General features: G+C 43.2%; 54 protein-coding genes and 4 tRNA genes (2 of these 58 cut by a window edge). 35 read left to right on the top strand and 23 right to left on the bottom strand.

The window, feature by feature from the left end; all coding sequences use genetic code 11:
- From ftsI to BFG52_RS14540, 5 genes are all read left to right on the top strand, one after another.
- Positions 1 to 1,486, top strand: partial view of a penicillin-binding protein PBP3 gene (gene ftsI, locus BFG52_RS14560; RefSeq protein WP_067557819.1) — the 3' portion only. 344 nt of this gene lie to the left of the window's left edge; only the last 1,486 of its 1,830 coding nucleotides appear in the window; its start codon lies beyond the left edge, outside the window; its stop codon occupies positions 1,484 to 1,486.
- Between the two features lie 7 nt (positions 1,487 to 1,493).
- Positions 1,494 to 3,002, top strand: a complete 1,509-nt coding sequence (locus BFG52_RS14555; protein ID WP_067557816.1) for a UDP-N-acetylmuramoyl-L-alanyl-D-glutamate--2,6-diaminopimelate ligase — start codon at positions 1,494 to 1,496, stop codon at positions 3,000 to 3,002.
- Positions 3,003 to 3,010: 8 nt separating this feature from the next.
- A complete protein-coding gene (locus BFG52_RS14550; RefSeq protein WP_067557813.1) occupies positions 3,011 to 4,405 on the top strand; it encodes a UDP-N-acetylmuramoyl-tripeptide--D-alanyl-D-alanine ligase in 1,395 nt (464 codons plus the stop codon).
- On the top strand, positions 4,405 to 5,523 hold the full coding sequence (gene mraY / locus BFG52_RS14545) for a phospho-N-acetylmuramoyl-pentapeptide-transferase (RefSeq protein WP_067557810.1): 1,119 nt from the start codon (positions 4,405 to 4,407) through the stop codon (positions 5,521 to 5,523). Before BFG52_RS14550 ends, mraY begins: the two co-directional genes overlap by 1 nt.
- An 88-nt stretch (positions 5,524 to 5,611) precedes the next feature.
- Positions 5,612 to 6,430, top strand: coding sequence for a putative RNA methyltransferase (locus tag BFG52_RS14540; protein WP_067557807.1), 819 nt, complete (start codon positions 5,612 to 5,614; stop codon positions 6,428 to 6,430).
- A 147-nt stretch (positions 6,431 to 6,577) separates the two neighbouring features.
- Here BFG52_RS14540 and ponA read toward each other — a convergent pair whose 3' ends face one another.
- Positions 6,578 to 9,115, bottom strand: a complete 2,538-nt coding sequence (ponA, locus tag BFG52_RS14535) for a penicillin-binding protein PBP1a (RefSeq protein ID WP_067557804.1) — start codon at positions 9,113 to 9,115, stop codon at positions 6,578 to 6,580.
- Between the two features lie 158 nt (positions 9,116 to 9,273).
- Here ponA and BFG52_RS14530 point away from each other — a divergent pair, with 158 nt between their 5' ends.
- From BFG52_RS14530 to BFG52_RS14495, 8 genes are all read left to right on the top strand, one after another.
- On the top strand, positions 9,274 to 10,335 hold the full coding sequence (locus tag BFG52_RS14530) for a pilus assembly protein PilM (RefSeq protein ID WP_067557801.1): 1,062 nt from the start codon (positions 9,274 to 9,276) through the stop codon (positions 10,333 to 10,335).
- Positions 10,332 to 10,943: a PilN domain-containing protein gene (locus tag BFG52_RS14525; RefSeq protein WP_067557798.1), complete on the top strand. Its 612-nt coding sequence runs from the start codon at positions 10,332 to 10,334 to the stop codon at positions 10,941 to 10,943. The genes BFG52_RS14530 and BFG52_RS14525 overlap by 4 nt, the downstream gene beginning before the upstream one ends.
- Complete coding sequence (locus BFG52_RS14520; protein ID WP_067557795.1) at positions 10,943 to 11,674, top strand: type IV pilus inner membrane component PilO; 732 nt, start codon at positions 10,943 to 10,945, stop codon at positions 11,672 to 11,674. The genes BFG52_RS14525 and BFG52_RS14520 overlap by 1 nt, the downstream gene beginning before the upstream one ends.
- Positions 11,671 to 12,324 carry a pilus assembly protein PilP gene (locus tag BFG52_RS14515; protein WP_067557793.1) on the top strand — a complete coding sequence of 218 codons (654 nt, stop codon included), beginning with the start codon at positions 11,671 to 11,673 and terminating at the stop codon, positions 12,322 to 12,324. Before BFG52_RS14520 ends, BFG52_RS14515 begins: the two co-directional genes overlap by 4 nt.
- A gap of 471 nt (positions 12,325 to 12,795) precedes the next feature.
- Positions 12,796 to 14,739, top strand: a complete 1,944-nt coding sequence (locus BFG52_RS14510) for a type IV pilus secretin PilQ (protein ID WP_067557790.1) — start codon at positions 12,796 to 12,798, stop codon at positions 14,737 to 14,739.
- Positions 14,740 to 14,775: 36 nt separating this feature from the next.
- Positions 14,776 to 15,330 carry a shikimate kinase AroK gene (gene aroK, locus BFG52_RS14505; RefSeq protein WP_067557787.1) on the top strand — a complete coding sequence of 185 codons (555 nt, stop codon included), beginning with the start codon at positions 14,776 to 14,778 and terminating at the stop codon, positions 15,328 to 15,330.
- 30 nt (positions 15,331 to 15,360) lie between these two features.
- On the top strand, positions 15,361 to 16,455 hold the full coding sequence (gene aroB, locus BFG52_RS14500) for a 3-dehydroquinate synthase (RefSeq protein ID WP_067557784.1): 1,095 nt from the start codon (positions 15,361 to 15,363) through the stop codon (positions 16,453 to 16,455).
- A gap of 120 nt (positions 16,456 to 16,575) precedes the next feature.
- Positions 16,576 to 17,400: a hypothetical protein gene (locus tag BFG52_RS14495; RefSeq protein WP_067557782.1), complete on the top strand. Its 825-nt coding sequence runs from the start codon at positions 16,576 to 16,578 to the stop codon at positions 17,398 to 17,400.
- A gap of 158 nt (positions 17,401 to 17,558) precedes the next feature.
- Here BFG52_RS14495 and BFG52_RS14490 read toward each other — a convergent pair whose 3' ends face one another.
- The 3 genes from BFG52_RS14490 to rnr form a co-directional block, all read right to left on the bottom strand.
- Positions 17,559 to 17,912 carry a hypothetical protein gene (locus BFG52_RS14490; RefSeq protein ID WP_067557779.1) on the bottom strand — a complete coding sequence of 118 codons (354 nt, stop codon included), beginning with the start codon at positions 17,910 to 17,912 and terminating at the stop codon, positions 17,559 to 17,561.
- 189 nt (positions 17,913 to 18,101) lie between these two features.
- Positions 18,102 to 18,995 (bottom strand): VanW family protein, encoded by an 894-nt coding sequence (locus tag BFG52_RS14485; protein WP_067557776.1) that lies wholly within the window; start codon positions 18,993 to 18,995, stop codon positions 18,102 to 18,104.
- Between the two features lie 146 nt (positions 18,996 to 19,141).
- The gene (gene rnr, locus BFG52_RS14480; RefSeq protein ID WP_067557773.1) at positions 19,142 to 21,634 is read right to left on the bottom strand and encodes a ribonuclease R; all 2,493 of its coding nucleotides are present in this window, start codon (positions 21,632 to 21,634) and stop codon (positions 19,142 to 19,144) included.
- Between the two features lie 276 nt (positions 21,635 to 21,910).
- Between rnr and BFG52_RS14475 the strand changes: the two genes are divergently transcribed.
- From BFG52_RS14475 to BFG52_RS14445, 7 genes are all read left to right on the top strand, one after another.
- Positions 21,911 to 22,000, top strand: a tRNA-Ser gene (locus BFG52_RS14475).
- A 13-nt stretch (positions 22,001 to 22,013) separates the two neighbouring features.
- Positions 22,014 to 22,090 (top strand) — tRNA-Arg (locus BFG52_RS14470).
- Between the two features lie 57 nt (positions 22,091 to 22,147).
- Positions 22,148 to 22,224 (top strand) — tRNA-Arg (locus BFG52_RS14465).
- A gap of 316 nt (positions 22,225 to 22,540) precedes the next feature.
- Positions 22,541 to 22,617: transfer RNA gene (locus tag BFG52_RS14460), tRNA-Arg, on the top strand.
- A gap of 184 nt (positions 22,618 to 22,801) precedes the next feature.
- Complete coding sequence (locus BFG52_RS14455; RefSeq protein ID WP_067559609.1) at positions 22,802 to 23,305, top strand: YcxB family protein; 504 nt, start codon at positions 22,802 to 22,804, stop codon at positions 23,303 to 23,305.
- 161 nt (positions 23,306 to 23,466) lie between these two features.
- On the top strand, positions 23,467 to 24,105 hold the full coding sequence (locus tag BFG52_RS14450) for a fumarylacetoacetate hydrolase family protein (protein ID WP_067557771.1): 639 nt from the start codon (positions 23,467 to 23,469) through the stop codon (positions 24,103 to 24,105).
- A gap of 255 nt (positions 24,106 to 24,360) precedes the next feature.
- Positions 24,361 to 24,807, top strand: a complete 447-nt coding sequence (locus BFG52_RS14445; RefSeq protein WP_067557768.1) for an SRPBCC domain-containing protein — start codon at positions 24,361 to 24,363, stop codon at positions 24,805 to 24,807.
- Between the two features lie 127 nt (positions 24,808 to 24,934).
- On the opposite strand, the gene BFG52_RS14440 is transcribed toward BFG52_RS14445, so the two are convergent.
- The 4 genes from BFG52_RS14440 to BFG52_RS14425 all read right to left on the bottom strand — a co-directional run bounded on the left by BFG52_RS14440 (position 24,935) and on the right by BFG52_RS14425 (position 28,813).
- On the bottom strand, positions 24,935 to 26,650 hold the full coding sequence (locus tag BFG52_RS14440; RefSeq protein ID WP_067557765.1) for a cation:proton antiporter: 1,716 nt from the start codon (positions 26,648 to 26,650) through the stop codon (positions 24,935 to 24,937).
- A gap of 146 nt (positions 26,651 to 26,796) precedes the next feature.
- Positions 26,797 to 26,952 carry a 50S ribosomal protein L33 gene (rpmG, locus tag BFG52_RS14435; protein WP_001205031.1) on the bottom strand — a complete coding sequence of 52 codons (156 nt, stop codon included), beginning with the start codon at positions 26,950 to 26,952 and terminating at the stop codon, positions 26,797 to 26,799.
- Positions 26,953 to 26,964: 12 nt separating this feature from the next.
- On the bottom strand, positions 26,965 to 27,201 hold the full coding sequence (gene rpmB / locus BFG52_RS14430; RefSeq protein ID WP_000048256.1) for a 50S ribosomal protein L28: 237 nt from the start codon (positions 27,199 to 27,201) through the stop codon (positions 26,965 to 26,967).
- Between the two features lie 163 nt (positions 27,202 to 27,364).
- Positions 27,365 to 28,813 (bottom strand): coniferyl aldehyde dehydrogenase, encoded by a 1,449-nt coding sequence (locus BFG52_RS14425; RefSeq protein ID WP_067557762.1) that lies wholly within the window; start codon positions 28,811 to 28,813, stop codon positions 27,365 to 27,367.
- Between the two features lie 109 nt (positions 28,814 to 28,922).
- Between BFG52_RS14425 and BFG52_RS14420 the strand changes: the two genes are divergently transcribed.
- From BFG52_RS14420 to BFG52_RS14400, 5 genes are all read left to right on the top strand, one after another.
- The gene (locus BFG52_RS14420; RefSeq protein WP_067557759.1) at positions 28,923 to 29,606 is read left to right on the top strand and encodes a TetR/AcrR family transcriptional regulator; all 684 of its coding nucleotides are present in this window, start codon (positions 28,923 to 28,925) and stop codon (positions 29,604 to 29,606) included.
- Between the two features lie 112 nt (positions 29,607 to 29,718).
- The gene (gene purU / locus BFG52_RS14415; protein WP_067557756.1) at positions 29,719 to 30,585 is read left to right on the top strand and encodes a formyltetrahydrofolate deformylase; all 867 of its coding nucleotides are present in this window, start codon (positions 29,719 to 29,721) and stop codon (positions 30,583 to 30,585) included.
- Between the two features lie 199 nt (positions 30,586 to 30,784).
- Positions 30,785 to 31,528 (top strand): energy transducer TonB, encoded by a 744-nt coding sequence (locus BFG52_RS14410; protein WP_067557754.1) that lies wholly within the window; start codon positions 30,785 to 30,787, stop codon positions 31,526 to 31,528.
- A gap of 34 nt (positions 31,529 to 31,562) precedes the next feature.
- Positions 31,563 to 32,186, top strand: a complete 624-nt coding sequence (locus BFG52_RS14405) for a MotA/TolQ/ExbB proton channel family protein (RefSeq protein ID WP_067557751.1) — start codon at positions 31,563 to 31,565, stop codon at positions 32,184 to 32,186.
- Positions 32,186 to 32,590: an ExbD/TolR family protein gene (locus BFG52_RS14400; RefSeq protein WP_067557749.1), complete on the top strand. Its 405-nt coding sequence runs from the start codon at positions 32,186 to 32,188 to the stop codon at positions 32,588 to 32,590. The genes BFG52_RS14405 and BFG52_RS14400 overlap by 1 nt, the downstream gene beginning before the upstream one ends.
- Before the next feature lie 150 nt (positions 32,591 to 32,740).
- On the opposite strand, the gene msrA is transcribed toward BFG52_RS14400, so the two are convergent.
- The 9 genes from msrA to lgt all read right to left on the bottom strand — a co-directional run bounded on the left by msrA (position 32,741) and on the right by lgt (position 40,825).
- Complete coding sequence (gene msrA / locus BFG52_RS14395) at positions 32,741 to 33,271, bottom strand: peptide-methionine (S)-S-oxide reductase MsrA (protein ID WP_067557746.1); 531 nt, start codon at positions 33,269 to 33,271, stop codon at positions 32,741 to 32,743.
- A gap of 173 nt (positions 33,272 to 33,444) precedes the next feature.
- Positions 33,445 to 33,891, bottom strand: a complete 447-nt coding sequence (locus BFG52_RS14390; RefSeq protein ID WP_067557743.1) for an META domain-containing protein — start codon at positions 33,889 to 33,891, stop codon at positions 33,445 to 33,447.
- A gap of 125 nt (positions 33,892 to 34,016) precedes the next feature.
- Positions 34,017 to 35,078 (bottom strand): Lnb N-terminal periplasmic domain-containing protein, encoded by a 1,062-nt coding sequence (locus BFG52_RS14385; RefSeq protein WP_067557740.1) that lies wholly within the window; start codon positions 35,076 to 35,078, stop codon positions 34,017 to 34,019.
- Between the two features lie 292 nt (positions 35,079 to 35,370).
- Positions 35,371 to 35,889 carry a dihydrofolate reductase gene (locus BFG52_RS14380; RefSeq protein ID WP_067557738.1) on the bottom strand — a complete coding sequence of 173 codons (519 nt, stop codon included), beginning with the start codon at positions 35,887 to 35,889 and terminating at the stop codon, positions 35,371 to 35,373.
- On the bottom strand, positions 35,886 to 36,728 hold the full coding sequence (gene thyA, locus BFG52_RS14375; RefSeq protein WP_067557735.1) for a thymidylate synthase: 843 nt from the start codon (positions 36,726 to 36,728) through the stop codon (positions 35,886 to 35,888). The genes BFG52_RS14380 and thyA overlap by 4 nt, the downstream gene beginning before the upstream one ends.
- A 231-nt stretch (positions 36,729 to 36,959) precedes the next feature.
- The gene (ddlA, locus tag BFG52_RS14370; protein WP_067557732.1) at positions 36,960 to 38,018 is read right to left on the bottom strand and encodes a D-alanine--D-alanine ligase; all 1,059 of its coding nucleotides are present in this window, start codon (positions 38,016 to 38,018) and stop codon (positions 36,960 to 36,962) included.
- Between the two features lie 327 nt (positions 38,019 to 38,345).
- Positions 38,346 to 39,332 (bottom strand): alpha/beta hydrolase, encoded by a 987-nt coding sequence (locus BFG52_RS14365; RefSeq protein ID WP_157758121.1) that lies wholly within the window; start codon positions 39,330 to 39,332, stop codon positions 38,346 to 38,348.
- A gap of 132 nt (positions 39,333 to 39,464) precedes the next feature.
- A complete protein-coding gene (locus BFG52_RS14360; protein WP_067557729.1) occupies positions 39,465 to 39,833 on the bottom strand; it encodes a hypothetical protein in 369 nt (122 codons plus the stop codon).
- Between the two features lie 170 nt (positions 39,834 to 40,003).
- A complete protein-coding gene (gene lgt / locus BFG52_RS14355; protein ID WP_067557726.1) occupies positions 40,004 to 40,825 on the bottom strand; it encodes a prolipoprotein diacylglyceryl transferase in 822 nt (273 codons plus the stop codon).
- A gap of 94 nt (positions 40,826 to 40,919) precedes the next feature.
- On the opposite strand from lgt, the gene BFG52_RS14350 reads away from it, so the two are divergent.
- Complete coding sequence (locus BFG52_RS14350) at positions 40,920 to 41,837, top strand: NRDE family protein (protein ID WP_067557722.1); 918 nt, start codon at positions 40,920 to 40,922, stop codon at positions 41,835 to 41,837.
- A 43-nt stretch (positions 41,838 to 41,880) separates the two neighbouring features.
- Positions 41,881 to 42,786: an AEC family transporter gene (locus BFG52_RS14345; RefSeq protein WP_067557720.1), complete on the top strand. Its 906-nt coding sequence runs from the start codon at positions 41,881 to 41,883 to the stop codon at positions 42,784 to 42,786.
- Positions 42,787 to 42,894: 108 nt separating this feature from the next.
- Here BFG52_RS14345 and rdgB read toward each other — a convergent pair whose 3' ends face one another.
- The 5 genes from rdgB to leuA all read right to left on the bottom strand — a co-directional run bounded on the left by rdgB (position 42,895) and on the right by leuA (position 47,741).
- Complete coding sequence (rdgB, locus tag BFG52_RS14340; RefSeq protein WP_067557716.1) at positions 42,895 to 43,521, bottom strand: RdgB/HAM1 family non-canonical purine NTP pyrophosphatase; 627 nt, start codon at positions 43,519 to 43,521, stop codon at positions 42,895 to 42,897.
- A gap of 96 nt (positions 43,522 to 43,617) precedes the next feature.
- On the bottom strand, positions 43,618 to 44,208 hold the full coding sequence (locus BFG52_RS14335; protein ID WP_067557713.1) for a tetratricopeptide repeat protein: 591 nt from the start codon (positions 44,206 to 44,208) through the stop codon (positions 43,618 to 43,620).
- Positions 44,205 to 44,798, bottom strand: a complete 594-nt coding sequence (gene metW, locus BFG52_RS14330) for a methionine biosynthesis protein MetW (RefSeq protein ID WP_067557709.1) — start codon at positions 44,796 to 44,798, stop codon at positions 44,205 to 44,207. Before metW ends, BFG52_RS14335 begins: the two co-directional genes overlap by 4 nt.
- Positions 44,799 to 45,956 carry a homoserine O-succinyltransferase MetX gene (gene metX, locus BFG52_RS14325; RefSeq protein ID WP_067557706.1) on the bottom strand — a complete coding sequence of 386 codons (1,158 nt, stop codon included), beginning with the start codon at positions 45,954 to 45,956 and terminating at the stop codon, positions 44,799 to 44,801. It abuts the gene before it with no gap.
- 87 nt (positions 45,957 to 46,043) lie between these two features.
- A complete protein-coding gene (gene leuA / locus BFG52_RS14320) occupies positions 46,044 to 47,741 on the bottom strand; it encodes a 2-isopropylmalate synthase (protein WP_067557703.1) in 1,698 nt (565 codons plus the stop codon).
- A 660-nt stretch (positions 47,742 to 48,401) separates the two neighbouring features.
- Between leuA and tig the strand changes: the two genes are divergently transcribed.
- The 7 genes from tig (at position 48,402) to BFG52_RS14285 (ending at position 55,649) form a co-directional block, all read left to right on the top strand.
- A complete protein-coding gene (gene tig / locus BFG52_RS14315; protein ID WP_067557700.1) occupies positions 48,402 to 49,736 on the top strand; it encodes a trigger factor in 1,335 nt (444 codons plus the stop codon).
- Positions 49,737 to 49,925: 189 nt separating this feature from the next.
- A complete protein-coding gene (clpP, locus tag BFG52_RS14310; RefSeq protein WP_067557697.1) occupies positions 49,926 to 50,534 on the top strand; it encodes an ATP-dependent Clp endopeptidase proteolytic subunit ClpP in 609 nt (202 codons plus the stop codon).
- 36 nt (positions 50,535 to 50,570) lie between these two features.
- Complete coding sequence (clpX, locus tag BFG52_RS14305; RefSeq protein WP_067557694.1) at positions 50,571 to 51,884, top strand: ATP-dependent Clp protease ATP-binding subunit ClpX; 1,314 nt, start codon at positions 50,571 to 50,573, stop codon at positions 51,882 to 51,884.
- Positions 51,885 to 52,186: 302 nt separating this feature from the next.
- Entirely contained in the window at positions 52,187 to 54,175 is a 1,989-nt protein-coding gene (locus BFG52_RS14300; RefSeq protein ID WP_067557691.1) for an ATP-dependent helicase, read from the top strand.
- Between the two features lie 107 nt (positions 54,176 to 54,282).
- Positions 54,283 to 54,525, top strand: a complete 243-nt coding sequence (locus BFG52_RS14295; protein WP_067557688.1) for an RNA recognition motif domain-containing protein — start codon at positions 54,283 to 54,285, stop codon at positions 54,523 to 54,525.
- 220 nt (positions 54,526 to 54,745) lie between these two features.
- Positions 54,746 to 55,249, top strand: coding sequence for a DUF6586 family protein (locus BFG52_RS14290; RefSeq protein WP_067557686.1), 504 nt, complete (start codon positions 54,746 to 54,748; stop codon positions 55,247 to 55,249).
- Between the two features lie 121 nt (positions 55,250 to 55,370).
- Positions 55,371 to 55,649: a hypothetical protein gene (locus tag BFG52_RS14285; protein ID WP_067557683.1), complete on the top strand. Its 279-nt coding sequence runs from the start codon at positions 55,371 to 55,373 to the stop codon at positions 55,647 to 55,649.
- Positions 55,650 to 55,765: 116 nt separating this feature from the next.
- On the opposite strand, the gene BFG52_RS14280 is transcribed toward BFG52_RS14285, so the two are convergent.
- Complete coding sequence (locus BFG52_RS14280; RefSeq protein WP_067557679.1) at positions 55,766 to 57,010, bottom strand: YihY family inner membrane protein; 1,245 nt, start codon at positions 57,008 to 57,010, stop codon at positions 55,766 to 55,768.
- 109 nt (positions 57,011 to 57,119) lie between these two features.
- Between BFG52_RS14280 and wrbA the strand changes: the two genes are divergently transcribed.
- Positions 57,120 to 57,671, top strand: partial view of an NAD(P)H:quinone oxidoreductase gene (wrbA, locus tag BFG52_RS14275; RefSeq protein WP_067557675.1) — the 5' portion only. 39 nt of this gene lie beyond the right edge of the window; only the first 552 of its 591 coding nucleotides appear in the window; its start codon is at positions 57,120 to 57,122; its stop codon lies beyond the right edge, outside the window.

Genomic DNA, 57,671 nt, shown 5'->3' with positions numbered 1-57,671 from the left:
CGCAGAGCTGAAAAAACAGCCCAATAGCCGCAAATTAAAACGTCAATTACCGACCAAAAACTTGAGCCTAGACGAACTTGCCGATGCTGTGGGTATTGACGGTGGCGATCTGAAGAAAAAAGTTAATGCCAATCCTAAATCACGTTATCTGGTCTTGAAAAAAGAAGTCCCACCCGCACAGGCTGAGCTGATCATACAGCGTAATTTTGCTGGGGTATATGCTGAAAAAAGCTACAAGCGTTATTATCCGCAACCGCAGCCCAATGCACAGATTATCGGGTTAACCAATAGCGAAGGCGTTGGGATTGAAGGTCTGGAAATGAAGCTCAATCAGCGTTTGGCTGGTGCAGACGGTGAGCAGCGTATTGTCCGTGATAAGCATGGTAATCGGGTCAAAGAACCTGAAGTCATGAAAGAGGTGAAAGCGGGTGAAGATATTACCCTCAGTATAGACTCACGTTTGCAATATATTATGTACCGTGAGCTTACTGCGGTAGGGGTTGCCAATAATGCCCGTTCAGCCTCTGCCATTGCGGTCGATGTCAAAACTGGCGAAATCTTGGCATTGAGTAGTTGGCCATCGTACAACCCCAATGACAAAGACGGCTTACACAACAAAGATGCCATGCGTAACCGTGGTGCGATTGATATGTTTGAGCCAGGCTCAACCATGAAACCCTTTACGGTTGCAGCCGCATTGGAAAGTGGGAAATACACGCCCAATACTGTGATTAATGTCAGCCCGGGCAGTATGCGCATTGGCAATCACACTATTCGTGATACTCATAACTATAATTCACTGACAGTGAGTGGTGTCATTATTAAGTCGTCTAACGTCGGGTCAGCCAAGATTGCGTTATCGATGCCCTATTCGACTCTGCCAACTTTCTTTAAACGGATTGGCTTTGGTCAGCGCTCCGCTGTGAAATTCCCCGGTGAAAGTGCCGGCTTGATTTTACCGCCTAGCAAATGGAATGTTTCGGAAGTGGGTACCATGGCCTATGGTTATGGCTTAAATGCCACCATGCTACAACTGGCACAAGGCTACGCCATGCTGGCCAATCATGGCGTTCAGCATCCATTAAGCCTGTATAAACTCACCGAAAAACCCAAAGGTACCCAAGTGCTCGATGCTAAAATTGCCGATCAAGTTTTGGCAATGTTAGAGCAAGTGACGTTACCGGGTGGGACAGCGAAACGTGCGGTGATTCCGGGTTATCGTGTTGGCGGTAAAACCGGTACAGCACATAAGCTCAATGCCGATCGTCGTGGTTATTCGAAAAGTGAATACCGTGCATTATTTGCTGGTGTTGCACCAATTAGTGATCCGCGTCTGGCCATTATTGTAGTGGTTGAAAATCCGCGTGGACAATACTATGGAGGGCTTGTTGCCGCTCCGGTCTTTGCCCGCATCATGCAAGAATCTTTGCGTTTGCTCAATGTTCCACTGGATAAACCATTGGACACGACAACGATTGCCAAATGAGTTTGATATGTGTATTAGTTTTCAAGACATCCATCCAGTCAACGATCCTTTAGACTGGATGACAGAAGCTTTTCAAGGTTTTAGCTTAGATAGTCGACAGGTTAAAGCCGGGCAGATTTTTATTGCACGGAATAGCTATCATCTGAGTGCTGCCGAACAGGTTGAAAAAATTCAACAATATGCAGCGGATGCTTTGGCGCAAGGTGCATTGGGCGTGATTAGTCAAATCGATGCAGGGCTTGAACAAGCTTGGGTTTGCCCAGATGTCAATGCCCAGATTGGTCTGTGGCAACAAGCGTATTTGACAGGATCTACAGGTTTAGCGCCGTTACCGGTACTGGCGGTAACAGGAACCAATGGTAAGACCACAATTGTTCGTTTGATCGCAGAATTCATCAGCCTTAAGGCGCAACGCTGTGCGGTCTTTGGGACAACCGGCAATGGGATTTTGCCAAGTTTAGAAGCTTCGAGCCATACCACTTTAGATCCAGTACAGCTGCAAAACCTTATGTTTAAGTTTGCACAACAAGGCGCACAGTATGCAGCCTTAGAAGCCAGTTCACATGGTTTGCAACAAGGTCGTCTCAATGGTTGTGATATTAAAATTGCGGCTTATAGCAATTTAAGCCGTGATCATTTGGACTATCATGGCAGCTTAGATGCTTATGCCGATGCCAAAGCAAAACTTTTTCAGTTTAGTCGTTTAGAGGTTGCGGTGATTAACCGCGATGATCCTTATGCCGCGGTGATGTTACAGGCGGCCAGTAATAATCCAGCCCACCCCAAAGTATTGACGTACTCGACACGCCAAGGCGCAGACTATCAAGTCTTTGCCATTCAATATGCTATCGATGGTGTACATTTCCATTTAAAAACCAAGCAAGCCGAATATGCTGTGCATAGCCCATTATTGGGTCATTTTAATATCGAAAATTTGCTTGCCAGTTTAATCGTGGTGGAGCAGCTCGGTTTTGATTTGGCCGAGTTAATTGATTTAGTGCCTCAGTTACAAGGTGCTCCGGGACGTATGCAAGTGCTGCGTGATGGTGAGAGACTCTTTGTGGTCGACTATGCCCACACGCCCGATGCCCTAACACAAGTTTTGGCAACCCTAAAACGTCATGTCAAACACCGCTTATGGGCAGTCTTTGGTTGTGGCGGTGATCGCGATCGTGGTAAACGCCCTTTAATGACACAAGCTGCCTTGGCCTTGGCCGATCAAGTGCTGTTGACCTCAGATAATCCGCGTAGTGAAGATCCTGCGCAGATATTTGCCGATATGAAACACGGGCTGGATCTAGAAATCCAGCATATACAACAAATACCTGACCGCCGTGAGGCAATCAGCTACGTATTAAACCATGCTGAAGCGGGTGATATTGTGGTGATTGCTGGGAAAGGTCATGAAAATTATCAAGAAGTAAATGGCGTGCGGCACTGGTTTGATGATGTTGTTGAAGTGCGTGCTGCAATTCAAGCGCAACATAGTCATCCAACTGCTTATCCTGCCAACTAGGAATCATTATGCATACCTCAACCACCAGTACCCGTGCCCTAGAACCGTGGACTGCGCAACAATTACAACAGGCTACGCAAGGGTATTGGTATCAAGATCGCCAACCGACACAAGCGATTAAACGTATTGTCACAGATTCACGTCATGCTGAAGCTGGAGATGCTTTTTTGGCCTTACAGGGTGAACGCTTCGATGCACATCACTTTGTGCCACATGTTGCGCAAGCTGGCTGTGATATTGCCATTGTGAGTCAAGCACTCCCTGTAGATATTTGTCAGTTAGTGGTTGAAGACACCCGCTTGGCATTGGCGCAGTTAGGCGCTTTTCGCCGTGCGCAATATCCAGATTTAAAAGTGATGGCGTTAACGGGCAGTAGTGGTAAAACCACGGTTAAAGAAATGCTCAACAGTATTTTATCGCCTGTGGCGGCAACCTTGGTCACCCGTGGCAACCTCAATAATGACTTGGGTGTACCCATGATGTTATTAGAATTAGGTCCAGAACATCGCTATGCGGTATTTGAATTGGGTGCCAATCATCAAGGTGAAATTGACTATACCGCAGCATTGGTGGCACCACAGGTGGCAGGTATTCTCAATATCGGCACTGCCCATTTGGGCGAGTTTGGTGGGCGTGATGGTATTTGCCGTGCAAAATCTGAGATTTATTCACATATTGCTGCGGCAGGTGTGGCGGTTATTCCTGCTGAAGATGACTATCATGAGCAGATTCAACAGGCTGCGCAAGGGCATCAAGTCTTGGCTTTTGGGCAGCAAGGTGATGTTTATGCAAGTGATATCGAGCTAGCAGCACAAAGCACCCGTTTTGTCTTGCATAGCCCAGCAGGCGAAGCTCAGATTAACTTGCCTTTTGCTGGCTTGCATAATGTCCACAATGCTGAAGCGGCGGCTGCCTTTGCGCTGGCCATGGGGATCGCACTAGAGCATATCGTTGCCGGTTTAGCCACAGCGGCATCCGTGCAAGGGCGCTTAAATTTTATTCAAAAAAACAATCTATTGTGGATTGATGATACGTATAATGCCAATCCCAATTCCATGCGTGCTGCCGCAGCTGTGTTACAACAACAAGCGGGTTTAAAAGTGATGGTCATGGGGGATATTGGTGAGTTGGGAGCAGAAGCATGGCAACAACACCATGATTTAGGGCATGCTTTATTGCACTACCAACTCGATCATATTGTTGCGGTTGGACAATTTGCCCATGCTGTTGCCGCAGGGGCAGCAAGCGATACCGTAACGGCTTATGACACACAAGCTGAGGCTTTCACTGCGTTGCAGCGTTTAATAGAAACCCATCAACCACAGTCGATGAGTTTACTCTTTAAAGGTTCGCGTTCTAGCCATATGGAAACCCTAATGACTGAATTGATGGAGAAAAATTAATGCTGTTATGGTTATTTGAACACCTGGCGGGCTATAACAGCTCGTTCCAAGTGGTCCGTTATTTAACACTCAGAGCCTTATTGAGTGTATTAACCGCACTGATTTTTGGTCTGGTCCTCGGTCCGGTCATGATCCGTAAATTACATGCGCTCAAATACGGGCAAGCGGTAAGTTCCTATGCACCAGAAAACCATGCCAAAAAAATGGGTACCCCGACCATGGGTGGGGTCTTGGTGTTGTTGTCTATAGGTGTGAGTACCTTGCTCTGGGCAGACCTGAGTAACCCTTATGTCTGGATTGTACTGGCGGTGATGGTGATTTTCGGTGCCGTGGGGTGGGCGGATGACTGGATTAAAGTACGTTATAAAGACAATGCCGGTTTGCCTGCGCGTAAGAAGTTCTTTTGGACTTCTGTAGGTTCTCTTGGTGCCGGGATCGCGTTATATGTGATTGCCACCCAACAAGCCAATCCGGTCCACACCGCAAATATGCTGGACTTGCTGATTCCGTTCTTTAAAAACTTAAGCATTCCTTTATCGGCTGTACCTTTGGGCATCGCTTTTATTGCCTTTACTTATTTGGTGATTAATGGTGCTTCCAATGCGGTGAACTTGACCGATGGTTTAGATGGTTTAGCAATTATGCCTGTGGTGCTGGTGGCCGCTGGTTTAGGGGTATTTGCTTATTTAGCCGGTGATGTGCGTTTTGCAGATTATCTGCATATTCCTTATGTAAAATACTCATCCGAATTGGTGGTGATCTGTGCGGCCATGGTCGGTGCTGGTCTGGCCTTTTTATGGTATAACGCACACCCTGCACAAGTCTTCATGGGTGATGTCGGAGCTTTGGCACTGGGGGCAATGCTGGGTACGATTGCCGTGATGGTCCGTCAGGAAATTGTATTTGCGATCATGGGTGGTGTTTTTGTGGTTGAAGCCATTTCGGTATTCTTACAAATCGGTTCATTGCGTATGCGCAATAAACGGGTATTCTTGATGGCACCGTTGCATCACCATTATGAGAAAAAAGGCTGGCGTGAAACCCAAGTGGTGATTCGTTTCTGGATTATCACCATTATTTTGGTGGTATTAGGTTTGATGACCTTAAAATTACGTTAAGCAATTCAATCATATATTTCCCAGTCTCTGACAGGGAAATGCTTGAAAAGTCGGCAAGCGCCGACTTTTTTGTTGGGAGTTTTTAGACATGAGCATATTGAGTTGCCCAGTATGTAAAGCGACCTTGCAACAACAAGGTCAAAGCTGGCGTTGTAGCCAAAACCATAGCTATGATGTTGCCAAACAAGGCTATATCAACTTACATGTGGTACAGCATAAACATAGTAAACAACCTGGGGATACCAGTGAGGCAGTACAAGCACGTCGGGCATTTTTGGCAACCGGGTGTTATCAACCCTTGCAACAGGCTGTACTCGCGGCAATACAAGATTTGCAGACTGAGGGCAATGGTGTAACGCGTATCTTAGATATTGGCTGTGGCGAGGGGTACTATACCGCAGCGATGCGTGATGTAGTTCAACACTGTATCGGTGTTGATATTGCCAAACGTGCAGTACAGGTTGCCGCCAAAACACGTCAGGATGTGACTTGGGTGGTGGGCACAGGCGCAACACTACCGGTATTAGATCATAGCTTAGATCTATGTAGCAGTTTATTTAGCCCGATCCCAGTAGATGAAATCGTTCGTGTGCTCAAACCCAAGGGCTATTTGTTGGTGGTTCGTCCAGCTGCAGAACATTTATATGCCATGCGTGAGGCGCTATTTGAGATGGTGAATTTGCATGAGCCTGACAAGATCATCGCGCCATTAGCTGCAGATTTTGCATTGTGTCAACAACGTGAAATTCGTGCCGACTTGCTGTTAAATCAACAGCAACTCAAAGATCTGATTGCCATGACCCCTTATGCTTATAAAGCCAAAGCAGAGCGCCGCGCAGCACTGGAAAGCATGTCGAGCTTTGCCCTAACTGCATGTTTTCAAATTTACATATTGCAAAAATTGTAAGCAGTTAGCCGCGCATAAAAAAACCGATCTTCGTATCGGTTTTTTTATGCGCGGGTTTATTACTTGGCTTTGGTCTTCGACTTTGCCCAGCAAGGATTTAAGTGCCAAGTCAGTGCATTACTGCACATCTAAAACCGGTGTAGCAGGTTAATCAATCATCTGAATAAGACTCTCGAGATTATCCTTAGGGGCTTCACGTTTTGCTGCTTTGGGCTTAGCCACCGGTTCAGTATTGCTACTCGTTGGGCTAATCCCTTGTTTTTCACCCGGTAAATCATCAAAGTCATGAGATGGATTACGCTCTACCACCTTCGGTGCTGGACGATAAATCGGTCGAGGCAATGGCGGTGAGGTGCGATATTCCTCTTTAATGATCTCTGTTTGTGGCTGACTGCGTTCATCACGAGATAAAGGCGCTTGTGCTTCTTTGTCGTACTCCACCCAAGCAGATGGCGTGCCTTTTAAGGCCTTGCCCATATAGTCACTCCAGATAGGCAGTGCAGCAATGCCGCCGTATTCACGACGACCTAAAGTGGTTGGACGGTCAAAGCCCACCCACGTAATAGTAACTAGACGGCCGTTGAAGCCTGCGAACCAAGCATCTTTGGCATCGTTGGTGGTTCCGGTTTTTCCGCCAATATCATCGCGCCCTGTACGCAGTGCAGCACGTCCCGTACCATGTACAATCACGTCTTGTAGAATATTTGCCATGTCATATGCAGAACTTGATTTGATAATGCGCTGCGCTTGACGGTATTGGCTTTGTTCTTCTTTGCTCAGTGCTTGAGCTTTGACGGTATTGGTCGCTTTTACATCGGCAATGATTTCATCATCAGGGGTTTCTGCTGCTTGTTGTGCCGTATTTTTGTTTTTGTTAATACACGGAATACAAGCATATTCAGGATTAGCTTCGTAAATGACTTTGCCATAGGCATCTTCGATACGACTAATAAAATAAGGCTGCACGCGATAACCGCCATTGGCAAAGGTGGCATAGCCTGTTGCCATCTGAATAGGCAGAACTTGTGGTGTCCCTAAGGCGATGGTGTAGTTGCGTGGAATTTGATTGTCTTGTAGGCCAAAGTCCATAAACAACTGTCTGGCACGCTCTAGTCCGACACTTTGTAATAAGCGTACTGAGACGGTATTACGTGACAAATACAGGGCGCGACGCAGTGGAATCATCCCCAGATAACGACCATCGGCATTACGAGGTGACCAACGACCAATCGTGATTGGGTTATCTTCAACCATGGTAAAAGGGGTCATGCCACGTTCGAGCGCCAAAGCATAGACAAAGGGTTTAATGGTAGAACCGGGTTGCCGCCAGCCTTGGATGGCACGGTTAAAGGTGGATTGATAAAAGTTATATCCACCGACAATGGCAATAATTGCGCCGTCATTGGGGTCTATTGAGATCAGCTGTCCTTGTACATTGGGAACCTGAGTTAAGTTCCATACGGTTTTTTCAGCATTGGGGCGCAATCGGACAATATCATGTAATTTTACAATTTGTGCCGCATTACTCGGTGCGCCACCGACACTATTGGCATTGATATAACGCCGTGCCCACGACATACCCGACCAAGGGACGCTCACGGTTTTACCATCTTGCATTTTGGCTTCAAAGCTATTCTGATTGACTTTGATCACTTCGGCAGGGTAGGTATTGGCATAGGCAATAAAGTCAGAAAGCGGTTTGCCATTGGCCTCTGCACCACGCCAGCCATGACGACGGTCATATGCTTCTAGCCCACTTTGTACTGCTTCTTCGGCATATTGCTGACGCTTGCTGTCGATGGTGGTATAGACTTTATAACCTGAATCGATGGCTTGCTCACCAAACTTATCGACCAATTCAGCACGAACCATTTCCCCAACATAGGGGTATTTATTGGCAATACCGCGATCAGGCATATCGAGATTAATCGGCTCACTGACTGCGGTTTTATATTCGTTTTCAGTAATACGCCCCAGCTGTAACATACGTCCTAAAATCCAATTACGGCGTTCTAATGCTCGGTCAGGGTTGACCACTGGATTGTATTTGGATGGTGCTTTGGGCAGTCCGGCAATCATTGCCATTTGGGCAATACTGAGTTCATCGAGATTTTTGTTGTAGTAAATTTTTGCTGCTGCTGCAATACCATAGGCATTTTTTCCTAAGAAAATTTTATTGACATAAAGGGTCAAAATATCTTCTTTAGAAAGCTTTTGCTCGATACGTCGCGCCAAGAATACTTCTGTAAGTTTGCGTTTGAGCGTGCGTTCAGGCGATAAATAGTAGTTTTTGGCAACCTGCATGGTGATGGTTGAACCACCAGTTTGATTTGAGCCCATAATGGTTTCACTGAGGGCTCGTCCCAAACTCTTAAAACTAATACCGCTATGTTCAAAGAAAGAAGAGTCTTCTGCGGCTAAGAACGCATAGGTAAAGTGCGTTGGAATTTGTGCATAGGTCACAGGGACAGAAAGTTTGCCACCATATTCTGCGATGAGTTCTTGGTCTGCGCTATACACTTGTAATGGTTTGAGTAGTGGCGCTTTTTTTAATGAGCTCATTTCAGGTAAAGACGGGGCGATATAAAGATACATCCCATAAAAGCCCATAGGTACAGCGGTGAGCAGTATCACAAGCAGTAAAAATATTGGATGAATAGAACCCGAACGAGATAGCTTTTTCATAACAAGTAAGTTTTAATATGAGCGCTTAGCCATTAAATTGACGTCAGTATAACTTTTCGTTTAAAGGATTGTTAGATGCGTTAGAGTATCTGCAGAAAAAAATAAACCAAGCGTATAATATCAGCTATTGTTATTTATAAGAAAAATGGATTATCACTGTGTTCAAAGTTTTTCAAAAACAGCGTCACCATCTGATCGGTGTCGATATTAGTTCGACTTCTGTGAAAGTCCTAGAGCTTTCTATAAAAAATGGTCGCTACTGGGTAGAAAGCTATGGTTTAAGCCCTTTGAAAAATTGCCATGATGCCGACAAAAATAGTGATGATCCCGATGTGATCGCCAATGCCTTGGTCGATGCAATTCATATTGCCAATCCCTACGCACATCAGGCGGCTATTGCGATTCCGAGTCGGATGGCAATCGAAAAAATCATTGAAATGGATGCCGAACTCGATGATGACAGCCGTGAAATGCAAATTCGTCTCCAAGCAGATCAACACATTCCTTTTCCATTAGAAGAAGTGAGTTTAGATTTTGAAGTACTAGGACCCAGTTCACATGCTGCCGATCAAGTGAACGTGCTTCTTGTTGCGGCACGGACTGAACATATTCAAACACGTGTTAAAGCCTTGGAATTGGCTGGATTAAGCGTTACTATCGCTGACGTAGAGCGTTATGCGATTGAGCGTGCGTCAGAAGTCTTCTCCGATTTATTACCCATCGGGACACGGCTGGTGGCAATTCTAGATATTGGACATACCCTGACCACTTTGTCGGTCTTGGAACAGCGCAAAATTATTTATACGCGAGAACATGTTTTTGGTGGGCAACAGCTCACACAACAGATTCAGGACTATTATGGATTGTCCTTTGAAGAAGCAGGACGTGCTAAAAAGACTAAACTTTTACCTGATGATTATGAAACACAAGTGCTCACACCTTTTTTAGAAAATGTGGTGCAACACGTCATCAAGTCCTTACAGTTTTTTTATTCGAGTACGGCGTATCATGCACTGGATCATGTTTTGTTGGCGGGTGGCAATGCCAATATTGACGGGCTGGCTGCACGCTTACAGCGTAAAATAGGCTGTCCAGTCTCTATTGCCAATCCATTTCTACATATGGGGCTTTCGCCACAAATTGATCAAAAGAAACTTAAAAATGATGCGCCATCTTTATTAACTGCATGTGGTTTGGCATTGAGGAGCTTCGATCCATGACACGTATTAATTTACTGCCTTGGCGGCAACAACAACGCGAATTTAAACGCCAGCAGTTTATGATGATGTGCATTTGTATGGTCATGCTGGCATTACTGCTGTTGATCTTGTCTTGGTTTTATGTGGTGCATCAGTTGAATGACCAACAACAAGCCAATCAATTAATTAAAAATAGCAATCAAAATATTCAGGTACAATTAAAAGGCTCTTCACAACAACAACAGCAGCATCAACAGCTTTTACAGCAAATCGCAGTATTACAAAATATAGAGGCGCAGCGTCCATTGACTGCAAGAATTTTACAAGAGATTGCTACACTTACCCCAGCCAATTTATATCTGATTAAACTGAATCGCCAAGGGCAAAAAATGACGCTACAAGGCCGCGCAGAAAATCCAGATGCGGTGACACAATTGCTCAATGCCTTGGCGGCAAGTCAATGGTTTCAAGCTGGGGTCATGCACAGCTATCAAAGCCCTGCGACGGAGCAGACCCAGCGCGCCAGTGCGGCACATCCAACAGCGGACTATGGCGATTTTGTGGTAGATGTTGCATTGAGTGAGCTGGCTTATGCTTTGCGTCCCGCTACGGCTGGCAAGGAGCAATAATGAAATTGCCACAGATTGAGAGATGGCGCCGTCTGAAACAAGCCAGTTGGCAGACGTTTATTGCCCAGTTCCAAAATTTGCAGCTCAACCAATTTGCCACCTGGCCCTTGACCGTTAAGCTATGTAGTTGGTTATTGATTTTTCTATTGGTCTTTGCGATTGGTTTTGTGCTAGCGATTCAACCGCAACACAGGGCTTTACAGCAGGCTCGACTCGAAGAACGGCAGTTATTGCAGCAGTTTTCAGAACAGTATCTCCAGCTGCAACAATTACAACAATCACGGCAGGGCGATCAAGCATTACAAAAGAAAATTCAACAGCTGAGTGCGGCATCGTTGTCGGCTAGCCAAATGCCAGCTTTAATCAGCCGCTTACAGCAAGCAGCGAAGCACTCCAAGGTGGTCTTGCAAGACATACAGATTGAAGCAGAGCAGGTACAGCCCTATTTTATAGAACAACCGATTTCATTGACGGTTGTGGGTGATTATCATGCACTGGCGCTGTTTTCTACACAGCTTGCTGCCTTGGATGATTTAATGGTGATACAGGATTTTGTTATGCAAAATGACATCGTGCAGAGTCAACATCCACGGATTAACACCCAGTTTAAACTATTGAGTTATCGTTATATCGATGCCGAGCAGCCAACAAAAACTGTGGCAGAACAGGCATTGTCGGCACATTCCGATGGGGCTGTACATCGTCAACAGACTACGGAGCATTTGCAATGAAAGCTTGGTCTGACATCGCCTTAAAAACACTTTTGGGCTTGAGTGTATTGGGATTGGTGGCTTGTGAATCACGGGTTGATGTGGTCAATCAAAAAATGACCGAGATTCAAGCCAGAGATCAAAAAGCAATTCAAGACACAGTAAATTTACACAAAGCACCACAATTTCGTTATACCGCACCGCCACGAGATCCGTTTATCCCATCGACTTGGCGGACCAGCACGACATCGAGCGATACTCAGCAAAATCGTGCATTAACACACTCTTTACAGGATATCGAGCTGCAACACTTACATATGAAAGGTGTAATCGCAAAATCAGGCCAGCGCATGGCCTTATTACAAAGTCCAGATGGTGAACTCGATTTGGTGGGTTTAGGTAGTCTAGTGGGACCCAATCAGGGTCGAGTGCGTCATATCGATGAAGACAAAGTTGAAATTGTTGAGATGAGCAAAAATAGTCCAATAATTCAATATATTCATCGCCAGCCCAACTCTGTTTTATCCGTAGAGTCGCAGACCAAGCCGAGCATCAAGCCACCGCAACAAGGCACAGAACAGGCTGCACCCAACGCTTCACAGCCCAGTGAAATCTCAAAAAGTGTTATGCCTTTACAGCCCGCAATGCCAGAGCGCCTTGAGGAGCAGTGAACAGACCCGCGCAAGTTAAACACGGTTGTACCCCATAGAAGAATTTAGCCCAGCCTAGAGCATTGCTTCATCAGGTAAATTCTTATCAAGAAACTCTCATCAAGAAACTTCCCATCAAGTAAATTCTTATCAAACAGGTTCTTATCAAGCAGGTTCTGCCCCCAAGAACATGTGTTGATCATTTGATTGCCCTAGTTGTTAGGCATTGGTCTGATATTTTGTGGATGATCTAAAAACCATCGCAATAGGCTGCGAAATCTCAAACAATAGTAGGTCAAACAAGCGAAAGGCTGAAGAAGAGTTGAGGCTGTAGCGTTGATCAGATACAGCTGGAAAATAGCAAATAGCAAATAGCAAATAGCAAATAGCAAATAGCAAATAGCGAATAAAGAATAAAGAATAGAAATAGGGCGAAATCCGCTCAAAAAATTAAAGAATAAAGTCAAAATAATAAGCTGGAGGCAAAAAATCATGCGGATTTATCGATATAGACACTATAGACGCTATAGACACGGTATTGGGCGCTTTCGAGCAGATGGTGTTTATGTGGTTGCAATCTATTTATGTGCGATGAGCTTGCTACATGCCGCAGATACCCGTCCCAGCAAAGCGCTGGCTGTAACAGACCCTGTTGCTGTAGACAATCAAGTTCAACAATCCAATGCCAGCATCGCCACAGCTATCCCCTTATTAGCACCCAAGACCTTAGAACTTAACGATTTACAGATCTATCGTAGTCAGGCTGGGAAAAGCCGGTTGCAATTTGCTTTGCCTCAGCCTGATCTTAAGATCGATGTGCGTCAGCAGCATAGGCAGCTGATACTACAAGTGCTCAATGCGCAATGGTCTGCTGCTCTGGTCAAAAAGTATCAAACGCCATCGCTTCAGCATGACTTTCAGGCATTACGCATTTATAACCATGCTGGCAATGCCGTATTGGTCATACAGACTGCGCGACCTGTGGCGTATCAAGTGGCACGGGAACAAGATGTTTTTATTTTACATGTAGAGCATGGTCATGCGCTTAAAACCGCTCAGCACATAGCCTCTAAAAAACCACAGCAACAAAATATCTCTTTAGATTTTCAAGATATAGAGTTGCGTCGGGTGTTGCAGTTGCTGGCACAGTTTAGTGCAGTCAATATGGTGCTGTCGGACAGTGTACAGGGGCGTATTAGCCTAAATTTGAAAGAGGTAGCTTGGGAGCATGCATTAGAAACGATTTTAAAAACTAAAAATTTAGCCAAAAGACAGATCGGTCAAACTTTATGGATTGCTCCGACCACAGAGTTGATTCAAGCCGAGGAGAATGAGGCCAAGGCGATCCAGCAAAATACTCAACTAGATGTATTACAGACGCGTTATCGCCAGTTGAACTATGCCAAAGCCAGTGATATCGAAAAGTTAATTCGTCAACAAGCAAGCAGAACTACAGAGCGCAATCGTCAGCAGGGCGTGGCTACAGAGGATCAGCGTAGTCATGCTCAGCAACAGAATCGCTTTGCAACAGGACTGAATTTAATGAGTGAGCGCGGTTCTTTGTCGGTAGACCAACGCACCAATACCTTAATTATTCATGACAGTGCCTATCATGTGCAGAAAATTTTACAACTGGTGGATTTATTAGATGTGCCGATTCGGCAAGTCATGGTTGAGGCTAGAATCGTCCGTGCCAATACAGATTTTAGTCAGGAGATGGGGGTGAAGTGGGGAATTTTAGCGACTGGGAATGACCTGATTGTCGCCGGAAGTGAGGCGGCATTACAAAATTTAACCCGAGAGAAGAGCGGTGAAAATACACAACAGTCCAATCATTTAAATGTCGATTTAGGTGTAACCGCAGCAGGTCGCAGTCAGATTGCATTTGGCTTAATCAATTTATCAGATTTTTTGCTGGATTTAGAGCTGTCAGCTTTGCAGGCAGATGGTCATGGTGAAGTTATTTCAACCCCCAAAGTCATGACCGCAGATAAACAAAAAGCCAAAGTGGCTTCAGGTCAGCAAGTGCCGTATCAAACACAACAACAATACAATAACACCAGTCAGCATAGCACCAGCTACAAAGATGCTTTACTCAGCTTAGATGTAACACCAAGTATTACGCCGGATGGCAAAGTACAAATGCAATTGCACATTACCAGTGACTCTCCTGCAGGACTGGCACCGAATGGTGAAATCATCTTAAATAAAAATGAAATTGATACCAATGTCTTGGTTCGAAGTGGCGAAACCGTCGTACTGGGTGGCATCTTTGAACAAGAACGTTTAAACCGTAAAACCAAGGTGCCCATCCTGGGTGATTTGCCAGCCTTGGGGCGTTTATTCCGAAAAGATGAAAGCGCAGACAAGAAAAGTGAGTTGTTGATTTTTGTCACACCAAGAATTGTTAATGACAGCTCATTGATAAATCATTAATATGTTTCTAATGAAAGCAATAGTATAGGTGACTCCTTGCCAAGCAAAGAGTTTGATCGCTTACCCAATATCTATCTGGTTGGCCCAATGGGGGCCGGAAAAACCACAGTGGGGCGGCATTTAGCCGATTTCCTTGGACGTGAGTTCGTGGATAGTGATCATGAAATAGAACGAAAAACCGGTGCCAATATTCCTTGGATTTTTGAAAAAGAAGGTGAACAAGGATTTCGAGCCCGTGAGTCCACAGTCATTGATCAGCTGACCCAACAACAGCATTTGGTGTTGGCAACGGGTGGTGGCGCAGTGACCCAAGAGGTCAATCGTGGTTATTTAAAACAACGTGGTATCGTGATTTATCTGTATACGCCTGTTGAGATTCAGCTACAGCGAACCTATCGTGATAAAAACAGACCATTATTACAAGTTGAAAATCCTGAAAAAAAATTGCAGGATTTGCTTGAGGTGAGAGATCCACTGTATCGCGAGGTAGCACATCATATTATTGAGACCAATCAGGGTGCTGCCCGCGATTTGGCTTATCATATTTTGCAGCTGATTATTGCAAAAGAAATTCAAGCTTTAAAAAATTAGCGTTAACACTGAGGATGTTCATTAAATATCATGCAGACTTTACACGTAGAACTTGGCGATCGTCGTTATCCTATTTTTATTGGGAGTGATTTAGATACCAGTCATTTGTTGGCGCCCTATCTTAAAGGCAAGCAAGTGATGGTTGTGACCAACAATACCGTGCAACCACTGTATTTACAGCACTATCTCGATGCCTTGGCAGCCAATGATAAAATAGTCGCCAGTTGTGTATTGCCCGATGGTGAGCGTTATAAAGATATTGAACATCTCAATCTCATCTTTGATGCGCTATTAGAAGCTGGCTTTAACCGTGATTGTACCGTCTTGGCTTTAGGCGGCGGTGTGATTGGCGATATGGCGGGTTTTGCTTCGGCATGTTTCCAGCGTGGTGTGTACTTTGTACAAGTGCCGACCACATTATTGTCTCAGGTTGACTCAAGTGTGGGTGGCAAAACTGGCATTAACCATCCCTTGGGCAAAAATATGATTGGTGCCTTTCAGCAACCGCAGGTGGTACTCGCCGATATGTCACATTTGGCGAGCTTGCCACCACGTGAGCTCTCCGCTGGTTTGGCTGAAGTGATCAAATATGCATTGCTGGGCGATCTAGATTTCTTATGTTGGCTTGAACAGCATATGGAACAGTTGGTGGCGGGTGATCGGCAATTATTGGCTGAGGCGGTTTATCGTTCTTGTGCACACAAAGCGCGTATTGTTGCCAGTGATGAGAAGGAACAAGGTGAACGTGCTTTGCTGAATCTCGGTCATACTTTTGGTCATGCGATTGAATCTTATTTGGGCTATGGGGTCTGGCTCCATGGAGAAGCCATTGCCACGGGTATGGTGATGGCTGCAGATTTATCGCAACGGCTGGGCTGGATTAGCTCGGCAGATGTAGAACGTTGTAAAAACATTTTATTACGTGCACAGCTTCCGGTTGCTTGTCCAAAGATTCCATTAGAGAAATTTTTAGCCTATATGTCACATGACAAAAAAGTTCTGAATGGGCAGCTACGCTTGGTTTTATTGCAGCAATTGGGGCAAGCCGTCATTACGAAAGATTTTGATGTAGAGGCGATGCAACAAGCGATTCTCGCCCATCAGGATGCAACGCTAACTGTTTAAGCATCAGGCTTTGCTGGGTGAGCAATGAAAACTCAACAAAGCCACGTTATAATAGCGCGGCAAGATCGTGACAGCATAATGACACGGTCTTGCTTTTGATCTATCAATAGGTGAGTTTTCATGACTGCAAGCACAAGCCGTTGGCAACAGATTCAACAGTATATATGGCTGATCATAGGCTTATTGTGTTTGCTGGCCGCACTGATTTTTTGGGCAATCACAGATAAAAAAGAACTGGTCTATGTTGAGAATCCCGTCGAAGAGCAACAAGTCACTATTCAGCCTGAAAAAGTCGCAGCAACAGTCAATTTAGGCAGTTTAACCACAGCAGTCCGTCCCTTAGAAACCACCACACGTATTGTGGCAACAGGAACACATGGACCAGAATTTCGTGGGACTAAATTCTTTCAAGACCATGCCAACCGCTGGACCATTGTTATTTTTCAAGCTAGTAAAGAAGAAGTCATTCAAAACTTTTTACGTCAGCAACCGTCGCGTAAAGACTTTATTTATTTTCGTTTAAATGCCAAGAATCAACCCGACCGCTATGTATTGGCATATGGGGTATACAAAAGCAGTGCAGAGGCACAGCAACAACGTTTGAAAATGAATTTGCCCGCCTCAGTACAGCCTTATAGTAAAGCCTTGGCAGATTACAAAGATTTGATCAATGACTTAGGTAGTGAAGAGCTGCAAAGTACACAACAATTGCGTGCTGTTCAGCTAAAACCAACAGCTTTACCGGTCATTGATGAGTCTGTTTTGGCGGCATTAAAACCAGTGACCAAAGCAGTAGAAAACAGTTTAACCACCACAACCATTACCCGTCGGGATGCCGAGGGCAATGTAGTTGATGTACAAAAGTCGCAAAATAGCGCCCCTAAAGCTGTTGAACGGAGTAGAGAGGCGTCTACACCTGAAACAAGTCGAGCCAATACACCTTAGTGCTTTATGGGCGATGCGCTATCAATCAAGTATTCTAAGGATCTGAGCTTGATTCTGAAGCATATTTAGTTCAGGTTGATGGGGATGGTCTTTCCTATGGATGATTTACGCTCAATGGGATGATTTACGCTCAATGGAAAGTAGCCTAGCACAGTCGCTTATAACACGATGACACCAGGTATTTGAATATTCTCAAGATGCTCTGGGTGATAGCGGATTGGTACAGATTGCCCTAAGTTAAAATCTACCAGTTGTTGTTTGCGGAGCAAAACTTTGAGTTGGACTTGCTGTATGTGGTCATCACAATCTTTGAATCTTAAAGTGATGAGATACATTGGACGATGTTGTATTTTTAGCAGCATGTCTTGTCGCGCAATGATCTCTGCCGTAGTACTGCGCCCATTTCTGTGATTTTTGATGCGATAAACCATATCACGCAGAAAGAAACGCCACCAAAAATAAGCACATAGTGCGAGGATAAGCACAGCGTATAGGACTTTTAGCAGATTCATCGTGCAGCGTTATACAGTGACTTGGGTTGATGGTTCGGCATTGCTCGTATCTTGTTGTGCATTTTGTTGGGGCATTGCACCAAATTTAATTTGGGCTTGGGAAAAATAAGAGCACGCTGCAATAGATAAACTGTGCCTGAGCAAGAGTATTTCATATTGGGTTCAGCTTTGACAAGATTAATCCAGAGTTTAAGGGCTGTTGCTCGGCTTGCCTAGATTCCGATTGTGATAATCTGCCTGTGTTGCATAATAAGCATCCACATGTGCTGGAACATAAAGCACTTTGGCAAAGTTCTTGGTCATGCATTCAGTCGCGATGATTTCACCACTTTTATACTTTTCTTTTTGGTGACGCCAGATTTCATTACTTCGATAATACTCATCTGCAATTTGAATAAATTGATGATTTTTCTCAAAGACTTTATAAACATAGCCTAAGTCTGTTGTACAGCGTAATTCACCTTCTAAACATTTTTCACTAAACCATAGCCGAATTTGGAAATCGTGATCGGTTGGATTATAAAACTGGTAGTCAATATAGTTGTAAAAAATCGCAGCGCCACTACCAAAGGGTAAAACACGCCCTTGGTCTGGAAAGGGATCGAAGGAATGCTGTGCACGTTGTATAACCTGTAAAGGACTATGCAAAACCAGCCAATGAATCAGATTGGCAATTTGACAAATACCACCGCCTATACCGCCGCGTGCTTGCCCAAAACTCAGTTCCATACCTTCCACATAGCCTTGTGCTGTGGTCGGGCGTCCGACCAGCTGGCAAAAAGAAAAAACCTGTTGCGGGTGGATAATGATGTTATTTATTTTAGCGCTGGCTAATTTTAAATTAATGATTTTGTTGTATTGCCATTGCAGATCACTGTCTCCGAGCTTACGCACAAGAACAGATTGATGTTTCTTAATACGATAGGGTAATTTTTCAGCGTGTAATTGCTGTGCATAATCACGCCCATCATGTCGCCATTGCCAGCAACGATGAAGTTGCCGGCCACGTGTGATGAGCCAGTACAGCAAGGGATGATATTGGCTGAGGGGTTTTGCAAATAAACGTCGTGTTTTAAAGGACATATCTTATTATTTGTGGCTATGAATCTTTCAGTAGAAGTATGCTATATGCCGTAGTTGGATGATTGCAAGTAGCAGCAACCTGTATTGCTGCTACTTGCGCTTAAACTCTTAAACAAAGAAACTAAATTTTCAAGCAAAACGCCGTGTTATTCGGTACGTGCTTTTGCATTAGCCTTTTTCTTTTTTAGCTTATTTTTTTTCTTGGCTTTGTCTTCGGTCTTAACCCGTGCTTTTTTTACCGGTTTCTTGGTATAAGAGCTGGTTTTAGCCTTTGCTTTAGTCTTTTTCTTGTCCTTGGCTGGGGTGTTGTTGTCACTTTGCTCAGCATGAGATGGTGTTGTCATAAAGACTTGTTCAGCGACAGGCGGAGTAATCGGCTTGCTATTGCTGCGCGGACTATTTTTTCTGTTGCTGTTGCTGTTGCTGTTGCTGTTGCTGTTGCTATTGCTGCGAGGTGCGCGTTGGCGAATGATACGACCAGCATGACTGATTTGCTGTAGTAGCTCGAAATCAATCTTGCGTTCTTCTAAGCTCACCATTGCGACCTTGATTTTGACTTCATCACCCAGACCAAAGCATTGACCATGATTTTGCCCAATCAAGCTTTGACTGCGCTGTTCATATAAGAAGAAGTCATCGCCTAAGTTACTGACATGGATCATGCCATCAACATAGAGATCTTTCAGCGTCACAAATAGACCAAACTCAGTGACGGCACTAATCACGCCGTTGAATTCTTCCCCTAAATGTTGATGCATATAGTGACATTTTAGCCAGCTGGTCACCGAGCGCGAGGCTTCATCGGCACGGCGTTCTGTGGCTGAGTAATGTTCGCCTGCATCTTCCAAGGCGGCACCAGACAGTGGGTACGGTTTTTGCGCGAGTTGTGCTTTGATTGCACGATGCAAAAGTAGATCGGGATAACGACGGATTGGCGAGGTAAAATGCGTATAGGCATCGTAAGCCAGCCCAAAATGCCCTTCATTTGCAGCACCATAATATGCTTGCATCATAGAGCGTAACAATACCGCATGAATACTCGGTGCATCAATTCGATCTTTGGTTGCTTCAATAACCGCTTGATAATCGGCTTGTGTCGGTTGTTCTGGAAAGGGCAATCCAAGCAGTTTGACAAAATCACGTACTTTTTGAATACGGGCAAACTCTGGCGGTTGATGAACACGGTATAGCATGGGGACATCATGCTTTATGGCATATTCTGCTGCCGCAACGTTGGCCAATAACATGCACTCTTCGATGAGTTTATGCGCATCATTCCGGGTGCGTGGCAAGATTTGCGAAATACCCCCAAGCTCATCGAAGGTCATATAGGTTTCGACGGTTTCAAACTCCATCGCATGACGTTGTTCACGTAAACCTTTGAGCACATGATAGAGTTGGAATAAGGTATTGAGTGATTTGCGCACATCGGTTTGTGCTGGCACAGCTTGGCTATCACCTGCAAAATAGTCGGCAACTTGTGTGTAAGTGAGGCGTGCTTTGGAATGCATCACTGCAGGGTAGAAGCGATAGGCTGTAACCCGTCCCGCCCGAGAAAGGTTGAGATCACAGACCATACATAGTCGGTCTACATTGGGGTTGAGTGAACACAAACCATTGGACAATGCTTCAGGCAACATCGGTAAGACAAAGTGTGGGAAGTAGACCGAAGTCCCACGCTCTTGGGCTTCATCATCCAGTGCTTTGCCTAGGCGAACATAGTGGCTGACATCGGCAATGGCAACTACAACCCGATACCCTCCGCCCGGACGTTTCTCAGCATAGACGGCATCGTCAAAATCGCGAGCATCTTCACCATCGATGGTTACCAGTGCCAGATCACGTAAATCTTCTCGTCCTGCGCGATCACGTGCATTGGGTTCTTTAAAACTTGCCGCTTCATTTAAAACGGCTTCGGGAAACTCAAAAGGTAGCCCATATTCTAAAATGGTTTGCGGGATAATAATTTCCGTATCGGCTTTATCTGCCATCGACTGCACGATATGCCCTGTGGCAAATTCATCGCGTGTTGGATAGTCATCAATAGCAATACGTAAGTGATCACCAACCTTGGCTTGTGCATGCTCAATCAAGGCTTTTTCTAAGGTAATGGGTTGATGTGCATTGGGTGCAGCAGCTTGTAGATGATATTCACCTTCAAAAACTTCAAGTTTGCCAATAAGTTGTTTGACGCGGCGTTCAGTCACTTCAACAATATATCCCCATGCTTTGCCTTTACGGTCTATCGAGGTTTGTTGAACTTTTACACGATCACCTTGAAAGACTAAGCGTAGTTCACGTTCAGCCAATAAAAGTTCTGGCTGACCAGGGATTTGAGCACTCCCAAAGCCTTTATGGTTGATATAAATTGTAGCGTCATAAATCGGTTGCTCAGCCATAAGCTGAAAATGTATACCCTCTTTCATCAGTTGGCCATCACGCAACATGGCACTCAAGCGATGACTCAGCGCTTCAATACTTCTTTGGTCTTCTAATTGAAAGATATCAACAAGATCGGCATGAGATAAGGCTTTTTGATTATTTTTAATGGTCTCTAAAATAAGGGTGCGACTTGGAATTGGATTGTCATAGCGTGCTGCTTCTGCTTTCGCTTCAGGATCTTTCCAGTTTTTCATCATGTCTAAAAACTATTTCTATAAGTTGCCACTAGCATAAGTCATGCGGCGCGATACTGCACGTAAATGATTGCATGAATCTGTCTAAATTTCGCAAGTAATCTCGCACTTCAGATACATTCGACTGATTTGGTTGTTTTTTTGCATAAAAAATACGCAAAAAAAGCACAATAGATCAGAAATCGCTTAAAAAATATTAAATTGAATCAAAAAGCATGATTTTTTTGAGTCCATGGCTTGCAGTGTTGGACTTAACTTTGTATTATGGCGGCTCGTTACGGTGAGATGGGTGAGTGGCTGAAACCACGTCCCTGCTAAGGACGCATACGGGTAACTGTATCGAGGGTTCGAATCCCTCTCTCACCGCCACTTCTTTTATGATGCGCTCATAGCTCAGCTGGATAGAGCACTTGGCTACGAACTAAGGGGTCGGGAGTTCGAATCTCTCTGAGCGCACCAATCTAAAGAACTGTGAACATAACGCATGCCATTAGGTAACTTAGGCAACAAAGTAACGCGCTCATAGCTCAGCTGGATAGAGCACTTGGCTACGAACTAAGGGGTCGGGAGTTCGAATCTCTCTGAGCGCACCAACTTTGAAAATTAACCGCATTGATTGCGGTTTTTTTGTGCCTGAAAAAAACCTGAAAAAAGTAGATGGCTTGGACATCGGCATAGATTGCTTGACTCTATTTATGGACTTTATCTAAATCTAAATTTATTCACTTTATCTAAATTGATGTATGTGATCTCATCGCATACATCAGGTTGTGTAGTGTAGGAGGATTTTGTTGTTTAATTATCCATTCTCAATAGATTTGCTTAAAACACCAGCATTCAATCGGTTTTCTTGCAAAAAAAACGTTACAACGCTGCGAAAGTACGTATAATGCGCTGCATCAAGTTTACGCGCTCATAGCTCAGCTGGATAGAGCACTTGGCTACGAACTAAGGGGTCGGGAGTTCGAATCTCTCTGAGCGCACCAACTTGAAGAATGAACCGCATCACAATGCGGTTTTTTTGTGTCTAAATTTCAGCTTTTGCGATTGACTACCAGAGATGGAAATAGAAATGGAACTCGAGATGGAAATAGTCACTCTGGGTTGAGGGCAAAAGTGCTAAAGTCGTGTAAGATAATCTACAGTTAAATTTCATTGCTGTAGATGGTTATGACCGACAAGAAAGCCGCATTATCATTACGTTATTATTTAAATTTAGAAGAGTCGCAGGATGGTTTTGCCTTGGCGACTTTTGGTAAAAAGCAGTTGACGCGTTTTATTACCCCCGCAATTAGTATCGGTATTATTATTTGGGGGATTTCCCTCGGTATAGAAGGTGTTGGGCGCTATTATGTTGCCTTGGGGGCATTCTTTTTATTATTACAACTGTTAATGCGCTATTGGTTATTGCCCATGTTATTTAAGCGGCAGTTTGTAAAATATCAGTTTGGCAAAAGCGAACAAGGCATCGATTTATATCAGCACCATGCTGAGCTCTATAATAGTGGTCGTGCCAAAAAAGTCGTGCATTATCATGAGGTCAAAAAGTTCGCTGAAGGTAAACTGACCTATATGCTGGAGCTGAATAATCGCACGGTTGTCGTGGTACCGAAACGTGCTTTTGCATCCTCTGAACAGCAGGATTTATTTAAGCATCGCTTTGCCACTGTTTAGCTATCAAATTTAGCTATTCAATAAATTTAGCCATTAAATAACAGTCTAGCGAAACAGTCTCGTTGTACAAATCTAATAGTACAAATCTAATAGTACAAATCTAGCAGTACAAATCGAGTTATAGCAAACAGTATAGTCATGCAGATCAGGGAGAAATAACAATGACGAGTCCATCGAAAATTATTTGTGTTGGTCGAAACTATGCGGATCACGCCAAAGAGCTGGGAAATGCGATTCCAGATCAAGCGGTGCTGTTTATGAAGCCACCCAGCAGTGTGATTGACTTACAGCGCGGGATTCAATGGAATCCTGTCTGGGGAGACTGTCATTATGAATGTGAATTGTGTTTGCGTATAGACCGCCCCTTGTCGCAAGTTATTGATCCAGAGCAAGCATTGGCGGCAATTGGTGCGGTAACTTTAGGTTTAGATTTAACTTTACGTGATGTGCAAGATCAACTGAAAGCCAAGGGGCAGCCATGGGAGCGCGCCAAAGCCTTTGATGGGTCGTGTGTGCTGGCAGATTGGATTGCTGCGGATGAGATTGTTGACTGGTCAAATGTTGAATATGATTTTGCTGTGAATGGTGTGCGCCGTCAGCATGGTTTAACTGCTGATATGATTTTTGATATTGCAACTTTATTGGTTGAAATTAACCAAGTTTTTTCCTTAGAAGTAGGTGATGTCATCATGACAGGCACACCTGCTGGCGTGGGAGCACTGCAACGTGGTGATCAGCTACAGATGCGCTTAAAGGCTAAATCTCAGGATTTTGTATGGAATACTTTTGTGCTGGCATAGTGGGTTTATGAAGCCTATCTATTCTATAAGCTATTTAAATTGCTCATCGCTTTGCTGGGCAATTTTTTTATGAGCTATGGGTTGTTTTATGTGTTGACTTAAAAATATTTAATATCCTTATACGAGTTGATTACTAAATCTTAATAAAAAGAATATGAATATCCTACTTAATCACTTGGATAAAATTCTTAGTATATTGTTGTAATTTTCATTTAAAAATATTCGCCTAAAATTAACAAAAAGGTTTTCATTACAATGCTTCATCAACTAAATACCGAGATCGCTATTAATGCTCCAGTGCAATGTGTTTGGCAACTTTTAATGGATTTTCAAAATTATAATCAGTGGAATCCCTTTATTCGTCAGATTGAAGGTGATCCTTGGGTGAATGGTAATTTACGCGTTACCATACAGCATACTGTACATCGTCAAACCTCATTTAAAGCAAAAGTATTATCCTGTCGAGAAAATCAAGAATTGTCGTGGCAGGGTAAATTTTTATTTCGTGGTTTATTTGATGGTTTGCATCAATTTAAACTGGAAGCGATCGCAGATAATGCCACTATATTTAAGCAGAGTGAGCAATTCTCGGGTTTATTGGTAAAATATTTTATAGAAGAGTTGGAAGGCATTACTGAGCAAAATTTTGCCCGTATGAATTTGGCTTTAAAAGATAAGGCAGAGGCAATTGCGGCACGTTAAGCCAGATAAGAGCTGTTTTAGTAAAAATACGATCTGTTGCATGGCGCAGCAGATCGTATTTTTGTTTTAAAGCCTAGCGATGGTACTGTTGGGGGGGTGTTGTGCGGCATTGCCGATGGTGGCGCGGCTAATGAGGGTGTTGATGATGAGCTAGCTCAATTTGATTGAGAATATAATCGCTCATATTATGCGCCATTTCTTCTTTGGCATAATACACTTTACCAACATCATCCTGACGAATCAGCTCGGCTTCTTGTTTGCTTTCTGCACAGACCAAAACCTCGATTTTAGGATTGAGTAATTTGGCGGTATCGACAATTTTATGAATATCAATCAAGTCCATTGGCGATAAAATCAATAAACGGGCATGTTGGATATGTGCTTGTATCAAAACACTGGGTTCGGTCGCGCTGCCTGAAACTGCAGGAATATCTTGGGCACGTAAATTTTCTACGATTTCTCGATTTTCCTCCGCAATCACCACCTTAATGCCTTGTGCCATGAGACTGCGTGTGAGGCGACTGCCGACTTCACCATGCCCGACAATCACCACTTGATCACGTAAGTAGTCTTGATCGACTTCATCGGGGAGCATGGCAAGCGGGTCATTGCTACGTTCTAATAGTCGTGCCAAGTGTGAACGTTCACGAATCCATTTTTGTACAGGCTCAACAGCAGAAAATAAGAAGGAGTTAAGTGAGATAGAAAACAGTGCACCCGCTAAAATCAGATTTTGTGCTTCTAAGTCGAGTAAACCTAATGAGAGTCCGAGGGTTGCCAAAATAAAAGAGAATTCACCAATTTGGGCAAGACTGGCGCCAACGGTTAAGGCAGTGTTGATCGGATAGCGGAAAAATAGCACCAAGGCCATGGCAGCAATGGTTTTACCCACCATAATGATGGCAATCACGGCTAAAATGTGTAGCGGTTGTTCCACGATAATCCGCGGATCAAATAGCATGCCGACAGATACAAAAAATAGGATTGAGAAAATTTCTCTGAGCGGCAGGGTTTCCGCTTCTGCGCGATGGCTGAAATCGGATTCTTTGACCACCATACCAGCAAAGAATGCGCCCAGTGCCATAGAGACACCGAAGATGGCATAAGAGCCGTAGGCAATAGACACTGCTGCCGCAACAACCGTTAGGGTAAAGAGTTCACGTGAGCCTAGTCGTGCCACAAACTGCATAATCATGGGGACGAGGCGTTTGCCAATAATGAGCATAAAGGCAATGAAACCACCGACTTTAATCAGTGTCAGACCGAGTGTGAGCCAAACATTTTGTGAGGCATCGTGCCCTTCGGGAGCATGCCCTCCCAGTAGCATGGCTACAGCAGGTAGCAGCACCAAGACTAAAACCATGACCAGATCTTCGACCAAGAGCCAGCCTACTGCAATTTTGCCGTTAATCGAGTCGAGTAAGCCGCGATCGCCCAAGGCTTTGAGTAAGACCACCGTACTGGCACAGGATAAACTGAGCCCAAAGACCAGTGCAGCGCCGACAGACCAGCCCCAATATAGGGCAACGAGCATACCTAAAATAGTTGCAACGGTAATTTGTAAGATTGCACCAGGTAGTGCGATGCGCCTAACTTCAAATAGATCTTTGAGTGAAAAGTGCATTCCGACCCCAAACATCAGGAACATCACGCCCAGTTCAGCCAATTGATTGGCCAGTGTGAGGTCTGCGACTACACCAGGGGTGTTGGGGCTAATCAGTATGCCGGCGATGAGATAGCCGATCAGGGGAGGGAGACGTAGGCGAGCAGCAATATAGCCGAAAACAAGCGCGAGGCCGAAACCAACCGCAAGTAAGATAATTAGATTTACATCATGTGGCACTCAATTCTCCTTGGTGATTGAGGCATTCATCGCACGGATATGCACAAATAGTGCCAATAGGAATGGCTAAATTTTAGCAAGTTCTCTAAATAATTGGCAAAAAAAAACGACTTTTGGAGAAGTCGTTTTTTTTTAAAGCGCTAAAATTATTTGATTTTAGCTTCTTTGAAAATAACGTGTTGGCGGATTTTTGGATCAAATTTTTTGATTTCCATTTTTTCCGGCATAGTGCGTTTGTTCTTGGTAGTAGTGTAAAAATAACCTGTACCAGCAGAAGAAACTAGACGAATCTTATCACGCATTGTACTGACTCCTTAGATCTTTTGACCTTGAGCGCGAAGGTCAGCAACAACCTTTTCAATGCCCAATTTGTCGATAATACGCATACCTTTAGTGGTTAGACGAAGACGTACAAAACGTTTTTCGCTTTCTAACCAGAAACGGTGGTGGTGCAGGTTCGGCTCGAACCGGCGCTTAGTTTTGTTGTTGGCGTGTGAGACGTTGTTACCAACGACTGGACGCTTGCCGGTAACTTGGCAAACCTTAGACATGGTGTAACTCCATTGATTTAGCCAACAGCAAACCTGTTTGGCCAGTCAAAAATAAACGATGATTTCATTTTAGGGGCGTTTTATACCAAAAATACGCTTAAAAGACAAGCGGAATCGGTGAAAAAAGACATGAAACCGTGTAATAGCTCATGCCTTGATCAAGTTAACGCATAAAGGTTTTTTCTAAAAATTTATACAGCGACTCATGATAAGGCGGGAAGATAAACTTTAGAAAGAACACTTTGGGAATAGACATCATCGAACGCGCGTGAGAGAAGCTAAAGAAACCTTCTGGACCGTGATATTTACCCATACCTGACGCACCGACTCCTCCAAAGGGGAGATCATCTTGTGCAGCATGAGTCAAAACGGCATTGAGACCAAAGTGGCCTGAGTGGGTATGCTGTGCGACGTAGTCAGCACGCGTTTGATCAAAGTCGAAATAGTATAACGCAAGTGGTCGCGGTCTTTGATTAATAAACTCGATAACTTCATCAATTTGATCATATTCTAAGATGGGAAGAACTGGTGCAAAAATTTCTTCCTGCATGATTTGCATATCGGCGGTGACATGCAACAGTAATGTTGGCGCGATCTTGCGATGTGCAGCTAAGTCTTCATGTTCGGGGTTAATCTCTATAACCTTGGCGCCTTTTGCTAGAGCATCTTCTAAATAGCCTTGGATTCTCTGATACTGTTTGTTATTGATAATGGCGGTATAGTCTGGATTGTTGGCGAGGTTCGGGTACATTTGTTCAACCATCTCTTGGTAGGCAGAGACAAAATCGTTCACACGACCACGCGGTAAAAATAAATAATCTGGTGCAACACAGGTTTGCCCAGCATTCCATAATTTTCCAAAAGCCAGCCGTTCAGCCACATCCGATAAATCTGTTGAGCTATGTACAATAGCAGGGGACTTACCGCCCAGCTCTAACAGTACAGGGACTAAGTTTTGTGCTGCCGCAGCCATAACGGTTTTACCCACAGTGGTTGAGCCCGTAAAAATAATTTTATCAAATGCTAAATGGCTAAAAGCATCAGAAATCGGCCCTCCATCTGTGACCACAGCAACCAACTCTTCAGGAAAAGCTTCTGCTAATATTTTTGCTAAGAGATGACCAAAGTGTGTCGATGCACTGGAAATTTTGATCATGGCATGATTGCCTGCTGCCAAGGCGCAAATGAGTGGTCCAATCGATAAAAACAGCGGATAGTTCCATGGCGCAATAATACCAATAACCCCCAGCGGTTGATACCGTACCCAAGCCTTGGCGGGTTGATGGATCAGTCCGACGTGACGTTTGGAGGGTTTCATCCATTGACTTAAATGTTTGCTATAGTACTTAATATGCTCTAAGCATGAGAGTAGTTCACCAATTTTGGTTTCAGCAATTGAACGATTGCCGTAGTCGTGATGAATCGCTTTGGCAATATCATCCTGATACTGTACCAGCACCTGTTTTAGTTGTGCTAAACGTTCTAGTCGAACTTTGGCACTGGCGCACGGTTGACGCTGATAGGCCTCTTTTTGTAATTGGAGTAAGTGCTGTAACCGCTGCACTTCGGGAGGAGTTGCGGGGATAGGATTATTATTTGAATGTGTATTCATGATCAGCCCGATAGGGTTAAAGTTAATAATTTATTTTTTAGAGTAAATACTCTAAATAGTCAAGTCACTTCGTGTGATATGTGTGGCAACGGTTTGAAATGGTAGGACGATGGCAGGTACAAAAGTTGTAAAAACCAGAGATCGAATTTTATTGGTCAGTTTAAAACTGTTCAATGAGCGTGGTGAGCGTGCAGTAACCACCAATCATATCGCTGCAGAGTTGGGGATTAGCCCGGGTAATCTTTACTATCACTTTCGGAATAAACAAGAAATTATTCAAGAACTGATGCAGCAGTACCAAAAAGAAACCTTGGCAATGTTGGCATTGCCAGATGATCGTCCTGTCAACGCCAATGATAAAATTCGCTACTTTCAAGTGCTGAGTGGGCAATTGTGGCAGTATCGTTTTTTACATCGAGATGTTTATCATCTTATTGAAAATAATGATAATTTTAGAAAGATATATCCGCGCTTTGCTGGGCAGGTGATGCAACAAGGGCAAAAAATTTATCATGCTTTTGTTGATGCTGGTCTGATGTATATGACCGCGTCAGAGATTGAAGCTTTGATTATCAATATTTGGATTGTACTGACCAATTGGACTAACTTTTTATATATGTCAGGCCATCTGAGTGATTCGAACCATTTAGATGAAAAGTGGGTTTGGCAGGCTTTAAGACAAATGGTGTTTTTGGAAGGTCCGTATTTACGTGGAGAAAGTCGTGCCACCTATGAGCGCTTATTGGAAAGCTTTGGTCATTCTGAATTATTTGCTAGCTTATCGGCACGTTAACTGACTTTTTAATCACAAAAGCAGCAAACATTGCTGCAATGATTCTCAAGCTTAGAAAAACCCTATAGAATACTCTGCTGTTTTTTAACCAATATAGTGATTACAAATTACCATGAATATGACGACTGCCAACACAGCACGTCTCTTGATTACCTGCGAAGATAAACCTGGGATCGTGCAAGCTGTATCGAGCTTTTTGTATCATCAAGGAGCCAATATTACTGCTCTTGATCAATATGCAACAGAAGCTCAAGGCGGGCGCTATTTTATGCGTGTCGAATTTGAGCTAGAGCATTTGCAAAGCCGGAAAGAAAGTTTATTACAAACTTTTGCCGCGAATGTTGCGGAACGTTATGCAATGCAGTGGCGTTTGACTTTGGTGAGCGACATCAAAAAAGTCGGTATTTTGGTTTCTAAAGTCGATCATGCTTTGCTTGAGTTATTATGGCGCCATGCGCGTGGTGGGCTACCATGTGAAATCACAAAAGTCATTTCTAATCATGAAGATTTACGCGAGTCTGTAGAAAATTTTGGTATTCCTTTTGAGGTTGTGCCTGTCAATAAAGACAATAAAGCAGAAGCCTATGCCAAAATTGATGAGTTGATGCAAGGCAATGATCTATTGGTTCTGGCGCGTTATATGCAAATTTTGACAGAAGATTTTGTCAGTAAATGGCCCATGCAAGTGATCAATATTCATCATTCTTTCTTGCCAGCATTTGTTGGGGCAAATCCTTATAAACAAGCCTATGAAAAAGGGGTGAAACTGATTGGTGCTACAGCGCACTACGTCACCACCGAGCTTGATCAAGGTCCGATTATTGAACAAGATGTTGAACGAGTCAGTCACGACTTTACCGTAGAGCAGTTACGTGATCTCGGTCAGGATGTTGAGCGTAACGTATTGGCACGTGCGGTGAAGTGGCATTTGGAAGACCGTATCATTGTTGATGGTCATAAAACCGTCGTGTTCCAATAACCTTTTTGTTGTTTTAATTCATAAGAAGGATCTGCTAAGATCCTTTTTTTTATGGGAGAAATACAAAAAAGATATAAATAACAGTTGCAAATGAAAACACTTCTCATTTATCATTATGCTTTAATTGTCTAACCGAAGAGTCTTATTTGCACATCCACAGTGTTGCAGATTCACTCTGATTTTGGGTACTCGAATTCGTATGAGTCAGTCGTCCGCCACAAGCTTCCAGATTCAATCACCGAACAAAACAGTTATAGCGCTTGCAATTGCAGCCGTCGTGGTCGGCCATATTGGTGTGTTGTGGGGCATAAGCCACATGAAGATTCGTGAGTTAGTCACACCAGATAAACCGCCTGTTAAAGTGCGTTTAATCACAGAAAAAAAACCAGATCTTCCGCCCAAACCGAAAGAACCACCCAAAAAAGCCAAACCACAACCGCCTAAAGAAGTTAAAATTGTAGAAAAGCCGAAGCCTACGCCACCGAAGAAAGTGGAAAAGGTCAAAGCAACCAAGGCTGAAACCCCTAAACAAGTTGAAATTCCAGTGACTGCACCAACGCCGGCACCTGTCGTAGCAACACCCGCGCCAACGCCGGCACCAAGACCCGCTCCAGCCCCTCAAATTTCTTCTCCACCCGCACCAGCTGCACCTCCTGGTCCAGTCAGTGTCAGCGTGGGCAGTGATGGCGTAGCGTGGCGCTTTAAACCGAATTTTAGTTTTGGTAATAAGGAAATTCCTGCTGGTGGTTGTACTGTTTCGTTCACGATCAATGCCAATGAAAAAGGTAAAATTACCAATGCAAGAGTGACCAACAGTACTTGTGATGCCAACATCACCAAGAAAGCAGTGAATGCTATTAACCGAGCTTCATTTAAACCTTATAAAGTAGATGGCGTTGCTACCCCGATTATCGTATCGCAACCCTTTGCTTTAAAGCCGTAATAACCCTAGACGCTAACATTTTAGGAGTTCATCTATGAACTTTTCAGTTTATTGGCAGCATGCTGATGCAGTAAGTAAAACACTGTATTTCGTGCTATTGGCTATGTCTATCGCAACATGGACCATTCTCATTTTGCGTATTATTGGCACACGTCAACTGAAACAAGTGACACAAGCACATCTGGCGCAAGCAATCAATCAATTAAAATCTAAATTAGCGCCTTTAGGGTTTGAACAGCGTAAAGCCGTTGCTGAACAAGCGTTACTTCGTCAAATGGCACTTGAAAAAGCCAGTGCCGAACGTGGTGTTTCTGTTTTAGGAACGATCGCATCATTGGCTCCATTCGTCGGTTTGTTCGGTACAGTCTGGGGGATTTTCCATGCCCTTGTTGCTGTGGGCAAAAGCGGTCAAGCTGGTTTGGCACAAGTGGCAACACCAGTTGGTGAAGCTTTGATCATGACTGGTCTAGGTTTGGCGGTTGCGATTCCTGCGGTTGTGGCGTATAACATTTGCATTCGATTTAATCGTACCCTGACAAATAACTTACAAGATCAAGCACACGGTTTGCTCATTGACACTTTGTTGCAGCAAGATTCTAAACAACAACCTGCTGCTGCAAGCAAAAGTGCAGAGCAATTGGTTGGAGGTCAAGCTTAATGGCATTTCAATTGGGTGAAGACAACGATTCAGGCATGAATGAGATGAACCTCATTCCCTTGATCGACATTATGTTGGTATTGATGATCATCTTCTTGGTCACAGCGACCGTTGCTAACCCATCAGTACCATTAACACTTCCTAAAACCACGGCAGAAATTGTCAAACCACCAGAAAAAGAAGTGTCCATTAGTATTAATGCTGATGGTGATGTCGCTTGGAATGCAGAACCCATTAGCCTAGAAACAGTACAACAACGCTTTATAGAAGAAGGTAAGTCAGAGACTAAGCCTGCGATTCAATTACGTGCCGATAAAGACGCACGTTATGAAACCGTTGCTAAGGTTATGGCATTTGCCAGTACTGCTGGTTTAAATGATATTGCTTTTGTTAGCGAAAACTGATGTCAAAATGCTGATCTGATCAATACTTTAAGTATTAAAAACCCCATTTTAGATGGGGTTTTTTTTGTTGAAATAAGTGTCAACTTATTTTAGGACTAGACAATTGCAAGAATTTGCTTAAGCCGATGTGAGCGGTGCTGTTAAAGCGACTTACTGTGCATCTTCTTTCATAAGCTCTTTGAATTTACTACGTAACTTCATGAGTTTGGGAGGGATCGCAAAATTACAGAACGCTTGTTCTGGATTTTGATTATAAAAATCTTGATGATAGTGTTCAGCAGCATAGAAAGTCGGTACTGGGCTTAGCTCAGTGACAATGTCTAAATCCTGTGCTTTAAGATCTGCGATGTAGTCTGCGGCTTGTTGTTGCTGTACCGCGTTGTAATAGTAGATTACCGAGCGATATTGTGTGCCGACATCATTGCCTTGGCGATTGAGTGTGGTTGGATCATGTGTTGCAAAAAATACGCCCAATAGTTGAGGGTAGCTGATTTGTGTTTCGTCAAAGTCGATCAGAATCACTTCAGCATGGTTGGTATCACCTTTACATACATCTTCATAGGTTGGATTAACGGTTGTACCACCTGCATAACCACTGGTGACTTTTTCTACACCTTTGAGTTGCAAAAATATTGCTTCGACACACCAGAAACAGCCGCCACCAAAAAGAGCTTGTTGCATGTTTGAGAATCCATTGCTTAGCTATTAACGTAGCTATTCACGCGAAAATAAATGTTGTTTCAAGCAAAATACCTATTGAAACATCAAACCCGAGATAATCAGCTTTTACTTGCAGCCTGTTTTACTTAAAGATAAATGCTGATTATCAATAAATAGTATTATATCGCGATCACTTATGGATTGGGAGAGTTTGTCTGAAACTGAAGTAACACATTACCATGTGGGTCCAATAGTCTTAAGTTTTGGTTGTGGACTTGATAACCCGTGACTTTGGCTAAGCGTTGATTGAAGTTTTGCGTTGTTTGTTGTGGGTCTTCACAAAAGATTTTAGTGCTTGCCACAGAGAGTTGTAGGGTTTGACCTTGTACCACATAACCGCCTAATAGACGATTACAACCATCACTACCGGTCAATTGCTGTGTCGGCTCAAAACGTAGGCTCGGGACACTGTGTGCATCGGGAGTGGCTTTAAACTCAGTATTTCCCAGATAACTCAATACCCAGTCTTTATTTTGCAATTGCTCGATATTTTGCAATTGTTGCTTGCTTGGCAGACTATTACAACCTGCCATGAGGAGTAGCGTGCCACATAGGCTGCTGTATAAGATGGTTTTTAACATAGCATTGCTCTGGTTTAAATTTAGTGTGATATATAAACAAAAAATATCGTAACCAGTAAGCCCTATAATGTATAGCATTCAGTTGATGATTAAGCTAAATCGATAAGCATTGCTGAGCTCTGTTGTTACTCAATTGAAGCTATGGGTAATCCTGTACGAATCAGTTTGGAATAATGTTCACTACTCTGATCGGCAAGCTGTTCAAAATTTGCAACACGCGGATTGACGTGCGCATGCTGATACCATTGCTGAATGCTCCAGTGCTGGTCCAGTGCGCCGATGTCATATAGATAATTGGGTAAATAACCGGACAGCAATAAACGATAATCCTTTGGAAAAACATCAGGTTCAATGACACGTGCCATGTCAAAAATAAGTGTGGTGCAGTTACTGCTGACGGTGTTGTACCATTTGGGGCGTTGTGCAAGTTCATCTGCTGCAGCCAGATATTCTAAGAACAGTTCCTGCATGGCAATTTTCGGTGCTTTAATTGGATAGAAATAGACATCTTCTTTGCGGATATTACTGCGGGTATACAAAATATCCTTTTCATCCGCTGCAACAAGGCTGAGTTCAAATTGTCGAAAGAAACCACCTATGGCAGAAAAACTTTCATTTTTTTCTTTACGAATTTCTATTGAGAAGACCAAAGGGCTCTGATCCGCAAAGTCAAAACTGACCAGCGTATGGGCAATTTGCGGTCCCATCCAGTAGGAGGTAATGATATTGATGCCACTGATTTTGTTGAGGTCATAGTGCCGTGTTTCCCAGCGCTGCTGATATTGCTGTTCGCTGGTCCAAGCAAAATTCCGGATATTATGGATAGTCACTTGATTGTCTTGCCGTTCATAGTGTAGAACGCGCGCGACTTCTGGGTTCCAATCACGGTCTTGTTGGGCAGGAATATTGAAGTACCATAACAAACTCAAGGCAAAAAGCATGCTATAAAGCAGCATATCTTTGTTGCGACTGAGCAGCCTTTGTTGCACATAAATGCCCAAAACACTCAGGCTAAAAATCACCCATAACACGATGAGGATTATGCTTGGCCAATAACCGATGGGTTGTTGAATCCATAAGGCAAAGCTAAGCCAGATTGAAGAGCCGATGACAAATAGCGTGAAGCTTAGATGCCATAGCCATTGTGTTAGTCCCAGCAGAAATCGACTTTTTCCAATTTGATGCATCGGTCACTCCCAGCAATGATCTCGTTATGGTGTTGTACTTAAGTGTTTAAATCTTTATTCAATAGATCAATTATTAAAAAATAGCGCGCATAAAACTAGATATTGTAAAACTAGATTGTAAGCCCTTGCGGTTGTGTAAAGAGATTGAGCTACGCGTTTAAACAGAATAGGTGAGCTATACAGTAAAAACAATGCCAATTCGTGGTGAATTGGCATTGTTTAGGCAGATTTCGCATGCTGCTAGGCACATTCTAATGCGCTGAAATCACGTAAGATGACCCGATTGATGGTATTAGCGCTGACGTTGATAGCAGGCAAATTCGAAGCAAATACCAGATTTTGGATCTTGTTGTGATTCACTGTGGGTTTTACTAAATGCTGCGGGTATTTCTGGATAATAGGCATCGCCCTGTACATCTAAGTCAATGTGGGTGAGCTCTAAACGATCAGCCAAGGGCATAGTTTGCTGAAAGATTTCACCACCACCAATGATAAAAATACTGCTGTTTTTACTTGAGGCTTGCACATCTGCAAGTGCCTGTTGCAAAGCTTGTTCAATACTATGTGCAACTTTGGCGCCATTGAATTGCCAGTTCGGATCACGCGTAATCACCCAGTTGACGCGATTGGGCAGGGTGCGTCCCATCGATTCTAAGGTTTTACGTCCCATCACCACCACACCACCTTGCGTAATGGCTTTAAAGTGTTGTAAGTCGGCAGAAATATGCCATGGCAATTGATTGTCTTTGCCAATACAACCTTGACGGTCCATCGCGACAACGTGAACCACTTCTATGGACTGAAAACTCATACCGCCACCGCTGCTTTAATTGCTGGGTGGGATTGATAGTTGATGATTTCAATATCTTCAAATTTAAAATCAAAAATATTATCGATGGCAGGATTGAGCTTGAGCTGACAGAGTGGCATCGGTGTACGACTCAGTTGTAATTTGGCTTGTTCAAAATGGTTGGCATACAAGTGTGTATCCCCCCCAGTCCAGACAAAATCGCCGACTGCCAAGCCGCAGACTTGAGCAATCATATGGGTCAATAATGCATAACTGGCAATGTTAAATGGCACGCCTAAAAAGACATCAGCGCTGCGTTGATAGAGCTGGCAAGAGAGTTTTTGGTCTTGTACAAAAAATTGGAACAAGGTATGGCAAGGCGGTAAAGCGACTTGACCTGCTTCTTGTGGATTCCAGCCAGAAACGATCAAACGACGAGAGTTAGGATTGTTTTTGATTTCATTGACTAACCAAGTAATTTGGTCAAAGCCATCTTGACGGTATGTCCCCGATTCATCTTTGCTCGCAGCAAAATTACGCCATTGATGCCCATATACTGGACCCAGTTCACCCGCAGGACGACCAAAACGCGCAGTTTGCTCAGCTGTTGACCATTCATCCCAGATACTCACCTTGTGATCTTGCAGGTATTTGACGTTGGTATCGCCTTTTAAGAACCACAGTAATTCAATCACAATCGAACGAAAATGTACTTTTTTGGTGGTAAGGAGTGGAAAACCTTGCGCTAAGTCAAAACGCATTTGATGTCCAAATACCGAACGTGTTCCCGTTCCAGTTCGGTCTCCTTTGTCACCACCGTGGTCGAGAATATGTTGTAAAAGGTCAAGATACGTTTGCATAGTAAATTCCAAACTCCGCTGTGTTTTTGTGCGACAAAAAGTAACGCCGCAAGTGCGCGTACGCATATAACTGTTGAAGAGAGCAGTTTATACTAAACTATTGCGCGCAAGAATTAAAAAAAGCATCGACTAAAATAATATTCAGCCAAGACCGCTGGCATCGCCGTGTTGCCATCGGTCTTTCGGTTATAAGCAAGTGATTGCGAATACTTTTGGGGGCGTAGCATACCTTTAAGCCTGATGACGCTGCAAAGCTAATTCAATAAGACGGCTAATCAGCGCTTGATAGCTTAAGCCGCTGGCTTGCCACAGTTGTGGGTACATGCTGATATTGGTAAATCCTGGTAAGGTATTAATTTCATTAACTAGAACTTTTTGATCTTCGGTTAGAAAAACATCAACCCGTGCTAAACCAAAACATGCCAAGGCTTTAAAGGCACGGCGGGCAATGTCTTGAATTTCAGCTTGTGCTGTTGCCGATATTTCTGCGGGAATGCAGGTTTTAGAATGGTTGTTGATATATTTGGCATCGTAGCTATAAAACTGGTCTTGGGTAATGACTTCACCGCAAACACTTGCTTCAGCTGTGATATTACCCAATACAGCACATTCGATTTCACGTCCAATAATCGCTGTTTCAATCAGGACTTTCTCATCGTATGTCAAAGCTTCCTTGAGCGCTTGGCTAAACTCTTCAGCAGTATTGGCTTTACCCACACCCACCGAGGAACCTTCATTGGCCGGTTTGATAAAGACTGGGAGTCCTAGTTGTTGCTGGGCTTGCGCAAATAGCGTATCGACATCATCTTGGGCTGAGGCTAAGAGATAGGGTGCGACAGCAATACCAGCATGTTGTAAGAGTCGTTTGGTGATGTCTTTGTCCATACAGAGGCTAGAGCCCAATACACTACTTCCAACATAAGGAATGTTTAACAGTTCTAATAGACCTTGTAGGCTACCATCTTCACCATTACGTCCATGAACAATTGGAAAGATGACATCGATGATCGGAAGTGCTTGTCCATCTAGACTCAAAAAATCACGGCGACCAGGGTGTAGTGTTAAGACTTTTTTATCTGTTGAAAGTTGAATCAGTTTGGGGTCATTCTCATGTTCAAGATAATGTGCCGGATCACTAAGATACCAAATGCCTTGTTTGTCGATACTGATTAAGCTGAGATCAAAACGATCCCGATCAATTGCTTGAATAATATTTTTAGCAGATTGGAGGGATACTTCATGTTCTGAGGATTTGCCACCGAAGATAATACCAATATTGAGTTTGCTCACGTCCTAGGCTCTCAAAGAAAAATAATCTTAATGCTCAGCATAGCGCTAAATTGGTATGACGCAATCGATTTTTACAGGCTATAGCTCAGAGAATGAAGCCAAGAATATCGTTTAATCTCATTTTTGCACGCTTCGGCTGCGTTGGCTATAAATAGAGAATAACAAAAAGCCCAATAATAGGTAGAGGCATAGCAGTTGTATCGCTAAAAGAGCACAGTGAGGCGGCATGTACAATCGCACTACAGCTAAAATACCGCCAAGATCGCGATGCCGCATATCATTTGTACAGGGCGTGAACAGCGTGGTGAATACCAACAATGCAGCATTTTACTGACCGGTAGACAGCGTAGGCGTCGCCACAGCGTGTGGCTTGCCTAAGATATTTTGACAACTGTTCACATCCTGACATGCTGCAAGATACAGTGCTTTGGGCAAGCTCGCATAAAGATTACTGACATGCTGTTCTTGTGGATGGACAAAAGACCAAAATTGCAAACCTTGTGTGGGGAGCTGCTGGAATGTCTCTATAAACTGTTTTTCATTCTGTTGTTTCTGTGCAAGATCTTGATCAGTTCTTAACTCACTGCTGCCATAGGTGATCATGAGCATGGCTGGTGTTTGATGTGCTTTGGTCGATTTTTGTAGCCACTGCTGTTGGCTGTATGTTAAGGCGTATTGATCGAACCAGAGTGATGGACTCGCAGCAATATAGCGTTGAAAGTGTTGTTGCTCTTGAAAAAACTGCTCCAAGACAAAGAGCCCACCAAAAGAATGTCCATAAAGACTTTGTTGTTGTGGGTTGATATGAAAATCACTTTGAATTTTAGGTTTTAATTCTTGTTCAATAAATTGTGCAAATTGTTGTGCGCCGCCATATTCACGTTCCGGATTACGTTCGATGGGATGTTTGGGTTGCGGGGTATAGTCTTTGGCGCGCGCTGCTACATTGAAAAGTGCCGTATTGGGATAACCAATACTGACAATAACGGTCGGTACAAGTCCCATCCGTGCCGAGCCTTGTGCAAAAGACGCGCCCATTGCACGTGCCGCATCAAAAGTTGCATTACCATCCAGTACATACAGTACAGCATAGCCTTGCGCCGGTGCCGGCGTGCTCGGTTGAGCCACTTGAATAAGGTAGTCTTGTTGTGTGTATTGGGAATGCAGTTGAAATTGACTGGTGCTGGGTAATTGTTGTGGGATTTGTGGACCGCTATGCATAGGTTTTGCAGGAGAGCTAGTCGTTTGGGCGTGGCTAATTGCTGTGGTGAATGCGCTCAGTAGCACAGAACAGAGGACGAGGCGTGCGATCACAAAAAACTCCAAAATACCCAAAGAACAGAATCTTTAAAAACAGAATCTTTAAATCAGTCATTCAAGCTGTTGATGTGGATTGATGACAGATCTATGTTACATCAAATAGACCCAATACGATTTAGAAACCAGCTAGTGGCTGGCTAATAGACGGTTGTAAAGCACAGACAGAGGAGCAATGCTGGCAACAAAGATCGCAATGCCTTGTACACCAAGGATTAATAGTGCTGCTTGTGCTTTGATAAAGATCAAACTTAACAGTAAGGCGATCGGAACCCAGGTACATAAGCGTTGCAATAACATGGGGCTGTGGCGTTGAATGAATTGTTGTTTGGCATAGCGACAGATCACATAGAGCAGAGCCGTTGCCATAAATAGCCCAATACTGTCGAGTGCTAAGGGTTGGCGTAAATACAGCACAGCAATGACAGCAATTAAGGCAATAAATACGATGAATTTATGCAGTGTCGCAATTGTTTTATCGAACCAGAGATCAAGCATGATAAGCAGTAGAACAGCCTGTAAAATGGACTTTACTTTAACACAAATTTAAAAAAGTCTAATCCACATCAATTTAAAAAAACTTTGCAAAATTATGCCGAGCAATGTGGTGTTGCTCGGCATGTATTGTCTTCAATACTCAGGCAATTCGCCACAATACAATGCTGTATTTATGATTTTTGCTGCTGTGGACCCCAGTCAAAAATTTTCTTTTGGTAAGCATAGTAAATCATCCAAATACCGATAAGAATCATGGGGAAAGACAGGAGTTGTCCTTTGGTAACCCAGCCGAATAAAATAAAGCCTTGGTCAACATCGGGTTCACGGAAGAATTCAACCACAAAACGGGCGATACCATAGCCAATTAAGAACACGGCAGACACGGCCATGCGTGGGCGCGGTTTGCTGCTGAACCACCACAGTACAATGAATAATAATAAGCCTTCGCCGAATGCTTGATACAGTTGAGATGGATGACGGACCAGTTGTAATGGATCTGTTGGGAAGATCATACCCAGTGCAAAATTGGGGTCACTGACGGCACGACCATACAGCTCACCACCAATAAAGTTACCAAAACGACCAAACATCAAGCCAGTAGGGACACAAGGCGCAATGAAGTCCAAGGTTTCGAACCAAGTTTTTTTGTATTTATGACACCAAAATAGCATGGCACACATCACACCGAGGAAGCCGCCATGGAAGCTCATTCCTCCAGTCCAGACTTGGAATAGCCAGAGTGGATCACTGAGGAATTTACTGAATTCATAGAAAAAAACATAGCCGAGTCGACCACCGATAACCACCCCCATGGCACCGTAGAAGACCAGATCGGACACCATTTCGGCATTCCAGTTCCCGCGTTGTTTAGCACGATAATTGGCAAGCCCCCACGCCCCTAAAAAGGCGAGCAGATACATGATGCCGTACCAATGCACATTGACGGGCCCCAAAGACAAAGCAACAGGATCTATATTGGGATAGGTCAGCATTGCTGTTCCTCGTAGCAAAATTTTGCATAGATTTTAGCTGAATGTGACTAAAAATGTTGTACATTCAATGTGTAATATTAGCAAGTGACGTATTATGTGTATTTTGGCATTGGCTTGGCAGTTGTTCGATGATATGCCTTTAGCTTTGATTTCCAATCGTGATGAGTTTTATCAACGTCCAAGCAGGGCATTGATGGCATGGGCAGATTCTCCAATTTTTGCTGGGAAAGATTTGCAGTCTGGTGGCAGTTGGATGGGGGTGAGCCAGACAGGACGCTGGGCGATACTCACCAATTATCGTGATGGACGTGAGCAACAGTCTTATTTAACATCGCGTGGGCAGATTATTGCAGATTATTTGCAAGGTGAGGACTCACCTTTACACTATGCGCGCGCATTGCAACAACGGCAGTGTGATTATGCCGGTTTTAATCTTTTACTCGGGACGCGTGAACAAGCGGTTTATATGAATAATCGTGGTGATGCACCCACTTTGCTGGCAGCCGGTGCCTATGTGTTGTCCAATACGGGATTGTATGAGTACTGGGATAAAACTGCACGGTTGCGTAAACGCTTTACCCAAGAGCTATTGCCTTTGTTGCAACAAAAAATACAGCAATACAGGTTGCGAGTCCCTCGTGCATACGAAGCAAAGCCATTAGCACTTTGGCAAGGCAGCAGAAGTCTTTTAAGTACACAACAGTTGTCCTTAGTACACGCGCTTGGTTCAGATGTTGATGTGCTCAGTACAAGCTGGGATATCTTGCAAGATCAACGACAGACTGAGCTGCAATGCTTGCCTGATACTGGGATTGCGCGCGACATGGAGCAGTTATTATCGGCAATTTTTATACGCAGTCCGGTTTATGGTACCCGTTGTTCTAACTTACTCTTGTTGGGGCATAGGCAGGGTTTTTGGTTGGAAAAACAACAGCAGGGCGAGTGTCAGGGGCAGATTAAGCAACAAAATATCGTATTCAATGCATGTGTTGCCGGTCATAAATGCGTATGATTTTATTTGAATTTAATCTTCTAGCATGGTCTGAGTAAATAACGTGTCATTTTTATTTCCGATTGCATCTTTATTGATTGGTTTAGTGCTGGCACACATGCCTGCTGCCATGTGGTTGCGTAGCGTTTTGGCAAAAGTGCTGGCACGTTGTTTGATCCCTGTGGTGATTATTTATAATGTGGTGTTTTATCAGCCTGGTAGTCTGAGCCTAATGCTGTTTAGTATTGCCACGGCTGTGCTGCTTTATATCAGCTTTCGGCTGTTACGTGGTGATCGTTTACAAGCACTGTGTTTTAGCTATACCAATATTGGTTGGTTGGGCTTTCCCTTGGCGATAGCAATGTTTGGTGCAGAAGTTAGTGCTGCAATGATTGCGCTTTATATCGGTGGGTCTATTTTTGGCAATATTTGGTCGGTCAGTGCGGTAAGCCATCAAAAGCCCGATTTTAAACAAAGCGTGCAAAAAGTTTTATGTTCCCCACCGCTATTGGCATTACTCATCGCGCTCTTATTATATGTTGTACAGTTTCAGCATTGGGCTCATCTGCAATGGGTCAATTTGCTCTATAGCCTTGCTAAAACGGCGATGAGCTTTGCTGGAATGTGTGTATTGGGGATGTGGTTGGCGCCAACACGGGTGCAGTATCATGACTTACAGCGTGCCGCTAAGACTTTAGCCTTTAAAATGTTGTGTGGTGTGGTGATTTGTAGTTTGGCGTATCGCTTTTTAAATGTAGCGTTTATTCAACAGCATATTGCAGTTATTTTTCTGATTTTTTGCTTGCCACCTGCTGCGAATATTGTTGCATTAGAAACACACTATCAGGGAACCGGAGTATCTGCCAAATATATTGCCGCAGGCACGATGGTGAGTATGGTGGGCTGTGCGTTTTATGCACTTGCACTTTATATTTTTCAAGATGCCAGTTGGCTCAAAGCCTGGGTCTAGGTCAGCAATTGACCTCAACCCAAGCATCGCTTAGCACCTTAAACCATTAATTATAAAAAGTTAATTGTAAACAGTTGGTTGTAAACACTTAATTGTAAGCAGTTAACTTTAAGCAGTTAGACTGGCTGCAAATAAGCGCATCGCTTGACCACGATGGCTGATTTTATTTTTTTGTTCTTTGTTCAGTTCGGCACTAGAGCACTGTAATGCTGGAATCCAAAACAAGGGATCATAGCCAAAGCCATGTTCACCTCGTGCTTCAGTCAATACTTCGCCGTGCCAGACCCCTTGGAAAATTTGTGGTAATGGGTCTTCAGCATGTTCAACCAGAGCCAGCACGCAAATAAACATTGCATCAATGGCTTGATCGGCTTGGCGATAGGGCTTTAAACGCTCTAATAATAAGGCGTTATTGGCTTGATCATCGCCATGTTCACCGGCATAACGCGCGGAATATATGCCAGGGGCACCGCCTAAGATGGGCACCACCAAACCGGAATCATCGGCAATCGCGGGCTTAGCAGCATGCGCAGCAGCATGACGTGCTTTGATAATGGCATTTTCTACAAAACTCAAGCCATCCTCAATGGCATCGGCGATATTGAGGCGACCTTGCGGAATGACTTGAATTGGCAATTTTAATTGGGCAAATAAATTTTCAAATTCGGCGATTTTTCCTTGGTTATTACTGGCCAATACCAAGCTATCATGTTGTAGCCAATGCGTTGCTTGCATAGAACGGATCTCTTGTTTACGAAATATTGCGCGGCTTTAGTCTAAAGCAATGACCTAAAAAAAGCACCCGAAGGTGCTAGAGAGGATCAAGTTAAATTACTGTGCTTGAATCCATTTGTCAGCGCGTTCACGTGCTGCACGAATTTGTTCTTGGGTGAGGTTGGCGGCCAAAGCCACTTTTTTGGTCTCAGACATATTGATGACTTTGTTGTCGAGCATGCCATCACGGGTAGACAGTTCATACCACTGATAAGCACCGACATAGTTTTTCTTTTGTTCTTCCATAACCGCAAGGTTGAAACTGGCGCGGTTATCACCATGACTGGCTGCTTTTTCAAAGTATTGGCGTGCTAAGGTTTCATTTTTGCCTATACCAATACCATCGGCATACATACGTCCGACATTGAGTTGTGCCGAAGAAATACCTTGATCTGCTGCAGCTTTATACCAAGTAAAAGCTTGCTGTACATCTTGTTTGATGCCTTGACCAGATTGTAAACGTGTTGCCAAATAAAATTGCGCTGCGGCTTGACCTGATTTTGCGGCCTTATAGAGTGCATCGGTTGGCATGTGGGAATATTGTGCGGCTAATGCAGAAGTAGATTGTTGTTGTGGAATATATTCTGCATGGGCATGCATTTGCAGCATACCAAATAATAAGGTACTACCAAGTATTAATTTTTTCATAGAGCACTCACTCGATATATAGCGACTTCACCGAACAAATTTGGGCAATGTTTACTTAAGAAACTGCCTTGTTGGTTCCCATTCACGGCGAGTCTATTGATAATTTGAATCTGATTTTCAGCACATAAAGCTTCAAAATCACGAAAAGTACATAAATGGATATTGGGCGTATTGTACCACATATAAGGCAAAGCCTTAGAAACAGGCATTTCTCCTTTCAGAGCCAAATAAGAACGTGTCTTCCAATAGGCAAAGTTAGGAAAAGTAATAATGGCTTGTTTCCCCACACGGACCATATCTCGTAATAATACATCAGGTGCATCGACTGCTTGCAAGGCTTGAGCCATGACTACATAGTCGAAGGATTGATCTGCAAAACGTTTTAAACCGAGATTCAGGTCTTGCTGGATAATATTTAACCCTCTGCTCACAGCAATTGCAATCTTTTCCTGATCAATTTCTAGACCATACGCACGAATATTGTGTTTTTGACTCATATGTGCCAACAGTTCACCATCACCACAGCCCAAATCCAAGACCGTTGCATTGGGTTTAATCCATTTTTCTGCCAGTTGATGATCAATACGCATTTATATGGACTCCTGTGCTGTTGTGCGCTCTGAAGCCGCGCTCAGAAAGGCTCGGAGTGACTTGACATATAGGGGAATGGGGAACAAGAAAGAGTCATGCCCTTGTTCAGCGTCTATATCTAAATAACTCACAGGTTTTTGATTGCTAATCAGCGCATCCACAATTTCTTGTGAGCGTTGCGGGCTAAACCGCCAATCTGTAGTAAAAGAAATTATCAGGAACTGGCATTGGGTTTGTGCCATGGCTTGGGTCAGAGATTGTTGAAATTCTCGTGATGGATCAAAATAATCCAAAGCCTTGGTCATAATCAGGTAAGTATTGGCATCAAAGTTACGGCTGAATTGTTCACCTTGATAACGTAGATAGCTTTCGACTTGGAATTCCACATCGAAACCATACATAAATTTACCTGATTTTAAATCACGACCAAATTTTTGTTTCATGGCTTCTTCGGATAAATAGGTAATATGTCCAACCATGCGTGCCAAGATCAGCCCACGGCGTGGATAGCTATCATGTTCTAAATAACGCCCGTCATAAAAATCAGGGTCGGATAAAATAGACTGTCGTGCCACTTCATTAAAGGCAATATTTTGTGCCGAAAGCTTCGGCGCACTGGCCACCACGACGCATTTTTGTAGCCGTGTTGGGTAGTCGATGGACCATTGTAATGCCTGCATGCCGCCTAAAGATCCTCCCACAATGGCATACCAGACCTCGATTCCTAAACGATCGGACAACATGGCTTGGGTTTTGACCCAGTCACGTACCGTCACGAGCGGAAAGTCTGGACCATAAGGGCGATTATCATTCTCTGGGTTCGGGGAGGTTGGACCGGTCGAGCCACTACAGCCACCAATGTTGTTGAGTGCAACCACAAAGTAGTGATTGGTATCGATGGCTTTGCCGGGACCAATACAACTGTCCCACCAACCTGCTTTTTTATCATCGGCATGATGATAACCCGCAGCATGATGATGCCCAGAGAGCGCATGGCAAATTAGAATTGCATTGGACTTATCTGCATTGAGTGTGCCATAAGTCTCTATCATGATATCGAAGCGCGGTAATACACGACCACATTCAAGGGCGAGGGGCTCTTCGAATACAATTTTTTGTGGGATAACAATACCCACCGAGTCAGCTGGAAAAGACACAGAATCAATACGTTCCTATATTCATACAGTGAATTTTGACAGGATGGCGATAGTCTCATCCTGTCAAAATATTTATTCGGCTGACAGCTAAACCGCGGCCGCACCGAGTTGAGATTTGTCTAATACGCCTTGGGCGATCAAGCGATTGATGCAAGACATAATCGCTTCAATCGATGAGGTGACAATATTATCGTGTACACCCGCACCAAATGTTGAACGTCCAGTCCCTTTAATCTGTACTTCTAGCAAGGCCAAAGCTTTGGCACTTGCACCTGCACTGATACTGCGTTCTTCATAATTGAGAACATCAATCGGTAGTTGAAGTGCATCTAAAATGGCTGAGATTGGACCATTACCTTCACCGCGAATCTGACGCGACTCACCGTCTATATTGAGCTGTAATTCAATGACTTGTTTACCATCTTGATCAGAAAGTTTATAGCTTTCTGTGCGGTATGCGCCATCTTTACTCTCGACATAGGTTTTTTTGAAGAGTTTCCAAATTTCTTGGGCGGTAATTTCAGTCCCTTCTTCATCGGTTACTTGCTGTACCACTTGTGAGAACTCGATTTGTAAGCGGCGCGGCAAGGAAACGTTATAATGCGATTCTAAGAGATACGCAATGCCGCCTTTACCAGATTGGCTGTTGACACGAATCACCGCATCATAGTCGCGTCCCAAATCTTTGGGATCAATCGGTAAATAAGGCATATCCCAAATGTCTTGGTCTTTTTGGAACTCGAACCCTTTTTTGATGGCATCTTGGTGTGAACCAGAGAAGGCAGTAAAGACCAAGTCCCCTGCATAAGGATGGCGCGGGTGTACGGGTAAACCGGTGCATTCTTCAATGGTGGCAATGATTTCATTGATGTTCGAAAAATCTAAAAGCGGTGCAACCCCTTGGCTATACATATTTAAGGCGATGGCTGCAATATCAACGTTACCGGTACGTTCACCATTACCAAAGACACAGCCTTCGACCCGATCAGCGCCTGCCATAATGGCAAGTTCAGAGGCTGCAATACCACAGCCACGGTCATTATGACAATGTACCGAAATCAATACGCCATCACGACGGGCAATATTACGATGCATCCATTCGATTTGATCGGCATAAACATTTGGGGTTGAGACTTCGACTGTCGCAGGTAAATTGAGAATGACTTTATGCTCTGGGCGTGCATCCCAAATTTCAGTTACGGCGTCACAGACGTCTTTGGCAACTTCAAGCTCAGTAGCACTGAAACATTCTGGGCTATATTGGAAGATCCACTCTGTTGCTGGATATTGTGCCGCATAATGTTTTACTTTTTCGGCAGCATTTACCGCCAATGCTTTGGCACCAGCAATATCGACATTTAATACTTTGCTACGAAAAGTCGGTGAGTTGGCATTATAGATATGCACGATTGCACGTTTTGCACCAGCCAATGCTTCAAAAGTTCGTTCGATCAAGTGATCACGAGCCTGCACCAATACCTCAATATAAACATCATCTGGAATATGGTTTTCTTCAATGAGTTTACGGGTAAAGTCAAAATCAATTTGTGATGCAGACGGGAAGCCGATTTCGATATGTTTAAAGCCAATTTTGACCAACATTTGAAACATTTTAAATTTTTGCTCAATGTTCATGGGTTCAAAAATAGCTTGGTTACCGTCACGGAGATCTGTGCTCATCCAAAGTGGTGCCTGCTCGATTTCTTTATTCGGCCATTGACGGTCGGGCAAATCGACGCGTTGGTACATGCGACGGTATTTTTTACTTGGATCAGCCAACATCATTTCAGAACTCCTTGCTTTACATTACCTACAGATCGGACTGCTTTAGGCAATGTATGGCACTAGATTTTATCTATTTTCAATACGGTTAAATACAATTTGTTGTTAGGGCGATAGCCAAGGACTGGCTGTAAAAAAATTATATGCGCGCAACGCGCAGCATACGCATCAGATGCAAAGATAGATCTGATAAAGGGAGGAGGGCGAGAATAGTTGGGATAGTATTCATGACCCTAAAATTACGTGATCGCTGAGGTCCTGTCAATTGCTAAATGCCTTGAATCATGAAATTTTTTGCGATCATTCTGGTTGTGCTACAACGCACAGAAAATATCGTCTGCAATAAAGCGAAAAACAACAGAAGACTGTTGTTTTTCGAGGAAATCTTATTTTAAGTTGCTTAAATTTGCAGATTTGCTTGAAAATATATTTAAAATACAAGACTATTCTATGCAAATTTCTGAAGTGACTACAGAATTACAGCGAACATTACAGTCTTATAGAAGAATAGTGAGTGATCCGATTGGTAATCTATTGAAATAAAATAATATTTTATCTTGGTTGCTGAAAGCAGGTTTACTATTTTGTATATCTATAAATGTTGGCATATAATGTAGCACTTTTTTTAAAACTGTTTTGATGACTAAAGATATAGAGGAAGCCATGCAAGTAACTTCTGAAGCGGTTTCGGGCGTTGCCCGTCGTTTAAATGTTTCTGTACCGACGAGCCGTGTCAACGAGCAATTTGAGGCTCGTTTAAAACGCACTGCCAAAACTGCGAAGATCAATGGCTTTCGCAAAGGTAAGGTGCCTTTAAACGTTGTTCGCCGTGAATATGGTGCAGGTATTTACCAAGAAGTCGTAAACGATTTGATTCGTGATACGGTTTTTGAAGCAATCCAACAAGAAAAAATCAATGCAGTCGGCATGCCGAACATTGAGAAAGTCGAAAACAAAGACGATGCTTTAGTCTATGAAGCAACTGTTGAAGTTTATCCAGAAGTTGCAGTGAAAGCTTTTGATGGTCTAGAGATTGAACGTAAATCTAGCGAAATCAAAGATGCTGACGTAGATGCGATGCTCGAAAACTTGCAAAAACAACGTCAAACTTGGGTAGAAACCAAAGGTATGGCGAAAAAAGACATGCAAGTGACTTTCGATTTTGAAGGGAGCATTGATGGTGAAAAATTTGAAGGTGGCTCTGCGCAAGATTTCCAATTGGTATTGGGTTCTGGTCGCATGATTCCAGGCTTTGAAGATGGCATTATCGGCATGAAAAAAGGCGAAGAGAAAGTTATCGATGTAACATTCCCTGAAGACTATCAAGCTGAAAATCTTGCTGGTAAAGCTGCTCAATTTAAAATCAATGTAAAATTGGTTGAAAAACCAAAATTACCGGAAATTGATGCTGAGTTCTTAGAAATCTTTGGTATTTCTGAAGAAGATGGAATTGATAAATTAAAAGCAGATGTCCGTAAGAACATGGAACGTGAAGTTAAAAATGGCTTACGTAACCAAGTGAAAGGCGCTGCGTTTGATGCATTGGTTGCTGCAAACGAGGTTGAAGTTCCAAACGCAATGTTGGCACAAGAGATTGATCGTCAACGTCAACAAATGATTCAGCAGTTCACACAACAGTTTGGTGCACAAGGTGCCAAAGCATTTGATAGCAGCATGTTGCCAGATGAGTTGTTTAAAGAACAAGCTGAAAAATCTGTTAAATTGGGTATTTTGGTCAGCAAAGTTTTGGCTGATGCCAACTTAGAAGTTGATGCTGCACGCGTTGAAGCATATATCGAAGATATGGCTTCTTCTTATGAAGATCCAACGGAAGTGATTGAATACTTCAAAAATGACCAACAGCAACGTGCGCAAATTGAAGCAGTTGTATTAGAAGACCAAGTTGTTGATCACATCTTAGCAACAGCGAAAGTGACTGATACCGTGGTAAGCTATGACGAATTGTTGAAAGAGCAACAAGCTCGCCAACAAGGCTAATTAAAGCCATAGTACAAAATAGGCGCTATATGCGCCTATTTTGTTATAGTGTTGTTACATAAGCGTTATCTGTTTAAAAGTGAGGAAAAAATATTTGAGAATTCGGGGTGAATATTTTGCATTTTCTTTTATTTTCACGCATATTGTGGCAATGAGTTTGAGAATTAAAAATTCAGGAATAAATAGCGTATGTATGTTCCAATGATTGAAAATGCTTTAGTACCTGTTGTTGTAGAGCAATCCTCACGTGGTGAGCGTTCTTTTGATATTTTTTCAAGATTATTGCGGGACCGTGTTATCTTTTTAACGGGTGAAGTAGAAGACAACATGGCGAATTTGATTGTCGCACAAATGTTGTTCTTAGAGGCAGAAAACCCAGATAAAGACATTCATCTTTATATCAATTCACCTGGTGGTTCAGTGACTGCAGGGATGGCCATTTATGACACCATGCAATTTATTAAACCCGATGTAGTGACCTATTGTATGGGACAGGCTGCATCGATGGGAGCGTTTCTGCTCAATGCGGGTGCTGCGGGTAAACGTTATTGTTTAGAAAATGCGCGTGTCATGATTCACCAACCTTTGGGTGGTTTCCGTGGTCAAGCTTCTGATATTGAAATTCATGCACGTGAAATTCTATTTATTAAAGAACGTTTAAATCGCTTGATGGCTGAACACAGTGGTCAAGACTATGAAACGGTTGCACGTGATACGGATCGTGATAACTTTATGACTGCACAACAAGCCAAAGAGTATGGTTTGGTCGATGCCGTATTATCCAAACGTCCAGAATAATCAACTTTAAATACAAGATACAGATTTGGAGTAGAAATGTCCGAGCATTCTAAAGGACAAAAACATTGTTCATTTTGCGGTAAGACGCAGTCTGAAGTCGGCAAGTTGATTGCAGGCGAGGATGCATACATTTGTAATGAATGTGTGGATGTTTGCTTGGATTTGGTGCAAACCAGTCAACAAGTTGACCACGGTGATTGGGCAACGCGCCCATTACCAAAACCGCATGAAATTCGTGCTTCACTGGATCAATATGTGATTGGCCAAGATGTTGCCAAGAAAACGCTTTCTGTTGCTGTTTATAACCATTATAAGCGCTTAAAAGCAGCAGTGAATACACATAAAAAAGATGATGTGGTTGAGATTGCCAAAAGTAATATCTTATTAATTGGACCTACAGGTTCTGGTAAGACGTTATTGGCACAAACTTTAGCACGCTTGCTTGATGTACCCTTTGCCATGGCAGATGCCACCACATTGACCGAAGCGGGTTATGTGGGTGAAGATGTTGAAAATATTGTACAGAAGCTATTGCAAAAAGCAGACTACGATGTAGAAAAAGCCCAGAAAGGTATTATTTACATCGATGAGATTGATAAAATCACACGTAAGTCTGAAAACCCATCGATTACCCGTGATGTGTCGGGTGAAGGGGTGCAACAAGCGCTATTGAAAATGATTGAAGGGACTGTGGCATCTATTCCTCCGCAAGGTGGTCGTAAGCATCCACAGCAAGAATTCATTCAAATTGATACCGCAAATATCTTGTTTATTTGTGGTGGCGCTTTTGCTGGGCTGGAAAAAATCGTACAACAACGTCAAGAAAAAGGCGGTATTGGTTTTACAGCAGACATTAGTAGTAAAGATGACACTAAAAAAGCATCTGAATTATTCCGTCAAGTCGAAGCAACCGATTTGGTTAAATTTGGTTTGATTCCTGAGTTCATTGGTCGTTTGCCCGTGTTGGCAATTTTAGATGAGCTTGATGAAGACGCCTTAATGCAGATTTTGACTGAGCCAAAAAATGCATTAACACGTCAATATCAATATCTTTTTGAAATGGAAGATGTCGATCTTATTTTTGAAGATGCTGCATTACGCGCTGTCGCACAAAAAGCTTTGGAACGTAATACAGGCGCACGTGGTCTACGCTCTATTTTAGAAAATGTATTGTTAGAAACCATGTATGATCTGCCGATGCGTGATGATGTTGGGACTGTTGTTATTCATGAGCAAGTGATTACCGAGCATGCCGCACCGACCTATCAGCCGGAACGTCAACCGAAAAAAAATACTGAAAAAGATCCATCCAAAACGGATCTAAAGGTATTGAGTACAAAGTCGGCTTAATATCTTGAGCCGCAGAAAAGAGCCGTGTAGACCCTGTTTACCCGGCTCTTTTTTTATGATGTTTCAGCTATTTTTTGTTTTTAAGCAAAGTTTTGTATTTACGTTCTGCCTTTAAACTAAGCTTTGTTTTTAAAATCAGCTGAGTGCTGTAGCATCCATCACGATTTTTAAATAAACCATCAGTGCATTGAACTTGCTCATAATTTGCAACAGGGTCATAACCTGGTAGCGATGCAGCGTTTAGATGAAATTTTACCGTGATAAAGGTTACACTAGCAGCTTGTTTTACAGTAAGAGTCGCTATGAGCCTAAACAATCTGATTGAGCAGTTAAATCCTCAGCAGCGTATTGCAGCAACGACCTCTGCCAAGCATTGTTTGATTTTGGCGGGTGCTGGATGCGGTAAGACCAAAACCATTGTGGCGCGGGCAGCCTATTTGATTGAGCAAGGCGTCGCAGCACAAAATATTCAGATACTCACATTTACTCGACGCGCAGCCAGCGAGATTGTGAGTCGGGTGCATTTGACCATGGGGGATGCTGCAAAAGGTCTGCGTGCTTCGACATTCCATACTTTTTGTATGTATTTATTGCGCCGTATGCCCAAGGTGTTTGGTTTAACGCAGTTTTCGATTATAGATCGTGATGATCAGTTGATGATTTTTCGTTTGTTGCGGGGCAAAGAGGATTCCAATCGTCAAAATAATCAAATGCCCAAGCCACAGCAGCTTTGTGATTTGTATTCCTATGCACGCAATACCAGACAAAAACTCAGTATTGCACTGGAAAAACAATTACCCGACTACCTTGCACATAAAACAGAAATTGCCGCAGTCATGCAGCAATATGAACAACGCAAACGTGAGCGTAATTTTTTAGATTATGACGATATCTTGGCTGTCGTTGCAGCAGCTTTGGCGCAATCTCCTGCTTTAGTGGCTGAAGTTGCTCGTTTATTTCCTTATATGCTGGTCGATGAGATGCAGGATACCAATCCTTTGCAATGGGCAATCTTAGCGCCACTGAGTGCACATGTGAGTTTATTCTGTGTGGGAGATGATGCGCAGTCTATTTATGCTTTCCGTGGTGCTGACTTTGAAAATATTCATCATTTTAAAGATCGAGTGCCAGATGCTGAAATTTATAAATTAGAAAAAAATTATCGCTCTACCCAAGAAATTTTAGATTTGTCGAATTGGCTGTTAGCTCAAAGCCCTGTGCAATATGACAAAGCCTTGGTTGCACAGCGTGGTGAAGGAATTAAGCCCAGACTGCATATTTTCCCCAATGAGTTTGAGGAAGCGGCATGGATTGTACAGGATATCAAACAACGTCATGTGCAAGATGCTGCGCCTTGGCATGCACATATGGTCTTAGTCCGTTCTGCCTTTGCCGCACGTCATATCGAGGCTGCCTGCATACAAGCCAATGTACCCTATCGGTTTATCGGTGGTATGAAGTTGCTGGAGACGGCACATGTCAAAGATTTAATGAGCTTATTACGCGTGATTGCCAATCCCAATGATGATATTGCGTGGATGCGTTTTCTAACCCTATGGAATGGGGTGGGCGATGTGGGAGCAGGGAAATTAACCCAGCAATTGTTGGCGCAACCCGAACAGTTGGCACAGGCTGATATTTTGCAAAGTTTTGGGCGTATTCCTGTTGAAACCATTCTGATCATGAAGCAGATGGCTGTTTTACAACAGCAAGTTGCGGTTTGCGTTCAGCTTGCTATAGACGCGTTAAAAGCACAGTTGTCTGAGAATTATGCCAAGAAGGATTGGTCTAAGCGTTTGAAAGACTTTGATTTATTGTTGCAATTGGCAGGAAAGCATGTACAGCTTAGTGAGTTCTTAGAGGAATATGTGCTGGAACCGATCTCGATTAGTGAGGTTGAGCGTTTAGAAGAACAAGATGTACTGACGATCATTACAGTACATTCGGCAAAGGGGGCGGAACAAAAAGTGTGCTATGTGGCAAATGTTAGCCCAGGACATTATCCGCATGCACGTGCCCAAGAGGATTTTGCTGCCATTGAGGAGGAGCGTCGAGTATTATATGTTGCGCTGACACGGGCACAAAATGAGTTGATTTTAACCAAACAAAATTTATCTGTTTGGGCAACACAGCGCTTTGATGAACATGGTCGACCATTGGCAAGCTATTTTCTCAATGACTTACCTCGTGCGCTCTGTGGCAGTGTTATTCACCGCGCTCAGCAGCCGTCATTTACGCATGCTCGACAATCTGACAAATTAGCTTTAGATTTTGGTCTTGATCTCGACTAAACTTAACACTTTGTTGTTTGGGCTTGGCATCTGATGGGATGTTAAGTTGTTTTTTATAATGCATCAGCATGTATGTTCATGTTTGTTCGCAGCGATTAGGTAGGTTCATGAAAATTTTAGTTCGTAATTTAGAGCGTTCAATCACCGAAGCAGAGTTGTTGGCATTATTTGAGCCCTATGGTGAGGTAACATCGTGTGCCTTGGTATTGGATCAAGTAACGGGTAAGTCCAAGGGTTTTGGTTTTGTGGAAATGGCAGATCCTCGTCAGGCCGTTCAGGCAATTAAAGGTCTAAATACTTTAAAAGTTAAAGGTATAGGCATTCGTGTCAAGGCAGCAGAAGATAAATAAGTTGCAGTTAAACTGTTGTGTAAAAGTGCTTTATGCAATATTTTGTAGTATTACTCACAGTGTCACTGCTACAGTTTGAGTAAGTGCTGTCATGAAAGTACTGTGGTTGAGCATTGTTTTTCGCACAAATGCTGTTCAATCTATCGAAAAAACACTTTTACTTTCGCAGCAGAGTGATTAGGCTAAATGTACAGCTCATCCTACTACTTGGAATTATGTTATGTCTCGTGTTGCGCGTTATCATGCTGATCGAACCAATCAGAAACTTTATTTTGCTCGACTCGCATGCCAACAAGCTGAAACACTCGAACATAAACAGCAAGCGCAGGCCAATCAAGAGGCTGCCGTATTCCATTTGCAGGGGGCTTTACAGGCTTTTTTACAAGAGCTGGTGCGCTATTATCGTTTGCAAGATAGTGCACCGAGTTTAAAGTCGATAGAAAGTCAATTACAGGCAAAAGGACAAGTTTCACCAGAAATTACCATTTTGCAGCGTTTAGCCCAACAAGGCTTTATTGCTGAATTACAACACGCACATCGGATGTGTATGTATGCACCAGAACCCAGTGCACCACAACCAGAACAAGAAACATCTTCACATTTAATTATTAAAGTCACGCAAAGCGCACAAGCGTGGTTGCCAGACACCAAAATCATTCGTGATTGGCATCAGGCGTTAAGCCAATTGATCGATGGTTTTCGCAATGAAATGGTTGAGTTTTGATATTCATGACGATATGACTTGAAATTAGCAAGTTGCGTCCTGATATATTAATCTTAACGAGAACCCGACCTACTCAAGACACAGGTGTATTGTCTCGACCGACGTTGAGCTTGGAGGATTTATGACAATAGAGCAGCTAAAAGAATTATTTGGCAATCAGGAAGTGGTTCTTGAGTTGGTTCAACTCGAGAATGGTGAAATGGCATTACGTAATGCAGGCTCTGAACAAGACCCATTGGTAACCATTCAATTTAATCAAGACATTCAAGCAATGCTCGGTGATCAGACACCGGTATTGGCGCAACATATGATCCAAGCTGCTTTGTTTGCCTTATTTGAAAAGCAAGTCAATCAATGGCAAGCCCAAGTTGTAGACGAGCAGCCTCGCTATTTTAGCTAAATCATCATGCAGGCGCATTGATCAAAAGCAAGCACGATATCATTGTGCTTGCTTCCATATTTTTATCAACTTAAAGCCAAATAGGGCTATTTATTCTTAAAAGCCACATTTAAAAACTATTTGCTTTCAAAAATGGTCGCTAAAGGAATGGACAGTTTGGCTGCAAGATAGTCATCACTATCAATCAATGCTGGTCCAATGCGTTGAATCCAAACATCATCAGGATGAACATTCCCCACATCACTACGTCTGGGGAGTGGATAAGGTAAGGCTTTGCAAAAGCTCCAAAAATCGATCTGTGATAAATTTCGTACCAAGACATAACGGTTGTCATCAGTAATTTTAATTAAGTTTTGCTTTTGTAGCATGAGCGCATAACTCGGCCAACGACCAATTTCTTCACGTCCCAATACAGCAAGAGCCTCTTGATCACTGACTGCCTCACCGCGTTTTTGTTTATTATAAAATAGCTCTAATAAGTCGAGTAACATCAGCGTTGGATGGCGTGTTTGGATTTTATCTGAGCTAAATGCTGTTAATGCATAACAGATTTCAACACCCAATAAAATAATATTCCAAGACAGGAAAATCCATAATAAGAAAATTGGTAAAGCGGCAAAAGCACCATAAACGATTTCATAGCTGGTGAAATTCGTCATTAAAAATCCAAATAAATTTTTAATCAACTCAAATACCGTAGCGCTAAATAAGCCTGAAATAAAAGCAGCTTTTGCGGGTACGGTACAATTTGGAATCATCCAATATAAAATAAAAAAACCAAGCGTAGTTAATGCAAAGGATAGACACCAAAATAACATTGCGCCATCTACCTGATAACCGACAAAGTTATTACTGAGTAGATTTAGTGATGCAACTGTAGAAGAAATAACAAAAGCACTGCCTAATAAAATCGGACCAAGTGAAATAATGGTCCAATAACGCATAAAACCAATTAAACCACCACGTGTTTCTCTCACCCGCCAGATGCGATTAAATGCGGTTTCAATGCTCATTAACATCATGACGGTGGTGAAAAACAGAAATAAAATACCAATAATGGTTAAGTTACTCGATTTTGCAGTAAAAGCGTTGAGAGCTTTATCAAAGGCAATGGTCGTTTTGGGTAAGAAATTACTATAAATTAATTGCTGTAATTGTTGGCGTGCTGGTTCTAAGGCTTTAATCGAAGAGATAATCACCAAGAAAACGGTCAGCATGGGTACCACCGCAAATAAGGTGGTATAGGTAAGTGATCCGGCTTGTTCGCGGCAACGATCTGCCTCAAAGCGTTTAATCACAAATATGATGAATTGCAACCATGTTTGGTTATAGAAGGGAAGTTTTTTTAAATAGTTTTGCATGTCATTGCCTTAATGCCGCTATTAAATTTTTACATTTCCAATCGGTCCGCAGATTAAAAAAGCATGAAAATATCGTATAGTTCCAATTTTGACTTAATTTAACATGATCATGCAAACTTACATTTTGGTTTTATATTACAGTAAATATGGTGCAACCAAACAAATGGCACATTTAATTGCAGATGGCATAGAAGCTGCGGGCATGGCTGTTAAAATACGTACTGTACCGAATATAACAACCGAGACACAAATTGCCGCCGCAAGTATTCCAGCAGATGGCGATATTTATTGTAGTTTAGATGATTTAGCCGGATGTGCAGGTTTAGCCTTGGGCTCACCGACTCGTTTTGGCAATATGGCCAGTGAAATGAAGTATTTTTGGGATCAAAGCACCAGTTTATGGCTCAATGGTGCCTTACATGGGAAACCTGCTTGTGTCTTTACCAGCTCAGGTTCAATGCATGGCGGTCAAGAAAGCACCTTACTCAGCATGCTCCCACCTTTGTTTCACCACGGCATGCTTTTGCTGGGGCTCAAGAATGCCAATCCAGCATTATCCAATACCAAAACTGGCGGAACGCCTTATGGTGCTAGTCATGTGAGCGGTCCAAGGCATGATCAAAGTCTGAGTGCTGATGAAAAATCCTTATGTTTTGAGCAG

The sequence above is a fragment of the Acinetobacter larvae genome, assembly GCF_001704115.1.
GTDB classification, from domain to species: domain Bacteria; phylum Pseudomonadota; class Gammaproteobacteria; order Pseudomonadales; family Moraxellaceae; genus Acinetobacter; species Acinetobacter larvae.
The sequence above is the reverse complement of the archived record's forward strand: the minus strand, read 5'-3'. Positions and strand labels throughout refer to the sequence as shown.

Excerpts from the sequence above, each read along its gene's own strand:
- BFG52_RS14555 (WP_067557816.1), top strand. The coding sequence starts at position 1,494 with ATGTGTATTAGTTTTCAAGACATCCATCCAGTCAACGATCCTTTAGAC.
- BFG52_RS14550 (WP_067557813.1), top strand. The coding sequence starts at position 3,011 with ATGCATACCTCAACCACCAGTACCCGTGCCCTAGAACCGTGGACTGCG.
- mraY (WP_067557810.1), top strand. The coding sequence starts at position 4,405 with ATGCTGTTATGGTTATTTGAACACCTGGCGGGCTATAACAGCTCGTTC.
- BFG52_RS14540 (WP_067557807.1), top strand. The coding sequence starts at position 5,612 with ATGAGCATATTGAGTTGCCCAGTATGTAAAGCGACCTTGCAACAACAA.
- ponA (WP_067557804.1), bottom strand. The coding sequence starts at position 9,115 with ATGAAAAAGCTATCTCGTTCGGGTTCTATTCATCCAATATTTTTACTG.
- BFG52_RS14525 (WP_067557798.1), top strand. The coding sequence starts at position 10,332 with ATGACACGTATTAATTTACTGCCTTGGCGGCAACAACAACGCGAATTT.
- BFG52_RS14520 (WP_067557795.1), top strand. The coding sequence starts at position 10,943 with ATGAAATTGCCACAGATTGAGAGATGGCGCCGTCTGAAACAAGCCAGT.
- BFG52_RS14515 (WP_067557793.1), top strand. The coding sequence starts at position 11,671 with ATGAAAGCTTGGTCTGACATCGCCTTAAAAACACTTTTGGGCTTGAGT.
- BFG52_RS14510 (WP_067557790.1), top strand. The coding sequence starts at position 12,796 with ATGCGGATTTATCGATATAGACACTATAGACGCTATAGACACGGTATT.
- aroB (WP_067557784.1), top strand. The coding sequence starts at position 15,361 with ATGCAGACTTTACACGTAGAACTTGGCGATCGTCGTTATCCTATTTTT.
- BFG52_RS14495 (WP_067557782.1), top strand. The coding sequence starts at position 16,576 with ATGACTGCAAGCACAAGCCGTTGGCAACAGATTCAACAGTATATATGG.
- BFG52_RS14490 (WP_067557779.1), bottom strand. The coding sequence starts at position 17,912 with ATGAATCTGCTAAAAGTCCTATACGCTGTGCTTATCCTCGCACTATGT.
- BFG52_RS14485 (WP_067557776.1), bottom strand. The coding sequence starts at position 18,995 with ATGTCCTTTAAAACACGACGTTTATTTGCAAAACCCCTCAGCCAATAT.
- rnr (WP_067557773.1), bottom strand. The coding sequence starts at position 21,634 with ATGATGAAAAACTGGAAAGATCCTGAAGCGAAAGCAGAAGCAGCACGC.
- BFG52_RS14455 (WP_067559609.1), top strand. The coding sequence starts at position 22,802 with ATGACCGACAAGAAAGCCGCATTATCATTACGTTATTATTTAAATTTA.
- BFG52_RS14450 (WP_067557771.1), top strand. The coding sequence starts at position 23,467 with ATGACGAGTCCATCGAAAATTATTTGTGTTGGTCGAAACTATGCGGAT.
- BFG52_RS14445 (WP_067557768.1), top strand. The coding sequence starts at position 24,361 with ATGCTTCATCAACTAAATACCGAGATCGCTATTAATGCTCCAGTGCAA.
- rpmG (WP_001205031.1), bottom strand. The coding sequence starts at position 26,952 with ATGCGTGATAAGATTCGTCTAGTTTCTTCTGCTGGTACAGGTTATTTT.
- rpmB (WP_000048256.1), bottom strand. The coding sequence starts at position 27,201 with ATGTCTAAGGTTTGCCAAGTTACCGGCAAGCGTCCAGTCGTTGGTAAC.
- BFG52_RS14425 (WP_067557762.1), bottom strand. The coding sequence starts at position 28,813 with ATGAATACACATTCAAATAATAATCCTATCCCCGCAACTCCTCCCGAA.
- BFG52_RS14420 (WP_067557759.1), top strand. The coding sequence starts at position 28,923 with ATGGCAGGTACAAAAGTTGTAAAAACCAGAGATCGAATTTTATTGGTC.
- purU (WP_067557756.1), top strand. The coding sequence starts at position 29,719 with ATGAATATGACGACTGCCAACACAGCACGTCTCTTGATTACCTGCGAA.
- BFG52_RS14410 (WP_067557754.1), top strand. The coding sequence starts at position 30,785 with ATGAGTCAGTCGTCCGCCACAAGCTTCCAGATTCAATCACCGAACAAA.
- BFG52_RS14405 (WP_067557751.1), top strand. The coding sequence starts at position 31,563 with ATGAACTTTTCAGTTTATTGGCAGCATGCTGATGCAGTAAGTAAAACA.
- BFG52_RS14400 (WP_067557749.1), top strand. The coding sequence starts at position 32,186 with ATGGCATTTCAATTGGGTGAAGACAACGATTCAGGCATGAATGAGATG.
- msrA (WP_067557746.1), bottom strand. The coding sequence starts at position 33,271 with ATGCAACAAGCTCTTTTTGGTGGCGGCTGTTTCTGGTGTGTCGAAGCA.
- BFG52_RS14390 (WP_067557743.1), bottom strand. The coding sequence starts at position 33,891 with ATGTTAAAAACCATCTTATACAGCAGCCTATGTGGCACGCTACTCCTC.
- BFG52_RS14385 (WP_067557740.1), bottom strand. The coding sequence starts at position 35,078 with ATGCATCAAATTGGAAAAAGTCGATTTCTGCTGGGACTAACACAATGG.
- BFG52_RS14380 (WP_067557738.1), bottom strand. The coding sequence starts at position 35,889 with ATGAGTTTTCAGTCCATAGAAGTGGTTCACGTTGTCGCGATGGACCGT.
- thyA (WP_067557735.1), bottom strand. The coding sequence starts at position 36,728 with ATGCAAACGTATCTTGACCTTTTACAACATATTCTCGACCACGGTGGT.
- BFG52_RS14360 (WP_067557729.1), bottom strand. The coding sequence starts at position 39,833 with ATGCTTGATCTCTGGTTCGATAAAACAATTGCGACACTGCATAAATTC.
- lgt (WP_067557726.1), bottom strand. The coding sequence starts at position 40,825 with ATGCTGACCTATCCCAATATAGATCCTGTTGCTTTGTCTTTGGGGCCC.
- BFG52_RS14350 (WP_067557722.1), top strand. The coding sequence starts at position 40,920 with ATGTGTATTTTGGCATTGGCTTGGCAGTTGTTCGATGATATGCCTTTA.
- rdgB (WP_067557716.1), bottom strand. The coding sequence starts at position 43,521 with ATGCAAGCAACGCATTGGCTACAACATGATAGCTTGGTATTGGCCAGT.
- BFG52_RS14335 (WP_067557713.1), bottom strand. The coding sequence starts at position 44,208 with ATGAAAAAATTAATACTTGGTAGTACCTTATTATTTGGTATGCTGCAA.
- metW (WP_067557709.1), bottom strand. The coding sequence starts at position 44,798 with ATGCGTATTGATCATCAACTGGCAGAAAAATGGATTAAACCCAATGCA.
- leuA (WP_067557703.1), bottom strand. The coding sequence starts at position 47,741 with ATGATGTTGGCTGATCCAAGTAAAAAATACCGTCGCATGTACCAACGC.
- tig (WP_067557700.1), top strand. The coding sequence starts at position 48,402 with ATGCAAGTAACTTCTGAAGCGGTTTCGGGCGTTGCCCGTCGTTTAAAT.
- clpP (WP_067557697.1), top strand. The coding sequence starts at position 49,926 with ATGTATGTTCCAATGATTGAAAATGCTTTAGTACCTGTTGTTGTAGAG.
- clpX (WP_067557694.1), top strand. The coding sequence starts at position 50,571 with ATGTCCGAGCATTCTAAAGGACAAAAACATTGTTCATTTTGCGGTAAG.
- BFG52_RS14300 (WP_067557691.1), top strand. The coding sequence starts at position 52,187 with ATGAGCCTAAACAATCTGATTGAGCAGTTAAATCCTCAGCAGCGTATT.
- BFG52_RS14295 (WP_067557688.1), top strand. The coding sequence starts at position 54,283 with ATGAAAATTTTAGTTCGTAATTTAGAGCGTTCAATCACCGAAGCAGAG.
- BFG52_RS14290 (WP_067557686.1), top strand. The coding sequence starts at position 54,746 with ATGTCTCGTGTTGCGCGTTATCATGCTGATCGAACCAATCAGAAACTT.
- BFG52_RS14285 (WP_067557683.1), top strand. The coding sequence starts at position 55,371 with ATGACAATAGAGCAGCTAAAAGAATTATTTGGCAATCAGGAAGTGGTT.
- BFG52_RS14280 (WP_067557679.1), bottom strand. The coding sequence starts at position 57,010 with ATGCAAAACTATTTAAAAAAACTTCCCTTCTATAACCAAACATGGTTG.